Source organism: Winogradskyella litoriviva (genome assembly GCF_013249065.1).
In the GTDB taxonomy this organism is placed as follows: Bacteria; Bacteroidota; Bacteroidia; order Flavobacteriales; family Flavobacteriaceae; genus Winogradskyella; species Winogradskyella litoriviva.
Genome location: NZ_JABRWQ010000004.1, coordinates 346,028 through 403,698 on the forward strand (window position 1 = coordinate 346,028; position 57,671 = coordinate 403,698).

A 57,671-nucleotide genomic window follows, 5' to 3' on the forward strand; every position below is an offset into this window, starting at 1 on the left:
GAAATTATTACACTTAATATACTAGGTTACCAAACCTTTTGTGAAACTGCAGAACAGGCTGTTATTCTATTTAAGTTATCTCCAAAGAATTTTGACACTCCTATTTGGGAGGAATTGAATGCTGTTGTTATTAATGAGGACGATTGCAAAGATTAATTTTTGGTTATTTATTAATTTATCAGTTAGAAATAAACCAATATCTTCGCGCGCATTATGTGGATGTACCTTGGACTATTAGCGGCTTTATTTTTAGGCTTACACAACTTATGTAAAAAACATGCCGTACAAGGTAATGAAGTATTCCCTGTGCTGTTTGGGACTATCTTTTCTGGCTTTTTGTTTTTATTACCTCTTTATTTCGGTTCTTTATTCTATGAAAAACAGCTAATAAACATGCAATTATACATTGCAGAAATTCCGTGGAAAACACACGGCTTTATCCTTATAAAGTCTGCAATAATGGCAAGTTCTTGGATATTAGCTTATCAAGCTCTAAAGCATTTACCCATTACTATTGTAACTCCTATTCGTTCTGCTGGTCCGTTTTTTACTTTTATTGGTGCTATTTTAATTTACCAAGAGAAGCCTAACTTTTTACAATGGATTGGTTTTTTCCTTATTATTTTTTCTGTGTTACTATATTCTAGAATCGGAAAAAAAGAAGGCATTAATTTTAAGCGAAACAAATGGATTTTTGCCATAATTGGAGCCACATTTTTAGGCGCTTCTAGTGGCTTGTACGATAAATTTTTAATTCAGAGTTTAGAATTAAATCCACAAACCTTACAGTTTTGGTTTAGTTTTTATACAGCTTTAATTCTCTTAGTTATTTTATCAATTACATGGTTTCCTTTTTCCAATAAACGTAAGGCATTTAAGTTTCGTTGGACCATTATTGCTGTTGGAGTATTGTTAGTGGCTGCAGATTTCTTCTATTTTAAAGCTTTACAAGATCCAGATGCTTTAATAATGTTATTGTCCGCCATAAAGAGAAGTCAGATTTTAATTGCTGTTGTTATTGGAGGTTTGGTGTTTAAAGAACAAAATAAACGTAAAAAATTAGTGCCTTTAGCCGGAATTTTAATTGGTGTAGGATTAATACTATATTCTTAAGTATATTAGAATTATAACTTTTTTTAGTATTAAATAGGTAGATTCTCTTTATTTACTTTGTTAAGTAAAATAATTAGTAATGTCTAGATTCAATTAAGAAACTCTACAAGTTTTAACTTTACTATCTATTTGATGTACTAGATTACTTAAAAAATTCCCAGGACCTATTTCTGTAAAATCCGTTGCACCATCTTCAATCATATGTAAAATGGTATGTCTCCACATCACAGGATGCGTTAATTGAGCAATAAGATTAGACTTAATTAATTCTATATTGGTTGTTGGTCGACCTTTGATATTCTGGTAAATAGGACAAATTGGCCTTTTGAATTTTGCCTCGTTTACGGCTAATGTAAATTCTTCAACAATAGGATTCATTAAAGGTGAATGAAATGCACCATTTACAGGTAAATTTAATACTCTAATAGCGCCTGGTTTTAATTTTTCTGTAGCCTCATTTAAAGCTTTCATTTCACCAGAAATAACTACTTGATGTAAAGCATTATAGTTTGCTGGCACTACTACACCATCAATTTGATCACATATATTTTTAACAATCACATCATACAAACCCACAACAACAGCCATTCCCATGGTTTTATTATCACAAACTTTTTGCATTGCCGTAGCACGTTTGGTTATAAGGTTTAAACCAGATTCAAAATCTAAGGCATTAATAGCAGCTAAAGCAGAAATCTCTCCTAAAGAATGACCTGCAACCATATTGGGTCTAAAAGCTTTACCTAGTGTTTTAGATAAAATGTAAGAATGTAAAAAAATGGCAGGTTGGCAAAACTGCGTTTGTTTTAAGTCTGCCGCAGAACCGTTGAACATTATGTCTGTAATAGAAAATCCTAAAATGCTATTAGCTTTTTTAAAATAGTCTTTAGCCAATTTAGAATCATCATATAACTTTTTTCCCATTCCTGGAAATTGAGTTCCTTGACCAGGAAATAAATATGCATGCATAATACGTTCTGTAAATTAACTGTTCTTTAAAATAAGAATTATAAAATGATTGAATAAACAATTAAATAAATATACTATTGATTTACAAAATAATAGGTTAATTAGTCATAAAAAAAGATGAGATTATCTTCTTATCTGTTTATTTTTTCTTTTTCTTAGACTTTGATTCTTCCTTCTTTAAAATATTGCTTTTGCTTTCAATTAAATAATTAGCTAAAATTTTATCTACTAACTCCTCCTTAGTTAAATGATGAAAGATGGTTTTTATCTTCGATTTAAAATCTTCTGAAACGTCACGGTTTGGTTTTGTTTTAAATACTTTTTTGGCCCATAAAAGTGCATTGTTTTCTTCGATACTATGAGCATCTGCCTTTTTGAATTCGTGAAATGCAATGCCTAATTCATCTTCAAAATCGGCAATATCAATCACTTCTTCTTGTTGTAAAACCGTTAGAGATAAGCCCTTTGCTCCTGCTCTAGCTGTTCGTCCACTCCTATGTACATAAGCATCATAAGTGTCTGGCAAATGGTAATTCACCACATAAGAAATATCTTTTACATCAATACCACGCGCTGCTAAATCCGTTGCTACTAAAATAGAGATATGTCCTTCCCTAAATTGTCCCATTATACGATCTCTAATCCCTTGCGATAAACTTCCATGAAGCGCTCCAGAAGAGAACTTGTTAATTGCTAAATTCTTAGCTAATTTATTTACAGCGGCTTTGGTTTTACAAAAAATAATACCTTGCTGTCCTTCCTTAGAATTTAAAAAATGAAGTAAAACAGCTAATTTTTCAATTGGTTCTACAACCACATATTGATGATCTATACCTTGATGACCAACAGTTGCCATATCTGCTTCAACCTGAACCACATGCTTAGACATATAATTCTGAACCAATTGTTTTATGGCTCCAGATAACGTTGCTGTAAATAAAAACGTTCGTCTCTTTTTAGGAATACCTTTAATAATAAGGTCTAAATCTGTTTTTAGAGCACTGACCATTTCATCAGCTTCATCTAAAACTAAATACTTTAATTCTTTTAGATTCACGGCTCCACGGCTCACTAAATCGACTAATCGACCTGGTGTTGCCACTATAATTTGAGTAGTTTCCTTTAAACGTTCTATTTGTGGTTTTATAGGAATACCTCCAAAAGTCGCTGCGATAGAAACCTGAGGATTATGCTGAGAAAAAGAAAGTAAATTAGCATAAATTTGTTGTCCTAACTCACGTGTTGGAGCCAAAATTACTGCTTGTACGTTAGTATCTTGCGTATCTATTAATTGTAAAAGTGGCAAACCAAAAGCTGCTGTTTTCCCTGTACCTGTTTTGGCTATTGCAACAATATCTTCCTTTTTATTTAATATAACAGGAATTGCTTTTTGTTGAATATCTGTGGGTACAGAAATCTGTAATTCGGCTAAACTTTTTAAACTGTTCTCGTTGATTCCTAATTCAGAAAAATCCTTGGGCATAAAATATAATTTTTGCAAAGGTAAGGATACTGCTCTTGGAAAATAGTTTAATTCCGATTCATTACGTCTAAATTCATCCAATTGGAACAGAATAAATACTTCAGATTGATTTAACCTTAAATATCAAGTTAACACTTACCTTTTTTAGCATTTATATTGAACTTTTAAAAAAGAATGACAAGATAAAATTTGTAATTATAGTTAATGTGTTAGCTTATTCATGGTAAGAAATTACAGAAATTTTGCTCTAATAATGGTAAAAGACAAAACTGATAAGATTATGTATCTTTGCACCTCAATTTTCACCAAAACCATTGTGGAACAAATTAAAGCTTACTTAGATCAAATTGCTACTATATCTAATACAGATTGGGAATTTTTTATGTCTAAATTAAAACGTCGTGTTATCCCAAAAAAAACAGTGTTTTTAGAGCGCAACCAAATTGAAGAGCATATCTCTTTTATAGAATCTGGTGTTGTACGTTTGTTTATCCCAAAGGAAAATCCTGATAAAGAAATCACTTTTGGTTTTAGTTTTAAAAATCAATTTATTAGTGCTTACGATTCGTTTTTGACCCAAACGCCTTCTGCTTATCAATTACAAGCGTTAACAAAAACAACAATTCTAAGCATCAATTATACCGATTTACAAGACGTTTATAAAACTACACAAATAGGAAATCTTATTGGTAGGTTAACTGCTGAGCGTTTATTTTTAATTAAATCTAAACGCGAACAAAACTTACTAAATCTCACAGCTGAGGAGCGTTATGTTAAACTATTTAAAGAAAGACCAGAAGTCTTAAAGGTAATTCCTCTAAAATATGTAAGCTCTTATATTGGTGTAACGCCACAGGCCTTAAGTCGTATTCGTAAACGTCTTATTTAATGTTTTTATTGATTTAGGTTCATTGTTTTAAGTTCTTTGTCAAATTATCTTTGCAAAAAACATATAATATGACAATTATAATTTTTGTAGTAGTACTTTGGTATGGCGGATTATTCTTTCAATCCTTTTTTTTGCATCGATATGCAGCCCATCAGGTTTTTACAATGACTAAAACCATGGAACGTATAACGTTTGTGCTAACATGGATTTTTCAAGGTTCTAGTTACTTAAGTGCTTATGGTTATGGTATTATGCATCGTATGCACCATGCCTATACTGATACAGAAAAAGATCCACATTCACCATCTTACGATGCTAATCTATTTGCCATGATGTGGAAAACTAAAACCATATATCAAGATATTAACAAACAGCGTATAGCAATAGACGAGCGTTTTACCAAAAATGTACCACAATGGAAAAGCTTTGATACATTTGCAAGTTCTCGTTTCTCTAGACTATTATGGATTGCTGCCTATGTATTATTCTTTGCATTTTTTGTTACGTCTTGGTGGCAATGGCTATTGTTACCTATTACCTTTTTAATGGCTCCAATCCATGGTGTAATTATTAATTGGTTTGGGCATATTTATGGTTACGTAAATTTTAAGATGAAAAATACGAGTAAAAATTTATTTCGTTTCGATTTTCTTATGATGGGAGAAGGCTATCACAACAACCACCATAAATTTGCAAGTAGAGCTAATTTTGGTGTAAAATGGTATGAAATTGACGTAACTTATCTTATAATTAAAGTACTTAATGCTTTTGGTGTTATTCGATTAAAACCTATAAAAGTAAAAGCGTAACAGGTCATTTCTTTTAATTTCAAATTTTCGTTAAAAGGCATTATCTTGCAGTTACTATAAAATAACGCTCTCTAAATTATAACTGAGATCATTAAAAGTACCAGAAGCAAGAATGATATATACAATTATTGATGTTGAAACTACAGGTCAGAGCAATCGAATGACCGAAATTTCTGTTTTTAAATTTGATGGTCATCAAGTTATTGACGAGTTTACATCTTTAATAAACCCTGAAGCCTATATTCCACAACACATTACAGCATTAACAGGTATTGATTCTGATATGGTGGCTAATGCGCCAACCTTTGCAGATGTTGCAGAGGATATCTTAAAAATTACAGAAGACACCATATTTGTAGCACACAATGTTAACTTTGACTATAACGTAATACAAGGTGAATTTAAACGCATCGGACAAGAATTTACAAGAAAAAAACTATGTACCGTTAGGTTATCTAGACGTTTAATTCCTGGTCATCGTTCTTACAGTTTAGGAAAAATTTGCAAAGCTTTAGATATTAATTTAGTAGATAGACACAGAGCAAGAGGTGATGCTGAAGCTACTGTAATTCTTTTTGAATTATTACTACAACAACCCAATTCTGAAGACGTTTTTAAAGAATTTTTAAATAAGAATTCTAGAGAATCTACCTTACCTCCTAACCTTCCGAAAGAAAAATTTGAAGCCTTACCAACCACAGCTGGTATTTATTACTTTAAGAATAAAAAAGGGAAGGTTATTTATGTTGGTAAAGCTATTAATATAAAAAAACGTGTTCTCAGTCATTTTTATAGTAAGACTAAAAAGTCTTTAGAAATGGTAAGAGAAACAGGAGATTTAGATTTTGAAACTTCAGGTAGTGAGCTTATCGCTTTACTTATGGAAGATGCAGCTATAAAACATCACTTTCCTATTTATAATAAGGTGGCTAAACGTACTATTCAATCATTTTCAATTTTTTCTTATGAAGATCGAAATGGAATTCTACATTTAGCAAGTAACAAAACGCGCTTAGTACCTAATCCTATTATTACATTGTTTAATATTAGAGATGTTAGGACATATGTAGAAAAAAATTGCGAAAAATTTAATTTATGTCCTAAATATTGTCATTTACAAGAGGCTGTGACTGAATGTTCTCATTACAGTATTACTAACTGTTCTGGCATCTGCAGAGGTCAAGAAACAGTAGACAACTATAACAACAGAGTATTAGAAGCTATACACGATATGTCTAATCAAAAAGACAATGTTATTTTAAAGGAAAAAGGCCGAAACAATAATGAAGAAGCCTTTGTAATGATTAAAGATGGTGAATATCTAGGCTACGGATTTATAAGTAAGGATGAACAAATTAACCATATAGACGATTTAAATACCTTTTTAATTCCTCAAAAAAATAATATGGATATTCAGAAGATTTTACGTCCAGTTTTAATGAATCGGTAGTTTTTAAACTTAATCTTTTAACCGAAATAAGTCTATACTAACTTTACATTTACAGCAGTTGGGCCTTTTTTACCCTGTTCTATCTGAAACGTAACTTTATTGTGTTGTTTAATTTTATCTACGCAATTAGTGGTATGCACAAAAATTTCTTCGTCAGAATCATTAATGCTTATAAAGCCAAACCCTTTAGTATAATTGAAAAACTTTACAGTTCCTTGCTTCACTTCACTTGCTTTATTACCTTTAAATAAATTCTTAAAAAATTGTACTATCATTTTTAAATTGCCATTAATTTGTAATCCATTTGCAGCTACAAATTTACATTTTGTTTTTGTCCTACCAAACGTATCGAGCAAGTATCAGTACTTTTTTATAAAAGTATTTATAGGATAATAGCAACTAATTGGCTTAAATAAGGCCGTATTTTTTATAATTACATGACAAAAATCAACTTATTACTATTTTCTAATAGTTATTTTTGTCCCATTATTATTTCAAGCAAAACAGAAAATCTAAGTTTCAATTTTAAAAATGAATCAAAAACTTACCAACAAAGCCGTTTACATAACGACTACGGAACCCGACAGTGGAAAATCAATTATTTCTTTAGGATTAATGCAATTATTACTAGGTAAAGCAGCAAAAGTAGGCTACTTCAGACCTATAATAGACGACCTTGCTCCAGGAGAAATAGATAATCATATAAATACAGTAATTAGTTATTTTAATCTCGATTTAAAGTTTGAAGATGCTTATGCTTTTAAAAGAAGTGAAGTTATCAGAAAGAAAAATGAGAATAAAGATGATGAAATCATCGGAACAATAATTGAAAAATTTAAAACAATTGAAGAACGTTTTGATTTTGTTTTGGTTGAAGGCAGCAGTTTTGTTGGAGAAGGTTCTATAATTGAATTTGATATTAATGTATTAATTGCAAAAAATCTTGGTGTACCTGCTATTATTCTAGCAAGTGGAAAAGGTAAAACAACAGAAGAGCTTATTAGTAATTTGCATATGGCTTACGATTCCTTTAAAGATAAAGGCGTAGAAGTTTTGTCTATTATAGCTAATAAAATAGAACTAAAAAACCAGGAATCTATAATTTCCGAATTAAAAAAGGACTTACCTTATAATATAAATGTTAATGCAATTCCTAATAACCCTAAATTATCTAACCCATCAATTAAAGAAATTGTTGATGCCTTAGATGCTGATGTACTTTTTGGAGAAGCGCATATCAACAACCAAGCTGGTAACTTTAGCGTTGGTGCTATGCAACTTAGAAATTATTTAACACATTTAAAGGAAAATGCATTAATAATTACACCAGGTGACAGAGCTGATATTATTTTAGGTGGTTTGCAGGCCAATTTATCCGATAATTATCCTTCTATTTCTGGTATTGTACTTACTGGTGGATTAACACCAGAGGAACCAATTATTAAACTTATTGAAGGACTTTCTGAAATTGTACCAATTATCTCAGCACCAAGAGGTACCTATTCTGTAACCAATCAAATTGGTGAAATTAAATCTCAAATTTATGCAGAAAATACTGAGAAAATTTTAACCTCAATAAATGATTTTGAAAAACATGTTAATGTAGATGATCTTGTAGAACGATTAATAACGTTTGAAACAAAAAGTGTTACCCCAAGAATGTTTCAATACAACTTATTAAAACAAGCTAAATCTAATAAAAAACATATTGTTTTACCAGAAGGCTTAGACGAACGTGTTTTAAGAGCAACTAAACAACTTGTAGATTTAGATGCAGTAGAAATTACTTTGCTTGGTGATAAAAAACTAATTGAAGAGAAACTTGTAAACCTAGATTTAGCCTTAGATTTAAATTTAGTAAATATTATAAACCCAATAGAATCACCACTTTTTGAATCTTATTCTGAAACCCTTTATGAATTACGTAAGCATAAAAACGTAAATTTAGCAATGGCTCAAGATTTAATGGAAGATGTTTCTTATTTTGGAACTATGATGGTGCATAAAGGTGATGCAGACGGAATGGTTTCTGGAGCTGTACATACTACACAACATACTATTAGACCAGCTCTTCAGTTTATAAAAACTAAACCAGAAACGTCTATAGTTTCTTCAGTATTTTTTATGTGCTTAGAAGATAGAGTTTCCGTTTATGGTGATTGTGCTATTAATCCTAATCCAACAGCAGAGCAATTATCAGAAATTGCTATTTCTTCAGCAAAAACAAGTATTGCTTTTGGGATAGACCCTAAAGTAGCTATGCTTTCTTACTCTTCTGGTACGTCTGGTGTTGGAGAAGATGTAGAAAAAGTTAGAGCAGCTACAGAACTTATAAAAACTAAGAGTCCAGAATTAAAAGTTGAAGGACCAATACAATATGATGCTGCCGTAGACATGAATGTTGGTAAAACTAAATTACCAGATTCTGAAGTTGCCGGACAAGCAAATGTCTTTATTTTCCCTGATTTAAATACAGGAAACAATACTTATAAAGCCGTACAAAGAGAAACTAAAGCTTTAGCCATAGGACCAATTATACAAGGCCTTAACAAACCAGTTAACGATTTAAGTAGAGGTTGTACTACAGAAGACATTTTTAACACTGTTATTGTAACCGTTATTCAAGCACAAGATTTTTAAAATAAGAAAAATGAACATATTAGTTATTAATTCTGGAAGTTCTTCCATAAAATTTCAATTAATTCAAATGCCATCCGAAACATTAGTTTGTAGCGGATTGGTAGAACGCATAGGTCAAAAAGATGCAATTATTAATTATGAAACAAATAAAATAGACACCAAAGAAATACATTCTATAAAAAATCATAACGAAGGGTTAAAACTGGTTGTAGATTTATTATTAGATGCAGAAAAAGGTGTTATTACAAATACAGACGAAATTGAAATAGTGGGTCATCGTGTAGTACATGGTGGAAACTCTTTTTCTAACACTACATTAATTACCAACGATGTAAAACATAAAATTGAGGAATATTCAGCGTTAGCTCCTTTACACAATCCTAATAATTTAGAAGGAATTAGGGTTGCAGAACAACTTTTTCCTAATGCAAAACAAGCTGCTATTTTTGATACAGCATTTTTTCAGACATTACCAGAAAAAGCTAAAAAGTATGCTATTCCGAATACTTTATATAAAGAACATGGTATTCAAGTCTATGGTTTTCATGGAACTAGTCATAAATTTGTTACCACTAAAGCACTGAATTACCTAAAACTAGACACGTCTAAAATTATTACTATTCACTTAGGTAATGGTTGCAGTATGACAGCTGTAGAAAACGGTAAAAGTATAGACCACAACCTTGGGTTTACACCATCTAATGGTTTAATTATGGGTACAAGAAGTGGTGATATTGATCACGCAATTGTGTTTTATTTAGTAGATACTTTGGGTTACAGTTTAGATAAAGTAAAAACCATGCTAACTAAAGAAAGTGGTATGTTTGGCCTTACAGGTTATAGTGATTTAAGAGATATTGAATCACAAGCCGAAAAAGGAAATGAAGATTGCAAATTGGCTTTAGAAATGAACGCCTACCGTATTAAAAAATATATTGGTGCATATACTGCTGCAATGAATGGCTTAGATGCCATTGTATTTACTGCTGGTATTGGTGAAAACTCAAATTATATGAGAGAAAAGGTTTGTGAGAACATGGATTATTTTGGCATACAACTAGATCTTGATAAAAATGATGTAAGATCTAAAGAAGTAAGAGAAATTAATGTAAAAGATGCTAAAACCAAAATATTAGTAATTCCTACTAACGAAGAATTAGAAATAGCTAAACAAGCTTTTGATTTAGTACAATAAACTGTACTCATAGTATTAAAAAAAAAAATAGCTCTATTTTTAGAGCTATTTTTTTTCTTTATTTATAATTAATTTTTACATTTTTCTGTGTTTAAAATCTGCTTCAACCTGTTCAATTACCCAATTTGTAATTTTAGAAGCAATTAGTCCTCTAAAAGCTGCAATTATAGGTTTTAACCACCAACGTTTTACCTTTCCTTTTAATTCTGCTTTTAATATTGCCTTTACTCTTTTCTTTATAGGTTTTTTTAAACTTTTAAAAGTTTCTGAATCAAATTTAGGGAAGTCTTCTACTTCATATTTTGTAGGATTGGTGTCACCTTCTATTTTACTCAAATCAGGAATAATTGGCATATACATTTTAACACTTCCATCCTTTTGCTCTACATTTTTCTTAAACATAGCAATAGCTTCGTCACTTACACCATAAAATAAGTTATTTGGGTCGTCCTTATCACATTCTAAGAAAAGTATACCTCTAAGAAAATTACGTGCATTATCTCTTCCTAGAAAAAAATCATGTTGTCTAAATTTAATATCTAAAAAACCACCAAATCCTCCTAAAGCACTAGTTGCCAATGGTGGATGATCTCTAACTTCCATTTTACCAGATTTTAATTTTCTTGGAAAAGACATTAGCTTAAATAAACCAACACCATAAGTATCACTTTGTTTATTTCTAGCTTGATTAAGTATTGTAGGTACAAGCGCACCTAAAATTCCTATAATACTAGAAATATTATAATTTATGTCTTCCGTAGCATCAGTATCAAAAAAACTAGGAAAAGGATCTATTAAAACAGTCCCAAATTTTGGGTTATCAGTGTTAGGCTGTCCATGTTTATTAATAAGGTGACGCAATACCTCATCAAAAGGTTCATTGTTAATTGTACCTCCATCAATTGCTGTAAATTGAAAATTAGCTGTGATTTCTGGTTCTATAAATACGCCTTTTTCTTTTACTAAAGATTTTCTAACTTTTAAACTGTTATTTAAATAGCTTGTGGTAAATTCTTCATCAAAATATCGCGGTTTTAAACCAATAGGAAATGCGCCTGTAGCTTTCGTTACTTTTTTAAGAAAATTTCTCGATTTTAGTTGTTGCGGAAGAAATGGTAAATATTTATTTTTATCTATTGTATCATTATAGTTTAACTTAAAATGTGCTACAACATCATGGCTACTAACTCTATGAGAAGGTGTTGCATCTAAAAATTTAGACTTAATTCTACTTAATTTCACTTTATAATCAAGAGGTCTAAGACTTGTTAACGTTATAAGCACCCTCAAATCTTTAGACATAAAGTTAGGAAAATTATCTAAACTCGCATCTTTTGGTAATTCATTAAAAACACGTTCTGCAATAGCATCTATAGGGTTAGAATTTAATAATGAAACGGTACCAACTTCAGGATTTATATCTGAGGTATCTAGCATTTTTTCAAACGTAGATTTACCGCTTTTAGCTTTACTGTAAAGACTTAAATCATCATCTAAAAAGACCCAACTGTCATAAAGAATATTGCCAGTTTTGGTATAAGATACTTTCTTTACAGGCTGCCAATTACCAGCATACATAGCCAAAGTTGCAATCATACCAACCATACCTCCTGCCGAGGCGCCACCTATTGCATCTAATACAACATTGTGATTAGGAATTTGACTTTTAAGATTGTTTGTCTGTTCTTCTTTTGCCTTTTCCCATTCTGATAAGGCTTCTAAAAGATAATCTACAAAACCTGCAGTATACGCTCCTGCTGAAACTGCTCCTGCCAGTGAAAGCCCTAAATGAAACGTTTGCTTACTCATTTGGTATCTAATTTACTCACTATTTAAATTCTATTTACTTAGATCTAAAACTAAATATACAGTAATAGTTTTAAATTAAGCATACAAAAAAACGTCCTGAATTAGATCTAGGACGTTTATAATCAAAATTATTTTATGAGTTTCTCTTAAATTTATGAATCCGCTTTTAAAACAATATCACGGTGAGCAACAAGAATTCCTTCTTCCGTATTTAATTTTAATATTCTAGTTGGGTCTCCTTTCTTTGCCATTCGTTTTCTACAAGTTTTTGTAAGCAATGGATCTTCATCAAATAAAAAAGTTTCTACTTCATATGCATCTCTAGAAGGTTCTTTTATCATAGGATACAATTGTTGTAATTGGTTGTATCTTCTATCACCTCCTGGAACAAATGTATAAAATGTATAGCGACCATCTGCATCCGTTTTTATCCAACCTCTATGGTTTACATAGTTAGTATCATTATTTTCTCTTAAATCAAAATCACCATTTTCATCTGGTTGTTCCACGTAAAGTATAACATCTTTAGCTGGTGTAATACCATCACTTTTATAAATAACACCAGTAAGCTTAAGCTTATTTACTTTAGATTCAAAATCTGGGATAGTGTCTATATTACTCAAATTAGATTCTATATAATTATAAATAGGAAGTTTTAAGCTAGAATCTTGTGAAAAAATAAAATTGCTTGTGCTTAGAACACAAATTAAAATAATTAAAGAAAATGTCTTTTTCATAATAATGTAGATTAAGATTACATCAAAATTCAAACATTTTAATACCAAACCCATAAAAATCTTATCAATGCGATATTTTTACGATAAACCGAAATTGAAAACTTATAATTCCGACGAAGGACCATTTTTTATTTAATTCTATTTTAAATTTTGAATCTCGAAATCATTATTTTACATGAATAATCTTTAAATTAAAAACTGAATCGCTTTAAAAAAGATAAAAAAATTTATATCAATAAAGTTAAATAAATGAACTTTTAGATTGAAATATGTCCTTGTTTTTTCAAAATTATTGATTCTATTTTAAGGCTATTAATATGCATTTTAGGAGATTAAAAAAGCATGTAATTCTTGCAGATTTTTGTAAAAATTTATTGATTCTGCTAGAATTTCATTTCTAAATACAAAATTGTATTTCAACGATAAAAACTGCGTTTTATCAGCAAAATCAACACTTTAACCAATATTTTTGATATTTAATCGATAAATATTTTATAAAAAAACCTTCATTTTAATTGTTTTTTTTAAATAATTGTATAGATTTGCCTTAATAAGAATAAATAATAAGCCTAATTATGAAACTAAAATTTACTTTATTTAGTGTACTTTTTTCACTAATAATAACAATGGGATTTGCTCAAAAAAATAAGGAATCTCAAAGCATTATTAGTGGTAAAGTAAATATTTCTAAATACCATAGTCGTGAAGATTTAAAAGAAATGGATAAAGGTGAGTTATTAACTTTATATATAGAGCGAATAGAAGTTATTGTTAATATATTACCAAATATTGCATTTGCTACTAAACCAGGAGTAACTATGGAATCTTTAGGGATTCCTGAAACAAAAGACAACAAAAAAGCATTGGAAGATAATATTGAAGCTTCAGAAACTTATTTTGAAAGTACAATTGAATTTCAAAAATCAATATTACCTTATTCAGATACAACAGATTTAATTGCTGCAATCTTGTTCTATGAATCTACTTTAAAAGCATTACATACGTACGAAGATTACAAAAAAGATTAGTTAGTTTTATTTATTATAGTGTTTAAGCCTTGACTTTAAAAAGTCAAGGTTTTTTTGCTTATATATTTAAAAAACAGCACGTTACATTTTAATCTATTAAAAGTAAATAAACCATACAAAAGCATTTTAATTGTAAGAAAAAATATGCAAACAATATAATTTTGTGTATTTTGTCGATATTATTTGTGTTTCATGGAATTTTATTCTATTTTTGAGCCTAATAGTAAAATGCCCCTTAAATCTATTAAAGAATTACCTAATTATGAAAAAAATTACTCTTACTACGATTATTGTTTTTTTTGTATTTATCAATATAAATGCACAGCAAGAAAAAGGAATAACTGGTTACGAAAACTGGTTAGATACTTGGACGGACTTTAAGCCTAATAAAGCTAGCTACGATGAGCCAACTCAAATACTTTCTGGAGATATTGCAGAAAACACAACATTAAACAAAAGAAATATTTATTTGTTACTAGGTGAAGTTTATGTTATGAACAATGCTACACTAACTATAGAGCCTGGAACAATAATTCTTGGAGATTACGAAACCAATGGTTCTTTAACCATTAGTAGAGGATCTAAAATAAATGCGGTTGGTACACCAACTGACCCTATAATTTTTACTTCGAGCAGAACTGATAAAAAATCTGGAGATTGGGGCGGAATTTTTATTCTTGGTAATGCTCCAATTAATACTTTCGGAAATGTTAGTTCCATAAATTACGGATTAAACCCGTCTTCAACTGAAAATATTAGTTATGGTGGAGACGAAATAGAAAGCGATTCTGGTCATTTAGAATATGTTAGAGTAGAATATTCAGGAAAAAGAACTAAAAATTTTGGAAATTATAACGGAATCACCATTGCTGCAATTGGAGAACAAACTATTATAAAAAATGTAATGGTTAGTTATTCTGATGGTAACTCTTTTAATATTTTAGGTGGCAATCCTAATTTATCTCATACAGTTTCTTACCGATCTAGTAGAAATGATTATAGTTTTAACTATGGTGCTCAGTGCAGTATTAAAAATGCTTTAGCAATACGATCTCCATATGTTTCTAGTGCAGATGGATCAAGATGTATGTATATTAAATCTTATGATTTAAAGGAAAATGCAGATGCAGACAAGAATTTAACTTATGTACATGCTGAGAATCTTACATTAGTTAATGTGAGTAATGATTTAAAATCAGATATTAATGTTGGTTTGGTACAAGAAGCTATTTTTATTGGAGAAGATGTATCATTTCATATTAATAAAAGTGTAATATCAGGTTTTAAACCTGCCGTTTATTTTGATAGCAAACTGGCTATCAACAGTGTAAATCTTGATAGAATAAAATTTACAAATTCATATTTTAATAATTGTGAGGGTAATATTTTTAGAAAAAACTACCAAAACAACGACGACTTAGAAAGTTGGTATGGTAGTAGAGCTTTTAACAACGTATATTCTAAGGGTCCAGATTCTGAAACTTTTATTGATGCAAATAACAGTAGGTATCCAGATTTTAGATTAAGAATTAATAAAATTATCGCGTCTAACGATATTATTCAAGATGATGAATAAAGAAATTAAAAATGATATCTCAACAAATCATTAATAAAGATTAACAAAAGCAAACCTAATGTTTATAACTAATAATTTAAAACGTTTATTATTTGGACTTTGCCTTGTTGCTATATCTATGCAACAAGGGTTAAACGCGCAAATAGTTATTGGTACACCAAACCTTGGTTTTACGCAAGCATGTGCAAATGAAAACTTTAATTCATTTAGTACTACTTTCATTTTTTCGCCAGAGACAGGTTTATATCCATCAAATAAATTTTCGGTAGAATTATCCGATTCAGAAGGTGATTTCACTAATTCTGTAATTATTTATTCATCTACTCCTGGTTCTATAACAACTTCTCCTGCAACATTAGAATTCTCTTTACCAGAGGATACATCTGGAGAAAATTATAAAATTAGAATTGTAAGTAGTGCTCCAATTGCAACTAGTTCTAGCTCAGAAGCTTTTGCGGCTTATTACAAGCCTCAAGATTCTCCTTTTAGCATTAATCATTTAGTTTCATCAGCCGCATTTTGTACTGGAGGTAGTTATGTATTGAGTATTGATAATCCTGGTACCGGAAACAATGACTCTCCTCTACTTTACCCTAATCTTAATTTTAAATGGTATAGAGAAACTAGCCCTACAACTTTTGAGTATGTAGCAGAAGGTCAAACCTTAAATGTAACGACAGAAGGCACATATTTTGCAAGAACTGATTATGGTAGCTGTACTTCAGATTCTTTTTCAAATAGAGTTTCTATTATAGAAGTGACTTCTGGAGAAGCAAATGCATTAATAGTCTCAAGTTTAGGAAATCCATATTGTCCTGGAGAAGGCACTACAACACTAAGCACTTTGGTTGGCAATACATATCAATGGTATAAAGATGGTGAATTAATTGAAGGAGCCACTTCGCAAATGTATCAAACAAATGAATCTGGAATCTTCTCTGTTCAGGTAGATTTAGGAGATTGCTCTGCAAATGGTTCAATAGATTTAGTAAGCCAACTATTTGAGAGCAGTATAGATGTGCCAGAAATAATTGATACACTAGAAGGGTATCCTTTAGAAATTAATATTATTGATAATGCCATTAGCCCACAATACTCTTGGTATTTAGATGGTGTTTTATTACCTAATGTTACAGGACCTACATATGAAACTGATGTGTTTGGTGACTACACAGTAGTAATATCCGAAACATCAGGATGTGTAATTTCTGTAGAGTATAATTTCACAATACAAGAATCTGTAGACTTTTTCCCAGATGTAGATAAAATCCCTAATGTTATCAGTCCTAATGGTGATGGCATTAATGATACTTGGATAATTCCTCAGATATATCATATAGAAGATACTAATACAGAAGTTATAATAATGGATAATAAAGGTAACATTGTTTTAAAAACTATTTCATACCAAAATAATTGGCCTGAAGTTGATTTAAACCTTAGCAGTGTTAACCAGGTATATTATTACATCATTACAACTGAAGATAAAAAAACAAAAAAAGGATCAATAACCGTAGTAAAATAATATGAAAAGATTTTTACTCTTATTATTATGTATTTGTTCTTTACAGAATATCTATTCGCAAGAAGAAGATGCTGACGGTGTCGTTTCATTAAATATTCCTGCCAGAAATTCTTTAACTTTTAACAGATTTAATATTAATCCAACATTTAGTTTTGTAAGAGAACAATCTAAAACCATTAGTTTTAATAATAAAAGAGAATGGGTACAATTTGAAAATGCACCACTCACCTACTTCGGTAGTTATTCTGGAAGGTTTGCAGAAAATATTGGTGCTGGTATTGGCGTTTTTAAGCAAAATTATGGTGTGTTAACTACATTTGGTGGTATGCTTAACTTTGCATACAATGCTAGAGTTGGTAGCGTTAACAACCTTACGTTTGGTTTAAATGTAGGTGCTTATAAAAGTGGAATAAACACAGCAGACGTAGTTACAAACTTCGACGATCCATCCTTACAAAATGTACCAGAACATACTTTATTAACTATAAATCCAGGAATAAATTTTGGGTTAGAATATTTAGATTTTGGGTTATCCATTAACAATATGGTAATGTATAACTTTAAAACATCTTCTGTAGTTGATGTAAATCCAGAACAGAGTCTTGTCGGTCATATTATGTATACTGGCTATATGGATAGCAAAGGCTTTTTTGATGAAAGCAAATTTACAGGATTGTTAAAATCAGAAATTTACGAAGACAAAACCATTATTTCTGCTTTAGCAATGATTACTGTTCCTAAAGGATTCTGGTTTCAAGGTGGATATAATTCAGTTTATGGTGCTTCTGCAGGTGTAGGTCTTAATATAACCAAAAATATAGCATTAGAATATAATTTTGAAAATGCCATAGGAAAGTTAAATGTTTTAGGAAATTCTCACGACTTCACTATTGCCTATCGTTTTGAAAATAATAATTATTATGATTATAGTCCACAAGATGAGCTAACAGGTATTTTAGAAAATGATAATAAGAGGCGTAAAATTTTAAAAGCTAAATCAGAGGAAGCGAAAGCTAAAAAAGCTGAAGAAAAGAAGAAAGCCTTAGCTGCTAGAGAAGAAGCTGAAGCAAAAGCTAAAGTTATTGCAGAACAAAAAGCTAAAGAAGAAGCCGAAGCAAAAGCTAAATTAATTGCTGAACAAAAAGCTAAAGAAGAAGCTGAAGCAAAAGCAAAACTAAATGCTGAACAAAAAGCTAAAGAAGAAGCCGAAGCAAAAGCAAAACTAATCGCTGAACAAAAAGCTAAAGAAGAAGCCGAAGCAAAAGCTAAACTAATTGCTGAACAAAAAGCTAAAGAAGAAGCCGAAGCAAAAGCACAACTAATTGCTGAACAAAAAGCTAAAGAAGAAGCTGAAGCAAAAGCTAAACTAATTGCTGAACAAAAAGCTAAAGAAGAAGCCGAAGCAAAAGCTATACTAATCGCTGAACAAAAAGCTAAGGAAGAAACTGAAGCAAAAGCAAAACTAATCGCTGAACAAAAAGCTAAAGAAGAAGCTGAAGCAAAAGCTAAACTAATCGCTGAACAAAAAGCTAAGGAAGAAGCCGAAGCAATTGCAGAATCTCAAATCGATGAAAATCTAACTGTAGAAGCAACTGATGAACTTGCTAAGTCAATGAAAAATATTGCAAATTCAACAGAAAATTCTAAAGAATCACAGAATGAACTATTAAAAAGATTTAATGAAATTGTTGATATTAAAAATGAAGATCTTAAAAGTCTTAAAGAAGAAAATGATCTAGGTGATCAAGGTATTACGGTAGAACCTAGACCCTTTAAAAGTGTTACAGCAGAAAACAATGAACTTAGTGCTGTTATGAAAGACTTAGAAAAAGTTATCAACTCTAGAAATGATAAAATAGATGAATTAAAAGAATTATATAATGAACGATCAGAAATTGATGAATACGCATTAGATGAAGTTAATTTATTTTACAAAAATGAAATAGATAAATTAAAGTCAGAACAACAAAAAGCAATTGATGCTAAAATAGAATTAGATGCTAGGCTAGAAACAATAAGAATAGCAACAGAATTCGAAAAAAGAAGACGTATTAAACGTGCTGCTTTTAACAGTGAAGAAGACAGGTATAACCAAGACCGCTCTTTATTGCAAAATATTAAGAAAACAACATCCTTAAATGAAACTGCATACACAGCTGAAGATTTTGATTCAGGTGAAGATTTAGGTAATAGTATAGTTATCCTTAAAAATATAAAAAACGTAGAAAGCGGATATTATATAATTATAGCAGTACATAGCGATGTAACCAGAAGAAATGACTTTGTAACAAAAGTAGTTTCTGCAGGTAGAACTGATATTGATTTCTTTCATGATGTAAGTACTAGCAAGTATTACATATTCTATGAAAAATTCAATAATATTCAAGATGCAAATAATGCCCTAAAAAATAAAGGAAATAGACCGTACAACAATAAAATGTCAATAGTGAAAATTGAAAATTAATAGAAGTTAAGCCTTTTTCATTTTATTCTTTCGCCCCAAAGGATAAAATGAAATATTAAATTATTTACCATGAAAAAACCTACTTTTTCAAGAATAACCCTTATTATTCTAGTGCTGATTTTGGGACAGCATGCTTTTTCTCAAAATATTGTACCCTTTTCTCCTAGGTACGATGAAGCCATAAAAGGAGATATGCTATTAATAGGAAACAGTAATGTGGGATTACATGTTTCTAATCCATATAGCGGAACAAATACTAATGATAATTTAGATGCCGCTGTCTATGTTGATATAGATGGTGATCCAAATACCTTTAATTCTAGTAGCGCAGATCTAGATGTACCAAGTGATGACAGTTGTTATCAAATAGTATATGCAGGTTTATACTGGAGTGCAGTTGTAGATGGAGCCGAGCCAATATCGGATGTAAAATTTAAAGTACCTGGTGGTTCTTATGTAGATATTACAGGTACTGAAATCTACTACCAAAACGCACCAAATAATAGTCAGTCCAACACGTATGCCTATTATCAAGATGTTACAGATATGCTTACGGCTTTACCAAACCCAGAAGGCACGTATACTGTTGCAAATATTTCAACTTTAGTAGGGCCAAAACCCAACTCTGAAGGACTTTCCGCTGGTTGGTCCTTGTTTGTTATTTACGAAGATCCATTACTACCAAGTAAATACATTACCTCGTTTGATGGTTTTACTAAAATTACTAGTACAATTAATGAAACATTTCCTGTTAGTGGCTTTAATACCATACCTACAGGTCCTGTAAAAGCAAACTTTGCATTTGCTACAATTGAAGGCGATAGACGATGGACAGGTGATTATTTACAACTAAACGGAAGCACTATTAGTGTTACCGATAATGGTGGTAATACAATTAGAGCTGGCAACAATTTTTTTAATAGTACCGTGTCTGACATAGATCCATTAACAGATACCTCTAGATTATTTACAAATAGAAACCCTAATAGTCCAAATACTTTAGGATTTGATGCAGGTATTATTAAGATTCCAAATCCAGGAAACTCTTTAATAGCTAATAATGCTACTTCTGCTGATATTAGTTTAGGTAGTAATTTAGATATATACTATTACTATTTTAGCGCTTTTGCTATAGAGATAATTGCACCAAATATTGTTCTTACCAAAATAGTTGAGGACGAGTTTGGTAACGATATAGGTGACCAACTTGTAAGTTTAGGTTCTCCTTTAAACTATGTCATCGGATTTCAGAATACGGGTAATGATGATGCAACTAATTTTCAGATTAGGGATGTTTTACCTGTAAATATAGTATACAATCATCCAACAGATTTAGTTTTACCTCCTGGTGTTTCTGTTGCAAGCTATAATCCTATTACAAGAGAACTAATATTTAATATAGACGATTCTGTTGTAGAACAAAATGATCCAGTTTTAGAAATAAGAATTGAAGCGCAAGTGGTAGATTCGTGTTCAGAGCTGCTAGAAGCTTGCTCTAACTTAATACAAAACCAAGCATTTGCTTCTTATCAAGGAACAGTAAACTCTAATTTTACTATAACTGATGATCCTAGTTTAAGCTCTAACACAGGTTGTTTAATTTCACCACAAGCCACTAATTTTTTAGCAGATTTAGATTGTGGTTTCCAAGAAAGTGTAACACTATGTGGAGACAGTGTAGAACTAATAGCTGCAAATGGATATGACTCTTATTCTTGGTCTACTAGTCCTACAGGAACTCCAGTTATTGGTACAGGTCAATCTATCACAGTTACAGAAACAGGATCTTATTATTCATACAATACAGCAATAGCACCTTGTCAGTCTATTGTACAACGATATATTGTAGATTTATTTGGAAGTAATACAACAAACCCTGTCATTCCTTATGCAGATGAAGTTGTTACTTGTCCTAATAACGGAAAAGAATTACCTAATATATTTTTATGTGGAGCAGATGATTTTAGAAACATACAAACAAGCATATCAGATTCTATTTCTATTATTTGGGAAAAATTAGATGAAAATAGTTGTACAGCAGTTACTGATGTTGATTGTGCTAATGAAGATGCTACATGTACATGGAATTCTGTAAGTAATGGTTCAAATTTTATAGCAGATACCTCAGGACAATATCGTATAACTATAAATTATCCTGGAGGCTGTTTTGTACAGTTTTATTTTAATGTTTATGAGAATATTTTAAACCCTACTGTTAATTCTTCAGATATAATATGTACAACAAATGGAAGTATAACTGTAAATGATGTGCCTTCTGGCTATGAGTATAGTTTAGACAATATAACTTATCAAGCTAGTAATACTTTTTCAGTTGATACGGCTGGTACTTACAATGTATATGTTAGACAGATTGGTGCAGAAACAAATCCTTGTGTCTTTGCTGTTTTAGATGTACTAATTAGAGATAGAGATTTTACGGCTTCAACAACGGTTACACAACCGCTTTGTCATGGCGACAAAGGAAGCATACAATTATCGGCAAATGATGCCGACCCACAATACTCATTTTCATTAACTCAAAATAGCACCTTAATAAATAGTGTTGGCCCTATTGTAGATAATAATTACACATTTCAAAACTTAAATGCTGGTATTTATACAGCAACTATTGAAACAGAAAATGGTTGTATCGTTTCTGAAGAAATAGAAATAATTGAGCCTCCATTGTTAACAGCTACTGTCGCTTTAACAACACCGTTATCTTGTGAAGATGGTATTATTACTGTTTATCCTGTTGGTGGAACTTCGCCATATTACTATTTTGTAAATGGTAGTAGTGATTTTCAATCTACACCAGAAATAACTGTTGCTACTGCAGGTACTTATAATATAGAAGTTGTTGATGCTAACAACTGTAGCACTAATGTTTCTATAAATGTTGATGCAATTTCTGAACCTGAATTTAATGTTACAAAAACGGATATTACTTGTGCTGACGAAGTAAATTCTGGTGCAATTACCATAAATGTTACTAATGCAAATGGTAGTAGTATTCTTTATAGTATTGATGGCGGAACAACATATGAAAACTCAAATAGTTTTACTGGCCTTGCAGCTGGAACTTATAATATTGTATTACAATACACTTCTGGTACAGCTGTCTGTACCACAGAACCAGAAACAATTGCTGTTAATTCTGGTGCATCAATTTCTGGAATAGCCGAACTGACGACGCCATTAACTTGTTTAAATAATGGAACAATTACAGTTACAACTGTTTCAGGAGGCGATGCACCTTTTACTTACAGTATAGATGGTGTTAATTTTCAATCTAGTAATGTTTTTAGTGACTTATCCCAAGGCACTTATTCAATAATTGTAATGGATGCTAATGGTTGTACCGCAGTTACAAATGAAATTGAAATAGAACCATTAAATCCTCCAACGGATTTAACTTTTGATAGCACTCCTATTACATGTCCAACAAATACAACAACAATTACAATTACAAGTGTAACAGGTGGTATAGGAACATTAGAATATCAAATATCTGCTCCAGCTTCAAATGTAACTTCATATCAAACATCAACAAGTTTTTCAGATTTAGAGCCAGGAACTTATACCTTCCAAGTTAAAGATGAAAAAGACTGTGTATATTCCGAAACTTATACTGTAGATCCAATTCCTGTTCCAACTTTAGCTGTTGTTTTAACAAAAGACTTGGATTGTACAACTTCTGCAGATGCAATAATTACTGGTACAATTTCTGGTCCTGCACCTTATACCTATGCCGTATCTTTTAATGGAGGTACTTACACAGATTTAGGAGCAACAGGCACGCCTTTTACTTATTCTACATCTAATGACGGGACGTATCAATTTCAAATTACGGATGCTAATGGTTGTATTGCAGAATCATCTGTAATTAGCGTTGAGCCACTTTCATTACCAGAATTAAGCGTAGTTACACAAACGCAACCTATTTTATGTAATGGAGATACAAATGGAGCTATTGAAGTTACCATTGATACAACAGTTGGCACACCTCCTTTTGTAATTAATGTATTTAACGATTCTACTGGTACAGACTACGGAACACAAACGTCTAGTTTACCAGCCGGTTCATATACTGTGACTGTAACAGATTCTAAATCTTGTACGGCAACAGAAACTATTGATATAAATGAACCAGATGCTTTACAAGTAGATTATGATGCAATTGATATTACATGTAATATCACTGGTGGAACTTCTCAAGGTTCGGTAATCGTAAATTCGGTTGTAGGTGGTACTGCTCCATATAACTATTTTGTAACAGGAACAAATGGATATTCTAATTCAGAATTAAATAATACAGGTTCAACGTCTGTTAATTTTGATGTTGTTGATTTTGGACTATATCAAATAAATGTGGTAGATGCAAATGGTTGTTCTGTTTTAGTTCAAGATGTATTGGTTGCTTCTCCTCCAACAGATTTAGATATTAATATTTTAGCTACAACAGACTGTTTATCTGGAGGAACAGCGGAAGTTAGTGTTGGTTCTGCGTTAAGTAGTGTTGGACCATTCTTTTTCGCTATCTATGAAGGACCTTCTACTGTATACCCAACAGGTACTTGGCTTAGTGAAGATTCTCCTGGTAGTCAATCTGCAACGTTTACAGGCTTAATACCAGGTGTACTTTATACATTTATTGTATATGATCAAGATACAAATTGTAGTTATTATGAGCCTTCAGCAATTCCTATACCTACCAATTCAACTCTAACAACTACAGCATTTAGCTCTAACAATATTACATGTACAGGCAGTGCTGATGGCAACGTATCATTTACAGTTAATAGCATTTATACCAATACCGTAAATGTTAACTATGAAATATTTGATTCGTTATCATTAAACTCAACAGGAATCACAGGTTCTGGTTCGGTACCAGCAAACGGAACATTAACAGTTACTGATTTAGGACCATTACCTTTTGGAAATTATTTTGTCTCAATAAGCGAAACAACAGGTCCAAATGCAGGTTGTGGTATTGTTACAAGTCCATTTAATATTACAGAATCTGCTTTTGCACTAGAATTAGCAGTTTCAATTGATAAAAATGCAAATTGTAATCCAAATTCAGGAATTATTAGTGCTATTGCTTCAAACGGAACGTCACCTTATAGATATCAGATAACAAATTCTTCTACTGCTCCATTATCAACAGATTCTCAGTGGAATACTACAAGTACGTTCTATGAAGATGCTGGTAGTTACTACGTGCATGTTATTGACGCATATAATTGTATTGTTACAAGTCCTGTTCAAGTATTAGATATGGATGCTACTCCTGTAATTAGTGCAATAAACACTAATCAATGTACTGTTGCAGAAGGTGAATTTGAAATAGAGGTTACTTTAGATACAGCCGGAATTCCGCCTTATTCAGTAAGTATTGATGGAGGTGCTTTTCAAACACAAACATTCCCTTTTACATTATCTAACTTATATTCTGGAAATCATTCTATAGAAGTAAGCGATGTTAATGGTTGTGGAAGTATTGTCAATCTAGAAATTCAACCACCAGTTTCTTTATCACCTGAAATTACAGCTTTACCATCATGTAACAATGATGATGGAGAAATTACAATTACTGGTATTGGAGGCTCTGGTTCATATACTTATAGTATAGCACCTAATCCATCATCTATTACTTTAAGTGGTAATGTGTTCTCTGGAGTACCATCTGGAACTTACACAATTACAATCACAGATACGTTAACATTATGTACGGAAGAAGTCTCTGTAACTTTAAATGAAGCTACAACTCCAATATTTACAATGACGCCAACATCTGTAACTTGTTTTGGAGATAACTCTGGTACATTTGAGATTAATATTGAAAATTATAATGGCAACTACACTTATGAAGTATTCGATAGTTTAGGTACGTCTGTAACTGGAGCTGTTAATGCTAATACTTCAACAAATCCTCTTACTGTTTCAGGGATGGAAGCAGGAACTTTTTCAGTTGTTATAACTGAAACTGATTTCCCATTTTGTTCTGCTTCATCTAATATAATTATAACTTCACCAGCAGCACCATTAACATTAACTGTTGCTGAAACTTCTGATGTAACCTGTAACAACAATGCAGGTACAATTACTGCAACAGCTTCTGGTGGTTGGGGAGATTTAGAATATGAATTAACAGGAGATGTAACCATAGCTTATTCTGCAAATAATACATTTACAGAGCTTGCTGCTGGTAATTACACTATAAATGTTAGAGATTCTGGTGGTTGTATTGTTTCAGAATCAATCATTTTAGAGTTACCAGACCCTATAACTGCTACTTTTACACCAAGTACATCTATACTTTCTTGTTTTGGTGATCAAGATGCTAGCATTACAATTTCTAATGTTTCGGGTGGTCAAGGTTCAAATTATACTTATACATTAAATACAGTTTTACCAACCGCAAGTGTATCTGGCCCTCAAACTTCTAATGTGTTTGAAAATTTAGGTCCAGGAACTTATTTTGTTAGAATTACCGATGGATTTGATTGTGAATTTACATCAGCAAATATTGTTATTACAGAACCAACTCCTGTTGAAGCTAGTTTGGTAAGAACAACAACACAAACTTGTTTAACAGAATCTACATTAACATTAAGTGCAACTGGTGGTACTGGTCTATATTCTTATAGCGAAAATGCTTCTTTTAGTCCAATCATAGGCACATTTACTACATCTACAACATTTTCAGTTTCTGATGGTACATATTCTTATTTTGTAAGAGATGCAAATGGATGTGTTACAAATGTTTCAAACGAAATAACTGTAGACCCTCTACCTACATTAACGGTGGCTTTAGATTCTACAAATCCTACAATCAATTGTGCTGGCGATAACAATGGTACAATTACTGCAACGGCAATTGGTGGCTTAGGTAATTACATATATACCTTGCAAGATGACTCAGGTAATGCTATAGCAGCAACTCAAAACAGTCCTGGTTATTTTACTGAATTATATGCTGGTAATTATACTGTTTTAGTAACAAGTGGTGATTGTATTGCGACTTCTGATGATATAAGTATTACAGAACCAGATGCACCTTTAGATGCAACTATTGAAATTAGTAATGTTACATGTTCTGGAAATAATAATGGTAGAGTAGAAATAAATGCAACTGGTGGAACAGGCATTATAAAGTATGCTATTTCTCCTCAATTAAACCAGTTTTTTGACACCAATATTATAGAAAATTTAGAACCTGGAGATTATGAACTTATTGTACAAGATGAATTAGGTTGTTATTTAAACATCAGCTTTTTAATTGAAGAACCTAGTCCTGTAATATTAAGTATTGTTCCTAATTCATTACTACCAGAAGTATGTAGTGGTGATGAAGATGGTGAGTTTAGTATAACCATTTCTGGAGGAACCTTACCATACAGTGTTAGTCTAGACGATTATGACGGTGTTTATACAACAGGTAGCCTTACACAAAATGAATTTGATTTTACAAATTTAGCAGGTGGTGACCATACTGTTTTTGTTAGCGATGCAGAAGGTTGTGAATCTCAATGGAATATTACATTTCCGGAGTCCGTTACTATTTTACCAGAAGTGATTATTGAAAATATTTGTGAAGATAACACGCAAGGTAATATCGTTACGGTTTCTGTAGATGCTTCTATCGAAGATCTTTCTCAACTAGATTATTCCTTAAATGGAGGTCCATATCAAGAAAGTGAAAAATTTATAAATGTACCTGATGGTTTAGATCATTTTATAGATGTAAGACACTCAAATGGCTGTATTCAAACCACAGAATTCTTTGATATTGAAACTTCAGACCCTATTTCTTTAACCTTAGCTGAAGGTGAATTAAATCAGTTTATAGCTACGGCTTCTGGAGGTGAAGGTGGATATCAATACACTATGAATGGCGAAGACTTTGGTACTGAAAACACATTTATAATTACAGAATCTGGTTTGTATGAAGTTATTGTAACAGATATTACTGGATGTTATGCAAAAGCAACAATAGAATTAGAATTTGAAGAAATATGCATACCAAATTGGTTTACTCCAGATGATGCAACCAATACTACTTGGACGCCAGGTTGTATTGATAACTATCCGAATCTAACCTTCGATATATTTGATCGCTATGGTCGTAAAATAGCCGAATACCACGTTGGTGAAGCTTGGGACGGAAAATACAACGGTACAGAATTGCCAACAGGAGATTATTGGTTTGTAGTAAAAACTAATGACCCTTCACATGATAAAGAATTTGTTGGACACTTTACATTATATAGATAATAGCAAAGCGCTTAAAAAGATAACATTATGAAAAAAATCACACTATATTTTCTTTTTCTGATCTTTGCACAAAGCTATGGTCAAGAATTAAACTTACCTGTTTTTACACAGTATCTATCAGAAAACAATTTTGTAATATCTCCAACGTATGCAGGTATTGGAGATAATTTAAAACTAAGAGTAAATGGATTAACACAATGGGTTGGCATTAAAAACGCACCAGACAATCAGTCCCTTTACGCAGATTTTAGAATTGCGAGTGCAACAGGTCTTGGTATTTCTGCCTACAATGATAAAAACGGAAATACAAGACAAAAAGGTGTTAAATTCTCCTTTGCGCATCACTTAATATTAGACTATAAATCAAAACAATATTTGTCCTTTGGTTTATCTTATAACATTAATAGTTTTAGAATTGATATCGAGAATTTTAATACAACTTACGATGTACCTACTTTAAGCACTACTATTACGGATGACCGTTCTGTTTCTAACAATAATTTTGATGCTGGAATATTATATCGTTATAAAGCATTCTATTTAAGTCTTAATGCAAATAATTTTATGAAAAAAGACACAGACCCTTATGTAGGTTTGGAGCCAAGTAGATTATTGAATTATCAAATCTACTCAGGTCTTGTTTTAAAAAGTAAAAACAACAAAGATGTTGAATATGAACCTTCAGTATTTTTTCAGTTGTTTGATAGTGATAAAAGATCAAGTACAGATATTAATTTTAAATATAGAAAATTCAATAGATTGGGTGATTATTATTGGCTTGGAGCATCATACCGTTATTTAAATGATCAATTTTTTAAGCCTTTAAATTTAGGTCCAATGGCAGGTATTACCTATAATAATTTTTATTTTGGATATGCTTATCAATTTACCTTTAACGACCTTTCTGGTTACAATACTGGTACTCATATGATAACTATTGGCTTAGACTTATTTCAAGGTGTTAGCAACTGTGCTTGTACTAAAGGAACTAGTAAGAGTTATTATAGATAATAGAATTGTTATTCTATTTCTAATTTATAACCAACGCCATGTATATTGGTGATTTTTATTGAGGAATCTGCCTTCAGTTTTTTACGAAGTTTAGAGATATAAGTATCTAAACTTCTGCCTACAAAAACACCATTATCTTCCCAAACACGTTTCGTAAGTTCGTCGCGTTTAATTATTTGGTTGGGTTTGGTAAGTAAAAGGGCAAGTAGTTCACATTCCTTTTTAGAAAGCGCAATTTCTTGGGCTTCCTTTACCAATTTGTTTTGATCAGCATAAAACTTAAAGCTTCCTATTTTTTTACCATTATCTGTTGTTTCTTTTAAAACTTTATGTTGTTTTGTTTTTAATGCAATTCGTTTTTTTAATCCTAGAAACACTGCTAATAAAACCAATAGAATTATAATAAACTTAATTAATATAGATTTTGAAGAAGTGACTTCTTCTTTGTTAATAAATTTTAATTCTATTAAATAACAATAATTTGGTAAAAGTCTTCCTGTGCAGGGAATTATAGTTTGTTCTTTTGCTTTAGTTATTTGGTAACTATAAGAAACGTCATAGTTTTGGCATTGCTTTACTTCTACTCTATACTCTTCAGGTAATTTAATTTTTCTTAAACTTTCTTGTAAAATTGAAACCAATATTTGTGGCTCTATAGACAAAGAATCGCCAAAAGACAATTGGAAAGTATTTGAATTTAATTCTCTAACTGGCAGAATTAAAGTTGTTGTATCATTTTGTGATAATAGCAGCTTATGTGCAGCGTCTCTTAAGGCTATCTTAGAACGTTCTGAAAAATCATCGTTTATAGTTGAGGTACATGATAACGTAAATGCTAAAGAAAAGAGCAATACAAATTGAGTAATATCTCTAATTGTTTTTTTATTCATAATTAATGTAAAGAACAGATAAATCTATGACATTAGAATATAGTTCACATTTTTTTTACACTTTTTTGACAAGTTTTTAAACTCAAATCATGGTATTTTATTAGCTCAAACAATATCGTTACAAAAAAACCACATACTATTTAAGCATGTGGTCTTCATGTTGTATTTAGTTAAAAAAGCGATTAAGACAAAACCATTAAAACTTCTAAAAAGTAATCCATAAGTTCCTCTTTTAAATCATAATGAAGTTTAATATACGTACGCATATCTTCTTTAAGCGTATGTTGTTCATTTTGTAAACGGCCATCGATATTTTCATTAATATCTGCATTGTTTAAATTGGCCATTTTGTTTCTGCATCTGTGCATTAATTTAGAAATGACATCTTTTTCTATCATTATGCGATTTTGATACACTTCTAATTTCTTTAAGGCTTCCTTTCCTTCAATTCTAGGTACAATTTCTTCTAGTTTTTCTTGAAAGGTATCCATTTCATTAAAATGGAATCTTAATTCGCGTTTCCACGTATCTATATTAAACTTTAAATCGCTTAAATACATTACTTTACTATGCATAATTATTGTGTTTTATGTTGTTATTAATTCTTGTTCTTTTATTAGTTCTTTTTGTATATGACTTGGTACAGGATTATAGCCTTCAAAACTTAAAGAATATGTTGCTCTACCTTGTGTTAATGAGCGTAATTGGCTAGAAAAATCTGTTAATTCTGCTGAAGGAATTGTACATCTTAGTATTTGATAATAAGCTTCCGTTTCAACACCTTGTATTATGGCACGTCTACTTTGTAGTTCTGTCATTACATTACCAACCATTTGCTCAGGTACACGTAACTTTAATTGTTCTATTGGTTCTAATAATTTAGGATTAGCATTTAAAAATGCTTCTTTAAAAGCATGTGCTCCTGCAATTTTAAAAGATATATCATTAGAATCTACGGCATGCATTTTTCCATCGTATACCATTACTCTAACATCTCTTATATAAGAGTCGGTTAAAGGACCTGATTCCATAACTTCTAATATGCCTTTCATAACAGAAGGTAAATAACGTTGATCAATTACACCTCCAACAATGCAATTGTAAAACACTAGTTTTCCTTCCCAAGGCAAGTCAACAACTTCTTTTCCTCTAAGCGAAAAACCCTCTGGCTCAGGCATACCTTCATAAAAAGGTTCTATTTTTAAATGTACCTGACCAAATTGTCCGGATCCACCACTCTGCTTTTTGTGCCTGTAATTAGCAGTTGCACTGCGTTGTATGGTTTCTCGATAAGATATTTTTGGTGATTCAAATTTTGCCTTGACATCATAGATATTTTCTAATAACCAGTTTAGAGTTGCCAAATGCAATTCACCTTGTGTACCAACTAAGGTTTGATGCGTTTCATTATTATAACTTAAATCAACTGTTAAATCCTGACTATGAATTCGTTTTAAGGCTTCACTTAGTTTTTCTTCTTCATTTTTTGTCTCTGCAAATACAGCTTTTATAAGTCTTGGTTGAGGAAAGTTTATAGGTTTTATTGTTCCATCACTAGCCGAAGTAGCTAATGTGTCATTTATTTCTGTATATTTTAATTTGGTAGTAGCACCAATATCTCCAACCATTAATTTTTGAACAGCGTTTTTCTGTTTACCATCCATTATATATAATTGGTTTAAGGTTTCAGATTCACCTGTTCTGGTATTAAATAATTTGTCATTCGCATTTACTTCGCCAGACATTACTTTAAAGAAAGTTATTTGTCCCAAATTAGGTTGGTAAATATTTTTGAAAACAAATAATGAAGTATCAGCCTTTAATTCTGGTTTTATAAGGTGTCCATCAATGGTTTGTTCAGGGTTTAAATCTTCTGCTGCAGGTGCAACATTATCTATAAAGCCCATTAAGCGACCTGTTCCCATATCTTTTAGAGCAGAAACACAAAATACTGGAAAAATGTCATGATTTAACATTCCTAATTTTATGCCTTTTCTTAATTCATCTTCATTGAGGGTACCTTTATCAAAATAAAGTTCCATAAGTTCTTCATCGTTTTCAGCTGCTTTTTCTACAAGTTCTGTATGTAATTTATTAGCTCGCTCAACTTGGTCATTTGGTATTGGTAACTTTTCTGGCTTTCCTCCTTCTGGCCCAAACTTGTAACACTTCATTTTTAGTACATCAATAATACACTGTGCTCCATCTATTTTAATAGGATATTGAACTAAAACCGCATTATTACCAACCAATTCTTTGAGGCTATTAACACTCATTTCAAAATTGGCATTTTCACTATCTATTTTATTGATAACAAAAAGGGTTGGTTTATGATATTTATCTACGTAATTCCAAATAATTTCTGTTCCAATATCTGCTCCATGTTTGGCATTTATAACAGTTACAATAGTATCAGCCACACGAATTGAAGACATTATTTCTCCTATAAAATCATCTAATCCAGGCGTATCAATAATGTTTATTTTATAGTTACGCCATTCTGTATGCAAAGGTGTTGCAAAAACAGAAGCACCGCGTTGGTGCTCAAATTCATGGTAATCAGATATTGTATTTTGTTGCTCTACTGAGCCTCGTCTGTTAATTAGACCAGCCTCAAAGAGCATAGTCTCAGACAATGTGGTTTTGCCAGCACGATGGGTACCAACAAAAGCCACATTCTTAATGTGTTTGTTATCAAATACTTTCATATACTATGTGATTTTTGATTAATAAGATTCCGTGAAAAATATACCACTAAAGCTACTTTTTCTTTAATAGAAAAAATATGATATAAGTTAGGTTTTCAATATTTTTAGTAATTAATTAGCATAGAACTAGAATCTTGTGGATAAACTTAAAGACTTAAATAGAATGTTTGAAGGCTATCAAAACACGCCTTTATTGTGGAAGAGTACTGCTGTTTATAACCTTGAGCAGTTCTCGCCAAAGCTTACATCTAAACAATTCTATAATAATTCTGAATATAAAAAACTACGTTTAGGAAAATGGGTAGAAAATTTTGTTTCCTTTCAACTTCAGCAAGATGATTATATAGAGCTATTAGAAGAAAATTTAATAATTAACAATGATAGCAAGCAAACTATTGGCGAACTGGATCTTTTATTCTTAAAAGACCACAATCCTATTCATCTCGAAATTATTTACAAATTCTATCTCTATGATATTAATAAAAAACAATCTGAACTATTAAATTTTTGGGTTGGCCCTAACCAAAACGATGCATTAATTTATAAGCTTACTAAACTAAAAGAAAAACAACTGCCATTACTCCATCATCCCAAAACTAAAGATATATTAAAGCATTACAAATTGAACTTTAACACCATAAAACAGAAGGTTTGTTTTAAAGCACAATTGTTTTTACCTTACGGAAATAATAATATTGATGTGTCTCCACTAAATGCAAATTGTGTAGTAGGCTGGCATTTAAATATTGAAAACATACACTACTTAAAAAACTATCAATTTTACATTCCTAAAAAACTTGAATGGCTATGTTTACCGCATGAAAACGTGAATTGGTGCTCTTATAAGCAAGCAAAAGATGAAATTAAATCTTATACCAAATCTAGGCAATCTCCACTATGTTGGCTAAAAAAAGAGAACAATGAATTTATAAAATGTTTTATAACTTGGTGGTAAATATGGAAAGACAACATTATTATAAAATTTATAAACCATATGGCTATTTAAGTCAGTTTATAAACCACCAAAATAAGAGACGGAATAAAAAGCTTTTAAGTGAGCTCTATGACTTACCAGATTCAATTATGGCAGTTGGTCGTTTAGATGAGAAATCTGAAGGTTTATTACTTTTAACCTCAGACGGAAAGTTTAGTAATCTAATAACAAGTTCTAATTTTGAAAAAGAATACCACGTTATGGTTGATGGAATCATTACACCTCAAATTATAGAAGAGCTCAAAACGGGTATAGAAATTTCTGTAAATGGAAAACCATACAAAACCAAAGCTTGTAAAGCTAAAATTTTAAAAGATACCTCTCATATTTTTAATCGTTATGTACGTGATGAAAGACATGGTGAAACTTCTTGGCTGTCTATTATATTAACCGAAGGGAAATTTAGGCAAGTAAGAAAAATGACTGCGAAACTAGGACTACCAACATTAAGATTGGTTAGAGTAAGAATTGGAGATTATAAGCTAGATAGCATGAAACCTGGAGAAATATTAACTATTAGTTATTAGAAGCTGTTTCTTTTTTTTCTTCTTTATCGGCTTCTTTTTGTGTGATAATCATTTTTTCATTATTAAAAATAATAGTTGCTTTAACACCAGTTAAAAGATTCCATTCTTTAGAAGAAATTACATTTCCTTTATCATCATAAACAACAAATTCTGCAGTATTAGGACCAGAATCTCCTTGATTTAGTGCAATAATATCAACAGTGTTTTTCCCTTCCACTAGGTTAACTTCAACACGTCTATAACTACTTGTTAATAATAAATTATTCTTAACTACAGCATCGTTAATTACTATCTGAACACGGTCACCATCTGGATATTGGTGGTCTCTACAAACAATATTTACAAATTTTGTATCTACATTATGTTCTCCTAAAAACTGATCAGACATTTCTCTAATAATACCACCTTTTACAGCTTCTTTGTTCCAACGTTTTTCAAAAATTTCGCTAGGACTTTTTAAACCATCATTCTCTGTCATTGAAAATGGTCTTTCGGATTCTCTAATTATAAATTTTTCTTCCTCATCTTTTGCTTTACTGCTCGATTTCTTATCTTCCTCTTCCTTTTTAAGAATTGGTGCTACCTTAATTTTCACTAAAGTAGAATCTTTATCTTTTTTAGATTCTACAGCTGGAATATGTATGGATTTTGTCTTCTTATCCTTAATCTGGGCAAAAACCATACTACTGCATAGTATGCAGAAAATAAATGCTATGAATTTAGTTGTTTTCAATTTTAGTTAATTGCTTTAAATTATTGAGATGTAAAATACAAAAACCATACCTCAATACTTATAGTATCAAAATAAACGTATAAAAATAGAAATCTTTACAAAAAAACGTTAAAACTTCCCATTAAAGCTAATTCTTAAGCGTCTATTGTACTCTTCAAAAAGCCAATCTTTATAATTTTGAGTACTATTCATAATACAATAGCAATATTGTTTTACTCTAAATGCAATTTCGTCTTGTAAATCTTTAATCAATTCTCTAGCTTCATAAACATCTTCACTATTATCAATACAGATTTGAGAATGCTGTGCAATAGAACGTTCTATAACTGTAAATGATTTTTTACCTGAATTAATAACGTCTTTATATTCGGCTTTTATATCAAAATTAAGCGTAAAGGATTTTTTAAATTTTACTTTTAACGAATCTGGCATGGTATAAACAAAATCGCGCTCTAACAATTCATCATCAATAATATTATCTAAGTAAAGATCAGGATATTTAAAAATATGTTGCCAATCCACAGGTTGATTCCATGGTCCAAATCGTGCTTCATTATTTCCCAAATCAATAACTTGAAATGTGTTACGATCTTTATATATTCTGCTTCCACGACCAATCATCTGAAAATATAGGGTAAGAGATCGAGTGGCTCTATTTAATATTATAGATTCTACGGTTGGCTCATCAAATCCTGTGGTTAAAATACTTACTGAAGACAAAACTGCATCTGGTGTGTGTTTAAACCATTTTAAAATTTCTTTACGCTCTTGCTTACCAGCTGTATTATCTAGATGTCTTACATTGTAACCTGCTTTTTTAAAGGTATAATAAACTTCTTTAGAGGTGTAAATACCGTTATTAAAAATTAATGTTTTTTTGCCCTTTGCCATTTCTTCATAAGCCATCAAAAGTTTAGATTGCATTAAACTATTAGTGTATAAAGCTTCTGAGGATTTTACCGTATAATCGCCATTAATTCCAATTTTTAATGAGGTTAAACCAACATCATAATGGTGAACTTCTGCATTGGCTAAAAAACCATTTTTTATTAACGTCTCAATGTCGTCTCCTACAATGAGTTTTTTATAATTATCCTTCATAGGTAACTTAATATTACTACTTAAAGGAGTCGCTGTAACGCCAAGTATAAAACAGTTTTCAAAAAATTTGAATAATTTTCGGAAAGAATTATAATGCGCTTCATCAATAATAACTAATCCTATATTTTTAAGCTCAAAATCGTTATCAGACAAACGATTATTTAAGGTTTCTACCATAGCCACAAAACATTGATACTCGTCTTGATCAGGTAATTCTTTAACCTTACTATTAATCACTTTGTTTTTTACATTAAAACCAGATAAAACATTAGACGTTTGTTTACATAGCTCAATTCTATGGGTAAGAATAACTACTTTTTTCTGATGTTGTTCTACATAACGTCTTACAATTTCAGAAAAAATGACGGTTTTCCCTCCTCCTGTCGGTAGCTGATATAATAGGTTAAAATCATCCGATTCATTTTCCATAACATCAAAAATGCGATTAAGGTCTTTTATTTGATAATCATAAAGACGTTTCTCGGTTGCATTTTCTTGAATGATTTCAGTTTCTGATGACATAAAGTGATTTTAGCAAATGGTTAATTTTGCAAAAATAAGACATTGTAAATGTATTTAAGATTAATTGTTAACAAGATTTAACAAGATTGGTATCGTTGTTGTGAATGTTAAAGAATTAACATTTAAATATTTATAGTATGAAATCATTTAGAAGATATTCTGCAACGGTCAATGCAGGATCTATGGCAGACATTGCCTTTTTACTACTAATTTTCTTTTTAGTGACCACTACCATTTCTGCAGATAAGGGTATTTTGAGACAACTTCCTCGTATATGCGAAACTAAAGATTGTACAGCAGATATTGCTGAAAGAAACCTGTTGCGTGTTACAGTGAATGACCAACAACAAATTATGATTGAAGATCAAATTGTAGAATTAGAAGACATTAAATCTATTGTCGAAAAATTTATTGACAATAACGGTCTTAATACCTGTAATTATTGCAACGGTGAACAATTTGCAGAATCGTCGGATAACCCTAAAAAAGCAGTAATTTCTTTAAGTCATGAGCCTCTAACTAAATACGAACGCTTTATTGCTGTACAAGATGAAATTACTAAAGCCTATTATAAACTGCGATTACGTTATGCAAAACAGTTTTTTAATAAAGCACCAGAACAGCTATCAAAAGTTGAATTAAAACAAGTACAGGCTGCTTTTCCTTTTAAAGTATCTGAAATAATGGTAACACAATCTAATTAGAAATAGTATCTTTTACTGGTAAACAGTATTCAATTTTTACTTTTCTTTTGCCCCAAATTTTAGCCTTTTTAATATCGTTACCCATATAAATATCAATGCGTTTTCGCCAACGACTGTTCATTTTATCTTTAACAGTAAAAAAGCTATCAAAACCTTGAATCTTAACCTGCATGTTATGTACTAAGCCAGAATCTAACAAGTCTCTAGATACTGCAATATATCTTAAACCCGGTTTTAAACTATCACCAAATGCTGTAATTGTAGGATTAGAATTAGTTTGGTAGGCCAATGAATTATAGGCTGTTGCCGTAACTTTAATCTGTTGTTTAATACAAGTAGATTCTACTCCTTTATTACACCCAAATAATAGTAGAAGTATTGATAATGTAATGGTTATGTATTGTTTCACGCATGTAAAGATATCAATTATAGTTAAAATTTGTTAAATAATTACTATGTAATGCATAGTACTGTAACAAATCTAAAAATTGTTCGTCTATTTAGTATAACCCATTAAAAACAAACATTATGAGAACTTTAAACAGTAACCAAATTACAAGTAAAACTACAGAAACAAAAAGTTATTCTTGGAACAGCAAAAGACGTTATAGATAATTATAACGTTATTCATCAATCAATTAATAAAAACAAACATGAAAGCATTATCAAAAATAGTCAACACATCTAATAGTTTAGATGATGACTTAAAAACAAGTAAAGTTTAGCAGTATAGCTAATATTATAAAGACTTAGTCTAATAAAAAAAGTCAGCTTCTGATTATAGAAACTGACTTTTATTTTTCACAATTGTGAAGCTTACTTTTTTATCAGCTTCTTAGTAATTGTTTGTGTTCCTGTAGATAATTTTACAAAATAAACACCACTTTGATATGTTGATACATTAATTTGACTCACAATACTAGAATCTAACTCTCCTTTTACAATTTCTTGACCTAATGTATTAAATACAGCATATTGTACCTTAGTATTTAAGCTAGTTAATTCAATATTAATAATATCGCTCATCGGATTTGGATAAACTTTTATTTGATTTTCTAAATCATACTCATTTATACTTAAAGGATCTTGAACACCAAATGTCACAGACTCTTGAGAAGTAAAATTCCCACCTGAAATTATTATATTACCATTTTCATCTTGTAAGTCGTAATTACCCGTTCCATATTGACAGCAGATACCATCATTAGCCGAATCGAAAATTGTAAACGTATAACAATCATTATAATTTGGTATTGGAATAATTTCTTGATACGTTGTTGCATCATTATAACTAAATAAAGGACCCGAACTCAAGGTAGTTCCTGAACCATCAACTAAACTCCAAGTAGTTTCTTCTCCATAATTATCTGTTAAGATATTAAATGTTACAGAAGAAGTTGTATATGATGGATTAACCTCTAGATTAAATACAAACATATCATTACCTGTATTCTCATCAGTTGTTCCGTTTGGATTTGAAACACTTACAGTAAATGTATGGTCTCCTATGGCCAAGTTATTGTAGGTTGGAGTTGCAATTATTTCGCTTCCACCACTAGGAATATTACCAGTAAAACTTACAGACGTACTAGCATCCGAATCTAAGTAATAAGATACCGTTGCAGAAGTTAAAGGTAAATTACCAGGATTATAAAGTGTTACTTGTGGAGTAAAATCACCACCACATAAAACAGCTTCATTAGAACCTGAATCAACTCTTGCATCATTATCATAAGTTTGTAATGATGGATATTGACCAATAGTTGTTACTCCAGAATTTGAAGGATCTAACCAATCTTTAAGTCTTGTAGCAGACGTGCTTCCATAATCCCAAGCTACTCCAAATCTTCCATAAAAATCATATTGACCGTTATTTGAAGTTCCGTTACAAGCCGCTGCACCACCAGAAAGCATACCGATTAGTTCTCCATTTTCATTAAATAAACCAGAACCAGATGACCCTTGCTCTGTAACACCTAATTCCCATTCTGTAATATACCACATTTGGGTATTTGCATTGCCATTAAAGTTAACAACATTTCTTGATGCGCCATCGTCATCTCTACATGCTTTTTGAATATCTCCACTTGGATGGTGAACTCCAAAATTTACTACAGGTGTTTGCGTTGTAGAATTATTCCAACCTGCCCATACAACATCTGGATTATTGTTAAAAAAACTTGTATCCGTAATTTCTACTAGTTCCATATCTGATTGCGAGCTATTTGCTCTTAATGTAGATCCACTAACTGTTTGATCAAAAGACCCACTTGGGCTACTCGCTGTTGTACTACACGAAGGTGTTGGACTTCTCCAATTAAATCTAAATGCCCAACTTCCTTCTCCTCCACTACAATGATTTGCAGTGATAAAGTAAGGTGTGCCATCGTTATTTGTATTGTTAACTAAAGTCCCAGAACAAAAGCCAGAACCTCCAGTTACAAGCATACCTGCTGCTTTTTTTACATTCTCTTTTACTGTATTTAATCCATAAGGGTCACTTGCCGGAGAAATATCACAATCTACATCTTGATTACAATCTCCTGAATCACCTAATGATTTTTGGTAAGACTCTGCTGTTCTATAACCATGTACAACGGAACCTACTACAATATTAGCTGTACCAGTTACATTAGCTGGCTGATAATATTCTACAATGGCTTCATTTCCTTCTACCAACCAAGTTCCTAATACATTTTCTTCATTATTATTATAATGTGTAAAAGGTCTCAATAAATCTGTTTTATCACTATTATAAACATAAAGTTTAGCACCTTCAGGAATATTAAATACATCGAACATAAAGTTTAACGAAAAGGCATTTTCAGAGGTGTAAGCCATTCTCCAAATACGATCTCCATTCTCTAATGTTGTCCATTCTCCAACACTATTAAAATTATGGCCAACATATAGCTGATGTCCAAATCGCCATGGAATAGACTTGTTTTTATCATTAATTTCGTCTTCTTTTTGTAGTTTTATTAAATCGAAAGACTGCAACTTATATGGTATTAAGTTGGTTAAGTTTTTTTGGCTCCAACTAGGTGGTTTTATATCTTCTGGTATTTGCTGAGCAAATGAAAATAATGAGACAAACAATAAGGGGAAAAGTAATTTTAAATTCATAAGGGATATTTTAAGATGTGCAAAATTAATGTTTTAAATACAATATTTATAAAATTATCGTCTAATAAATAGTAAATATTGAAGAAACTACTGTTAAAACCAAGGATAATACAATGAAATTGAAACTCCTATAAAAGTATCGAAATAAGCAAACTTTATGCACTTTTAAAATTAAATTATACGTAACCGAGTTATGTGTCTACTAAAATCTAATTTTGATCTACAAATAAAAAAACATTAATAGGCTAATAAATCTCTTAAAGCATTTTCAAACTTTCCTTTAGCCAAATATTGATCTTCTAATTGACCAATAAACGGAATTGGTGTTTCCATACTAGCAACGCGCTTTACTGGAGCATCTAAAAATTCAAAGCATTCTTCCATTAATAAGGCAGACAAATCACTTGCTATACCTCCAAAAAGTGAATCTTCTTGCAAAATAATAGCTCTACCTGTTTTCTTTACAGAATTAATTATAGTTTCCTTATCTAATGGCTGAAGTGTTCTTAAATCTAATAAATCCGCAGAAATATCTACATTCTTTTTTAGCGTGTTTATTGCCCAATGCACGCCTGCTCCATAGGTAATAATGGTAACTGAATCACCTTCATTTAAAACCGCAGCTTTGCCAAAAGGAATGGTAAAATAATCGGTTGGTACATCTTGCCTTATACTTCTATATAATGCTTTGTGCTCAAAAAACAATACAGGATTTGGATCGTTGATAGCGGTTGCCAACAACCCTTTTGCATCATAAGGAAATGCTGGATAAACCACTTTTAATCCTGGAGTTTTAGTAAACCATGCTTCGTTAGTTTGAGAATGAAAAGGGCCTGCAGCAACTCCTCCTCCACATGGCATTCGCAGCACAACATCTGCTTGTTGCTGCCATCTGTAATGTGATTTTGCTAAATAATTTACAACAGGATTAAAACCGGATGTTACAAAATCTGCAAACTGCATTTCTACAACCGATTTAATACCAGAAATAGATAAACCCATGGCTGCTTCAACAATAGCAGATTCGCAAATTGGTGTATTTCTTACCCTATTTTTTCCAAAGGCCTTAACAAAACCCTCAGTAATTTTAAAAACACCACCATATTCTGCTATATCTTGTCCCATAATAACAAGATCACTATGTTTTTCCATGGACTGCTTTAATCCTTGAGAAATAGCATCTACAAAACGTAAATCTTCTACTTTATCATTTGGACTAATTTCTTTATAGTCAAATGATTTATAAACATCACTCAACTCAGTAGTTTCATTAGGTATAATATTGGGTTCTGCATTTGCAGACTCTAAAGCAGAATCTATTTCAGCTTTAATCTCCGCGATATAAGCTTCATCTATGGATGGACTAAGTATTTTATTAGTATATAAATAGCTTCTAAAATTCTCAATAGGATCTTTAGCCTCCCATTCTTCAATTAACTGTTTAGGTACATATTTAGTTCCACTAGCCTCTTCGTGCCCTCTTCTTCTAAACGTTTTAAATTCTATTAAAATTGGTCGAGGTCGTTTTCTTATGCTTTCAGCAAGTTTCTGAACTTTTGTATAAGTTTCAATTATATTATTTCCATCTAGTATAAAAGACTCAATACCGTAACCTTTTCCTCTATCTGCTAAATTTCTACAATGGTATTGCTCATTTGTTGGTGTAGAGAGTCCATACCCATTATTCTCAATACAAAAAATCACAGGTAATTGCCATACCGAAGCAACATTTAAAGCTTCATGAAAATCACCTTCACTTGTTCCTCCTTCTCCTGTAAAAACAGCAGTTACTTGTCCATTGTTTTTTAATAAATTTGCTAAAGCAATCCCATCGGCAACACCTAATTGTGGTCCTAAATGAGAAATCATACCAACAAGATTATACTCTTGTGTTCCAAAATGAAAAGAACGATCTCTACCCTTAGTAAATCCGCTTGCTTTACCTTTCCATTGACAAAATAACCTATGTAATGGGATACCTCTTGTGGTAAAAACACCAAGATTACGGTGCATTGGCAAAATATATTCATTAGGTTCTAAAGCCATTGCAACACCAACAGCAATAGCTTCTTGTCCTATACCAGAAAACCATTTAGACACCTTTCCTTGACGCAATAGAATGAGCATTTTCTCTTCTATCATTCGAGGTTTAAGCATATTATAATATAGCTCTAATAAGATTTTATTATTAAGATTTCTTTTGTCGTAGGTTATGTTACTTTTTGTGATTGTTGGCATACAATGAAATTTCGGTAATGAATCAAATGTAATTAAAATTGATACAATAAACCATTATAGGCTCTAAATTGTCAATAAATTCGACCTAATATTTAAGACTATTATTGTTAACTTTGTATATTGACAAAAATTTAAACAACAATCTAATGGATAGAATACCTAGCGTAGATTTAAAGGATTTCATTTCTGAAGATCCAAAACGGAAACAAAAATTTATTGATGAAATAGGAAAAGCTTATGAAGATATTGGTTTTGTGGCTTTAAAAGGACATTTTTTAGATGATGCCTTGGTAGATAGTTTGTATGATGAAGTCAAAAAATTTTTCAGCTTACCATTAGAAACTAAGAAAAGTTATGAAATCCCTGGAATTGGAGGTCAACGTGGTTATGTCTCTTTTGGTAAAGAAAGTGCAAAAGGAAAAAAAGAAGGTGATTTAAAAGAATTCTGGCATTTTGGACAGTATGTTGAAGATGATGATGAAAGACGTAAAGAATACCCAGAAAATGTTGAAGTAAAGGAATTATCTGATTTTAATAAAGTAGGAAAACAAACCTACAAAATGTTAGAAAAAACAGCCAAATATGTGTTAAGAGCATTGGCGCTCTACTTAAATTTAGAAGAAACTTACTTTGATAATTATATACATAATGGTAATTCAATTTTAAGACCTATTCATTATCCACCAATTATCGAAGAACCTAAAAATGCAGTAAGAGCTGCTGCTCATGGTGATATTAATTTAATCACTTTATTAATGGGTGCACAAGGCCGAGGTTTACAAGTACAACGAAACGATGGTGAATGGATTGATGCCATTGCAGAACCAGACGAATTAATGATAAATGTTGGTGATATGCTATCTAGACATTCTAACAACAAACTGAAATCTACAATTCACCGTGTTATAAATCCACCTAGAGAACTTTGGGGAACCTCTCGCTACTCCATGCCATTTTTTATGCATCCGGTGAGCGAAATGAAACTCGATGTTTTAGAGAGTTGTATAGATAAAGATAACCCTAAACAGTTTGAAGATATTACTGCCGGAGAATTTTTAAATGAACGCCTAATTGAATTGGGACTTATAAAAAAATAGTAAATCAATTCTCAGTTACTAATATGTAGGTAATAATTAAAACCTACTAGTTTCTGTTTGATGTTTACTGTAAATTTTACACTGAATACTAAAAAATGGATTTACAAGACCAATTAAAAAATCTATTCCCAGACCATAAACCAACAGTCTCAGAAACAAAAGAAGATTCTAATGACAAAATATGGTTACAAGACGACCCTATTATTTGTAAGTACGAAAAAAGAAAAGGGAAACCAATTACTATTCTAGAAGGTTACACAGGTGCAACTGAAGATTTTAAAAAATTAGCTAAAGAATTAAAAACAAAACTCAGTGTTGGCGGAAGCTTTAAGGATGATAAAATTATTATACAAGGTGATTATCGAGACAAAATAATGTCTATGTTAAAGGATAAAGGGTTTAATGTAAAACGTGTTGGAGGCTAATATATATGATAAAAAATGCATTGCATATTACAAATGGTAACGCACTTACCGATTATTTAAGAGAGCTAGATTTTACCGAAGACATTCTTACTTGGCAAGAGATGTTGTGCGAAGGACCTACAATCCCAAAAATAGATTCTAAAGAATTTTTTAAATTAAGAGCCGACTTTTTAAGCTCAACTTATGATATTGATGTAGATCATAACGAGCTTCAAAAAGAATTATCTAAGTTAGATGATACAGAAGATTATACCGAAATTAATTTATGGTTTGAGTATGATTTATTCTGTCATATAAATTTGCTTGGAGTCATTAATTTATTACATCAAAAAGAAATAAATAAGCCCATTTATTTAATTTGTAGCGGAAGAATTAAAGGAGAGAAAAGCTTAAAAGCCTTAGGAGAATTAAGCCCTACTCAACTTAAAGCCCATTATAAAAATAAAACCCTCCTCAATAAAGAAGATATTGATTTTGCAATAGCACTTTGGAGAACTTATTGCGGTAAAGACCACAATATTTTTAAACCATATATAGTTACAAAATCTAATTTTAAATACATGAGTAATTGCTTAAAAGCTCATTTAAAACGTTTTCCTGATCAAAAAAGCGGCTTAGGAATAATGGAAGCTAATATCTTAAAAATTATTAATGAAAATGAAATTCGTTCTTTAGACCACCTACTTATTTATTGTTTAAATTATCAAGGCTATTATGGTTATGGCGATATTCAATTAAAAAGAAAAATTGAAAAATTAGCTTTGTTTTACTCTGTAACAGAAGAAGGAATTTCATTAAATAGAAAAGGACACGAAGCCTTTTTAAAACAACATAATTTTGCACTAGAAATAAATAACAATATGATTTATGGTGGTGTTAATCGTTTAGAATATCAATTTAGTGTAGAAAAAAATAAACTAATTAAAACTATTGCAAATGTCGATTAAAGATTCAGAACTTATATTAAATCCGGATGGTAGTGTTTATCATTTAAATTTAAAACCTGAAAACATTTCAGATACCATCATTTTTGTTGGAGACCAGGATCGCGTTGAAAAAATTACTAAACATTTTGACAGTATTGAATTCAGTACTCAAAAACGCGAATTTAAAACTCAAACAGGTTACTACCAAGATAAACGAATCACTGTTATTTCAACAGGTATTGGTCCAGATAATATAGATATTGTATTAAACGAACTCGATGCTTTAGTAAACATCGATTTAAAAACTCGCCAACCAAAAAAAGAATTATCAAGTCTTAATATCATTAGAATTGGAACTTCTGGTTCATTACAAGCCGATATACCTGTAGATGCCTTTGTATTAAGTACACATGGTTTAGATATTAATGGCATGTTGCATTTTTATCAAATAGAAGGTATTTGTAATCCCGAAATAGAGGATGAATTTATTAAACATACCAATTGGGATAAAAATAAAGCAAGGCCAATCATTATTAACAATAGTGAGTTTTTAGAGAAGTATTTTGAAGGTGATAAAATCTTTAAAGGCATGACAGGTACAGCTGGAGGGTTTTATGGCCCACAAGGAAGAGTTTTACGTTTACCATTGCAAGACGCAGGTCTCAATGCCAAATTAGATAGCTTTAACTATAAAGATTTTAGAATTGCAAACTTTGAAATGGAAACTTCAGTAATCTATGGACTTTCAAAACTATTAGGTCATGAAGCCTTATCACTTAACGCCATTATTGCTAATAGAGCAAATGGTGATTTTAGTAAAGACCCTAAGAAAACTGTAGAAAAATTAATAAAATATGCTTTAGAGCGTATTGTAAATATTTAATTGTTTCTACAAATATAAAGTCGCATCTGAATCAATTTCAGCATAAAATGAAAAAAGTAAATATTGGTGGAGTACCAGAACACTTTAATTTAGCATGGTATTTAACGCTAAAAAATGGCGAATATAAAGCCGAAGATATCAATCTAAGATGGCACGATTATCATGGCGGAACTGGAGCAATGAGCAAAGCCTTACGCGAAGGAGAAATTGATATAGCCGTTATTTTAACTGAAGGCATTATAAAGGATATAATAGATGGTAACCCAACAAAAATTGTACAAACGTTTGTAGAAACACCTTTAAATTGGGGAATTCATGTTGCGGCTGATTCTAATTTAAAAACAATAGATGACATCAAAGGTACTAGAGCTGCAATTAGTAGATACGGCTCTGGTTCTCATCTAATGGCTTATATCAATGCTAAAAATAATCATTGGAATTTAGACAGTGACCTAAAATTTGAGGTTATAAGCAATCTAGATGGCGCTATTAGAGGACTTACTGAAGGCAGAGCGGACTATTTTATGTGGGAAAAATTTACCACAAAACCCATTGTAGACGATGGAATTTTTAGACGTATAGGCAATTGCCCTTCTCCTTGGCCTTGCTTTGTAATTGCTGTTAGAGAAGATTTTATAGAAAATAATGAAGAAGAGCTAAAAACTATTCTAAATATTATTAATCAAACAACTGCCGAGTTTAAATCCATTCCAAGTATCGATAAAACTATTGCAAACAGGTACGAACAAGAATTAGAAGATGTACAAGAATGGCTCTCTTTAACTGAATGGTCTCAAAGTGTAATAGACGAAAAAACTATACAGAACGTTCAAGACCAACTACTTAATTTAAAAATAATACCTAAAAAAGTAGAATATTTAGATTTAATCCACAGAATGGACTAAATAAACATAACCCGCTATAAATCAACAAGATAAAAACTTATTATTAATTTTTTAAAATTTCTTTAGACAACTAAATAAACAGGTATTCTATACAAATGCTTGATAATTTTTTAGATATCAAAAAATTAATTATATTTGAATTAAGCGTATTCTTACATTTAACTAAGTAATAGACCTAATATGATATTAACAATAGTAATAATTCTAGCGGCTTTAGTTGCATTGAATTTTCTTCTGTTAATTTTTAGCTGTAACAAAACAGATAAAGTAGAAAATAGAGTTCCTCCTTACTTAAAGGTTAAAAAGAATTCTACTTTAAAGCCCAAACAATTGGATTCTGGCCAGCTTGCTCCAACAGGAAGTTAGTTTTACTAAAATGCTTATTACCAAACCAGTAACCTCTATTTGCACTTAATGGAGATGGATGTCCACTCTCTAAAACAATATGTTTTTCAGTATCAATTAATTTTATTTTTTTCTTAGCAAATCCTCCCCAAAGTAGAAAAATAACACCACACTTTTCTTTACTAATAATTTTTATAACTGCATCCGTAAATAACTCCCATCCTTTTTTCTGATGACTACCTGCTTGGTGTGCTCTAACCGTTAACGTTGCATTTAAAAGTAATACACCTTGATCTGCCCAAGGCATTAAATTACCACTTAGTGGATATGGTATTTCTATATCGGATTCTAATTCTTTAAAAATATTAACCAGCGATGGTGGATGTTTTATTCCATCATTAACAGAAAAACATAAACCATTAGCCTGACCAACATCATGATAAGGATCCTGACCAATAATCACAACTTTTACTTCATTAAAAGCACAATGATTAAAAGCATTAAATATTTCTGATGCTTTAGGAAAACATTGATGATTCTTATATTCTTCATCAATAAAAGCCATCAAATTTTTGAAATAAGATGACTCAAATTCAGGTTGAAGAATTTTTTTCCAATTATTATCAATATCTAGAATCATAGCGTAAGTCTTTATTTACTTCAAAAATAATCAAATAGCAATAGTTAAATTTATGCGCAACAAAGAATAATTAAAAAAATGCAACCACTAACTAATTAAAAAATAAATAGAAAAGCATTTTACAACATTAGGCATATAGCTACATTTAACTTAAATTTGTTCTGCTTACAAAAGAAAAATAATACATGATAAATATTCATGAAAAAACCTTGAACGACCTCGAGTTCTTTACGGTCTTAGATCAAATTAAACAACATGCTCTTACAGCTTTAGGAAAAGAAGCTGTACTATCTATTCTTCCTTTTAATAACGAAGAACAACTTATACAAGAGCTTAATTTTGTTAATGAATATTTATCTTCTTTTGACAATGAAAATAGAATACCAAACCATGGATTTGAAACTATTGACAAAGAATTAAAATTACTAAAAATTGAAAATACGTATCTCGAGGTGCCTAGTTTACAAAAACTAGTAAGCATGTCTTTAACAGTAAATACAATTTTAAAGTTTTTAAAGAAATTTGAAGAATATTATCCAAACCTCTATGTCTACAGTCAACCCATTGAAATAAATACATCCATAATAGAACAAGTGGACGCTGTTGTTGACCGATTTGGCGATATAAAAGATAATGCCTCTCCTCTACTTTCTAATCTACGCAAATCAATTAATCAACTCAAAGGAAAAATAAACAGTAGTTTTTCTTCAGCATTAAATAGATACCACAGTTTAGAATATTTAGATGATATTAGAGAGTCTGTTGTAGAGAACAAGCGAGTTCTTGCTGTAAAAGCCATGTATCGTAGAAAAGTGAAAGGTGCAATTATGGGCGGAAGTAAAACCGGAAGCATTGTATACATAGAGCCAGAAACCACATTACAACATACAAGAGAACTCAATAATTTAGAATACGAAGAAAAAGAAGAGGTCATTAAAATTTTAAAAGAATTGACCAATTACATTCGTATGTTCTTGCCGCTTTTAAAAGATTATCAAGCCTTTTTAACACAAATAGACCTCGTATCTGCAAAAGCAAAATATGCACAAAGTATGGCTGCAATTTTGCCAGAATTTTCAAAGGAGCGTAGTTTATATTTGAGAGATGCGTACCATCCGCTACTCTATTTAAATAATAAGGAAAAAGACGAAAAAACATTTCCACAAACCATTGGTTTAAAAAAAGATAGCAGAATTATTGTTATTTCTGGCCCAAATGCTGGTGGAAAAAGTATAACTCTAAAAACAGTTGGCTTACTCCAAGTAATGTTACAAAGTGGCATGCTTATTCCTGTGCACGAGCGTAGTTATGTTTGTTTGTTTGATAGAATTTTAAGCGATATTGGAGACAACCAATCAATAGAAAATCATCTAAGCACTTATAGCTATCGCTTAAAACAGATGAATTATTTTCTAAAAAAGTGTAATGATAAAACCCTATTTTTAATAGATGAATTTGGAACAGGAAGTGACCCAGAATTAGGAGGCGCATTAGCAGAAACCTTTTTAGAAGTGTTTTACGAGCGAGAAGCCTTTGGGATTATTACAACACACTACTCTAACTTAAAATTGCTAGCCAACGAGTTGCCATATATGGAGAACGCTAATATGCTCTTCAATGAGAAAAGTTTAGAACCAATGTATAAATTGGTTGTAGGACAAGCTGGTTCTTCCTTTACCTTTGAGGTAGCACAAAAAAACGGAATCCCATACAGTTTAATTAATAAGTCTAAAAAGAAGATTGAACGAGGCAAAGTACGTTTTGATGCAACAATTGCCAAATTACAAAAGGAACGCAGTAAATTAGAACGCACAGAACGCTCACTAAAAGAAAACGAAAAAAAGAAAATTTCTGAAGCCGATAAACTAGAAGAAATAAACGCTAAAGTTCAAAAAAAATTAGAAAATTTTCAAGAGTTATATGACAGCAACCAACGTTTAATTTACCTAGGTCAAAAAGTCAATGATATCTCTGAAAAGTATTTTGAAGACAAGAAAAAACGCGAACTAATGGCTGAGTTGTTTAGGTTGGTTCAAATTGAAAACTCTAAACGTAAAAAACTATCTGCAAAACAAAAACGTGCTGAAAAACATAAAGAAAGACAAGTAAAAGCTGAAGCTGAAAAGAAAGTTGAAGTTATCCGTAAAAAGAAAAATGCTGCCAAAAAGAAAGAAGTAAAGGTTGAAAAACCAAAACCAATTTTAAGAGTTGGTGACCGAGTAAGAATGCATGATGGAAGAGCAATTGGAAGCATAGATTCTATAGAAAAAGGAAAAGCTAATGTTAATTATGGAATTTTTACCACAAACGTTAGCTTAGATTTATTAGAACTAGTAGAAGCTGTAAAAAAGAAATAAATAAATTTTACATTAAAGTTTACGGTAAATTTTGAAACTTAAAAATGAGAGAAATTCCAAATAACAAACAACTCATCCTTTTTGATGGTGTTTGCAATCTTTGCAACAGCAGTGTTTTGTATGTTATTAAGCGAGATTTTAAAAATAGGTTTTTATTTGCACCATTAGAAAGTAATACAGGCAAAAACATCATTAAAAAATTTAATATAAATACTGAAAAAACAGATTCAATATTACTCTACAACCCTAAAAAAGATAAGTTAACTTACAAATCTACAGCTGCATTTTTAATAGCAAGCCGTTTAGGGTTTCCTACATTTTTAATATCGGTTTTTTTAATTATTCCGGCTTTTATTAGAAATTGGTTTTACGATTATATTGCTAAAAACCGTTATAAATGGTTTGGCAAAAAAGAATCTTGTATGATTCCTACACCTGAGTTAAAGTCTAAGTTTTTAGAGTAGCAAATATTCAATTAATACAAAAAAAAGCCCTTTCACAACCAAATGAAGGGCTTAATTAAATTAACAACTTACTTAAAACTAAATTAATTTAACAAAAAATGTAATTTCAATTCTAAATATTATGAGGGAAAATATGGAATTGTATCATAGCACAAATTTTGTTTCTGTAAAGATATAAGGGTCTTAAAGTATTCTGTAAAATTCTCGTTGTAAGCGTCTATATAATTGATTAATTTTTTAAAAATGCCAATAAAATCTATCAATGACCATTAAGTAGTAAATACCTTACTAATCAAAATACCCCTTTTACTCAGCATTTCTATTCGTTTACTCATTTACAGTTTTTCTAAATCTATTTGCTCTTTAATTTTGAGTTCAACTAAACACTCAAGATTATGAAACTCCAACTAAATCATTTAAAATCGACACTATTACTTTTAGTAGTTTTTAGTATTCAATTTGGCAATGCCTTTCAGCAACCTTCAAAAATTAATTCGGTCACAGTTTATTTAGATGGCGCAGAAATACATAGAGAAACAACAGTTAAACTAAATACTGGAAAATCTGAAATAACATTAACCAATCTCTCGCCTTATATTGAAGAAAGTAGCATTCAAATCTCCGGATTAGATAAAGGGTCTATCCTTTCCATTAATTACGGAATCAATTATTTATCAAAACAAAACCAAACCGATTCTATTTCTACATTGCAAAATGAAATAAAAAAACTCGATGAAAAAATTCAAAACCAGTACCATTTAATCTCTGGCTATAACGAAGAATTAAGCCTCATACAAAACAATAAGCAACTAGGTAACGCAACACAAGTTGTCAGTTTAGAGAAACTAAAAACATTTGCAACATATTACAGAACCAGAATTACAGAACTAAAAACAGAAATAAGTAAATCTAATTCTAAGATTAATACCTACAAACAGTCGCAAACTAATATTAAACAACAATTAACAGAGTTTAATATTGAAGAAAAAACAAAAACTGGTGAAATTAAATTGAAACTTAATTCTGATACTGTTACATCATTAACTTTAAAAATAAAATATAATATTAAAAATGCAGGTTGGTTTCCTATTTACGATTTAAAAGCAGAGAAAATAAACCAACCCATAAATCTTGAATACAAAGCACATGTGTATCAAAATTCTGGTTGCGATTGGGAAGACGTAGATTTAATACTGTCAACAAACGATCCAAATACTAACAATGAAAAACCTACTGTTAACCCTAAATATTTAAACTTTATAAGTAATTACAGTAATTACCAATCACAGCGAGCTACTAGAAACTATAATTATAAATACAATCCATTAGTTAAAACTGTCTCTGGTATCGTAACTTTAGATTCCGATGGATTACCAGTGCCTGGAGTAAGTGTTATTGAGAAAGGTACAACAAATGGCGTACAAACTGATTTTGATGGTAAATACACTTTAAAAACTACTACTGGTAATGCAATAGTCTATTCTTATGTTGGTATGAATTCTGAAGAAATACCTATTCATTCTAGTATAATGAATGTAGCTTTAACTCAAGACAATAATAAACTAGAAGAAGTAATAGTTATTGGTTATGGTACAACTACAAAAGAAGCATATAAAGCTTCAGAATATAATAATAAAGTTCAAAAAATGATTGATGAAGATTTTGATGATCAACCTTATGTAAAACCTATTAATTACACAGCGACTGGAAACATTATTGAAACAGGCATTACCAACACCAGTTTTAAAATAGATAAAAAACACAGTATTCCTTCAGATGGTGATATTACAGTAATTGAAATCGATAAATTTAATGTACCAGCAACATACAATTACTTTGCAGCACCTATTATAAATGAAAATGTATTCTTAACGGCCAAAATTGGCAATTGGGAACAATATAATTTACTACCTGCAGAAGCCAATGTTTATTTTGAGGGTAGCTATTCTGGCAAAACTAATATTAATCCTAGTGCAACAACAGATAGCCTTACGGTTTCACTTGGTGTAGATCCAAATATAATTGTAAAACGAACCCAACTTAACGATTTTAAAAAGACTACATTTATAGGTAATAACAAAGTAGTTAATAAAGCATATGAAATTGAAATAAAAAACAATAAAACATCAACAATAAAGTTAACCCTTTTAGATCGCATACCAAAAAGTCAAAATAGAGATATTAAAATTGATGATATAGAAACTGGTAATTCTAATTATAATGAAGAGCAAGGAATTTTAAAATGGGAACTAAACCTAGAATCTGGAGTAATTGAAAAATTAAAGCATTCCTATTCTGTAAAGTTTCCAAAAGGAAAACGTCTTAATCTATAATATTACAAAAGTCTCAAAGCAAAATAGTTTCAATTAGACCCTAACTTCTGTTAGTTAGGAAAGAATCTAATTCTCATAAGGAAAAATAGTCTAGCTTTTTATGAGTATCAATTAATTGATAGAATTATTATTTTCGTTTTGAGGCTTTTTTATTCTCAAAAAAATCTAAACCGTCTTAAACAAACGACTAAGCGATTTTAACATGTTTTGCTCAGTAATATCAAAATCATCATCAGAAAAAAACAAAACTTTAATGTCCTCTAACAATAGGTCTATATCTTCATTAGTATAGCCATGTTGCTCTAAGCTTATCATTATTTTTTTAAGACCTTGATAATCGTTATCTCTATCAAATTCTTCGTGAATTTCGTCAAAAGTTTCTTTGTCTACTTTAGAAATAATAAATTTTTGTTCTTTTTCAGATTCTTTAAAATCAGCATTTGCAGCAAATAGTAAAATGTAAGCGACAAGTTCGTCTTTTGTCCAATCTATTGTTTTCATTGATTTAATCGGTTAAGCTTCCATATTCTGTCCATGAGCCATCATAGACAATTAAGTTGTTATAATTACAAAGTGTGGCAGCCAATGCAACTACACAAGCAGTAATACCTGAGCCACAACTAAAAATTAACGTTTTGTTTTCTAAATCTAAATTACTAAAGATTTTTGACATTTTAGAAATTGATTTAAACGTATTTCCTTCAAACAAATCTGTAAATGGTAAATTTTTAGAATTCGGAATTGTTCCTCTTCGCAATCCAACTCTTGGTTCGTCTACTAAACATTTAAAACGCTGTTTTGATCGTGCATCAATTATTAATGTTTTTTTATTATTTGAAAATTGATTAACACCTTCAAAATTGGTCATTAATTCTGAATTAAAACCAACTTCAATGTTACCTTTAGAATAAGTTTCAGGCTTATAATTATTTATAGAAAACCCATTGAATACCCATTCTGGTAATCCTCCATCTAATACAGCAACATTATTATATCCAAACACCTTAAATAACCACCAAACTCTTGCACTTGAGTAAACACCTTTATCATCATAAACCACAATACAAGAATCGCTGTTTATCCCTAAATTTTGAGCTTCGGTTTGAAATTGTTCTTTAGAAGGTAATGTACTGGGAAAAGGTGCAGAAACATCACTAAATTTCTTCTTTATATCAAAAAAACGTGCTTTTAAAATCCGTTTAGAATCAGAATCTATAATTTTATTAATGGTTGCATCTAAAACAATTAAATTAGAAGCGTCCTTATTAGCATTAAGCCAATTAACTGATACCAAAGGCATATGGTGTTTTATTGTCTTCATTATACTTTTATAGATTCAAAATATAATCCTTTTTCTTTATTCAGTATAAACGATAATCTATGATTTTCTTAATAAAAAACGTGTAGGCTACTTATTTTACGGCTTCATAATTATCATCCCATTCCTTAGCTTTAGGGTTATCATGAAGTTTTCCGAGAGACTTTGCAACTATCATAGATACAGTAGCATCACCTGTAACATTTACAACTGTTCTACACATATCTAAAGGTCTATCTACAGCAAATATTAGAGCTAAACCAATAGGTAATAATTCCTCAGGAAACCCAATAGATTCTAGAACAATAACCAGCATTACCATACCTGCACTTGGTACAGCAGCACTTCCTATAGATGCTAATAACGCAGTTAATACAATTACTATTTGATTAGTAAACGTTAAGCCTTCTGGCCAAATAACTTGCATTATAAATACTGCTGCAATACCTTGATATAAACTTGTTCCGTCCATATTAACGGTTGCTCCTACAGGTAATACAAATCCAGAAACTTCTTTATCTACACCAATATGCTCTTCTACACGCTCCATTGTTACAGGTAAGGTTGCAGCACTAGAACTGGTAGAAAATGCTAATAATTGTGCAGGACTCATATTCTTTAAAAACCACATTGGTGATTTTTTGGTTATGGTTTTTACTAAGACTAAATAGAAACCAATCATAATGATTAAACCAGCTACAACACAAAGTGCATATTGCACTAATTTGAGTAAGATTTCAGTATCATCAAAAGCAATGATTACATTTGCCATTAAGGCAAAAACAGCATACGGTGCAAACAGCATAATTAAATCCACCATTTTCATAATCACCTCATTGAGCGAATCGAAAATATCTACCATTGGTTTGGCTTTTTTCTCTCCAATTAACAACAACGATATACCAACGAACAAAGCAAAACAAATAACTTGAAGCATTTTAGCTTCTCCCATTGCTTTAAAAATATTACTTGGAAAAATATCTACTAAAGCTTGCAATGGGCCAGCATTTTTTTGTGCACTAGCCTTATCTAACTTATCTGTTACACCTGCATCATTTTCGTATTTAAGTTTAATCTTTTCTATAGTTGCTTTAGGCATGCCTTCACCTGGTTTTACTACATTAACAATAGATAAACCAATAACTATGGCTATTAGAGTTGTGCTTACGTAAATAGCTATAGTACGTAAACCCATACTTTTTATCTTAGAAATATCTTTTAAATCTGAGATACCTTTAATAAGTGATGCTAAAATTAAAGGAACAGCTATTAACTTAAGGAGATTGATAAATATGGTTCCGAAAGGTGCCACCCAATCAGATACAAACTGTTGACCACTAACTGAATTCATAATAAAACCAAAAATGATTCCGAGAATCATTCCTATAATAATCTTCCAGTGTAATGCTAGTTTTTTCATTTCTTCCTTAACCCTTTCCAAGGGAAAAGGATTTTTTTAATTTAAAATTCTTATCTAATGTATTTACCAGTTCAAAATTATTAGAATAACCATAAATACTATTGCATAGCTTAAAATACCTAATGTTCTTGCTTGAGATGCTTGTTCGTTTTTTTTATCAAAACCAAATCCATCAAATCGCTTTTCCTCTGTTTTATTAAATGTATTGGTGTCTAACAACCCTTTATTACTTTGAAACGGAAAGAAGAAAAACGTCAACCATTCTTCGGTTGTTAAAGGAATATCTTTCCTTTTTTCTTTATTTTCTTCTTCTAAATTCAAAAAATAAAAGATTATAACCTCGTAACTCGATCTAACAATAAATAGTCTGCTAAAACTAATGCTGCCATAGCTTCTACAATAGGCACAGCTCTTGGCACAACACAAGGATCGTGCCTTCCTTTTCCTTGCATTTCTACAATTTCGCCAGCACTATTTAATGCATCTTGTTTTTGTATTACTGTTGCAACTGGTTTAAAGGCTACTCTAAAATAGATGTCCATTCCGTTAGAAATTCCACCTTGTATACCTCCAGATAAATTTGTTTTTGTAGATCCATCTTCGTTAAACAAATCGTTATGCTCACTTCCCTTCATTTGCGCACCACAAAAACCGCTTCCGTACTCAAAACCTTTTACAGCATTGATAGACAACATGGCTTTACCTAACTCAGCATGTAGTTTATCAAAAACAGGTTCTCCCAGACCAACTGGTACATTCTTTATAACACAAGTAATTGTGCCACCAATAGTATCACCTTGTTTTTTAATTTCTTCTACTTTAGAAATCATTTTCTGTGCAGATGCTTCATCAGGACAGCGAATAATATTAGATTCTATTTTACTAAAGTCTAAATCTTGATAAGGCTTATCTATAAAAATGTCACCTACCGAAGAGGTAAATGCATTAATTTCAATTTTTGATAAGAATTGTTTTGCAATGGCGCCTGCAACAACTCTTGAAGCCGTTTCTCTCGCAGAACTACGTCCTCCTCCTCTATAATCTCTTACACCATACTTTTTGTCGTAAGTATAATCTGCGTGACTAGGACGATACACGTCTTTAATATGACTATAATCTTTAGATTTTTGGTTAGTATTATGAATTACAAAACCTATTGGAGTTCCAGTAGTTACGCCTTCAAAAATACCAGAATAATATTCTACGGTATCTGGTTCTTTACGTTGTGTTACAATTTTAGATTGGCCAGGTTTTCTTCGATTTAATTCATTTTGAATAGCTTCAAAATCAAGTGCTAATCCAGCAGGACAGCCATCAATTATGCCTCCAATTGCTTTTCCATGAGATTCTCCAAATGTTGTAAGTTTAAATAATTTACCAATCGTGTTTCCTGCCATTACAATTTATTTTACGCTAATGTAATTGTATTATAAGAAAAATGAAAATTGTAGTTCTTTTTTATAGGTTTAAATTAAAGATCTTCTAATAATTATGAACTTAATATTATGTTTTTACTACTATTGTTTACTTTTATCATATCAACTTAATTCTTAGTGATTATGAAATCTAATTTATTCATTTTAGTGTTTGGCTTTTTAATTCTTGGTTGCTCTTCAGATGATTCTAATAATACAACTTCAGATGGTAATTATTTTCCTATTGTTTTAGATAACACCTGGAATTATAGTGTAGAAAACACAAGTGAATCTAATCCTGAATTAAACTTCAGCGCTACTGATGTAGTCACTATAAATTCTGTTACTGACAATATGTTTACTATGGAAGTTAATAACGGAACTACGCCAGCTAACGGAACTATGAATACATTCTTTAGCTCTGGTACTTTCACAAAATTAAACTCTACCTTAGTGTATAATGGTGATTTAGAAATATTATCCGAAACTGATGCTTTACCAATTCCGGATATTAATTTATATAATTTCACTCTATATGACACCAATGCAAATTCTAATACGCAATTATATAGTGATACTAATAGTTTTACAGAAGATGTTGACTTTAATGGTCAGATAT

General features: G+C 31.0%; 44 protein-coding genes (2 of these 44 running past the window's edge). 25 read left to right on the forward strand and 19 right to left on the reverse strand.

What is annotated here, in order from left to right; translation table 11 throughout:
• A protein-coding gene (locus HNV10_RS10510) for a hypothetical protein (RefSeq protein ID WP_173301306.1) crosses the window boundary here: on the forward strand, positions 1-156 show its end. 519 nt of this gene lie to the left of the window's left edge; the window shows 156 of its 675 coding nt (coding positions 520-675); the start codon falls outside the window, past its left edge; the stop codon is at positions 154-156.
• A gap of 57 nt (positions 157-213) precedes the next feature.
• On the forward strand, positions 214-1,113 hold the full coding sequence (locus HNV10_RS10515; RefSeq protein WP_173301307.1) for an EamA family transporter: 900 nt from the start codon (positions 214-216) through the stop codon (positions 1,111-1,113).
• A 93-nt stretch (positions 1,114-1,206) separates the two neighbouring features.
• Here the strand turns inward: HNV10_RS10515 and fabD are convergent, their stop codons facing one another.
• Positions 1,207-2,082, reverse strand: a complete 876-nt coding sequence (gene fabD / locus HNV10_RS10520) for an ACP S-malonyltransferase (RefSeq protein WP_173301308.1) — start codon at positions 2,080-2,082, stop codon at positions 1,207-1,209.
• Positions 2,083-2,221: 139 nt separating this feature from the next.
• Positions 2,222-3,565 (reverse strand): DEAD/DEAH box helicase, encoded by a 1,344-nt coding sequence (locus tag HNV10_RS10525; RefSeq protein ID WP_173301309.1) that lies wholly within the window; start codon positions 3,563-3,565, stop codon positions 2,222-2,224.
• Between the two features lie 316 nt (positions 3,566-3,881).
• On the opposite strand from HNV10_RS10525, the gene HNV10_RS10530 reads away from it, so the two are divergent.
• The 3 genes from HNV10_RS10530 (at position 3,882) to HNV10_RS10540 (ending at position 6,713) form a co-directional block, all read left to right on the forward strand.
• Complete coding sequence (locus HNV10_RS10530) at positions 3,882-4,454, forward strand: Crp/Fnr family transcriptional regulator (RefSeq protein WP_173301310.1); 573 nt, start codon at positions 3,882-3,884, stop codon at positions 4,452-4,454.
• Between the two features lie 68 nt (positions 4,455-4,522).
• Positions 4,523-5,263 carry an acyl-CoA desaturase gene (locus HNV10_RS10535; RefSeq protein WP_173301311.1) on the forward strand — a complete coding sequence of 247 codons (741 nt, stop codon included), beginning with the start codon at positions 4,523-4,525 and terminating at the stop codon, positions 5,261-5,263.
• A gap of 112 nt (positions 5,264-5,375) precedes the next feature.
• The gene (locus HNV10_RS10540; protein WP_173301312.1) at positions 5,376-6,713 is read left to right on the forward strand and encodes an exonuclease domain-containing protein; all 1,338 of its coding nucleotides are present in this window, start codon (positions 5,376-5,378) and stop codon (positions 6,711-6,713) included.
• A 32-nt stretch (positions 6,714-6,745) separates the two neighbouring features.
• Here the strand turns inward: HNV10_RS10540 and HNV10_RS10545 are convergent, their stop codons facing one another.
• Positions 6,746-6,988, reverse strand: a complete 243-nt coding sequence (locus HNV10_RS10545; protein ID WP_173301313.1) for a cold-shock protein — start codon at positions 6,986-6,988, stop codon at positions 6,746-6,748.
• 256 nt (positions 6,989-7,244) lie between these two features.
• On the opposite strand from HNV10_RS10545, the gene pta reads away from it, so the two are divergent.
• Both pta and HNV10_RS10555 read left to right on the forward strand, forming a co-directional pair.
• Positions 7,245-9,353, forward strand: coding sequence for a phosphate acetyltransferase (gene pta, locus HNV10_RS10550; protein WP_173301314.1), 2,109 nt, complete (start codon positions 7,245-7,247; stop codon positions 9,351-9,353).
• A gap of 10 nt (positions 9,354-9,363) precedes the next feature.
• Positions 9,364-10,548: an acetate/propionate family kinase gene (locus tag HNV10_RS10555; RefSeq protein WP_173301315.1), complete on the forward strand. Its 1,185-nt coding sequence runs from the start codon at positions 9,364-9,366 to the stop codon at positions 10,546-10,548.
• 75 nt (positions 10,549-10,623) lie between these two features.
• On the opposite strand, the gene HNV10_RS10560 is transcribed toward HNV10_RS10555, so the two are convergent.
• Both HNV10_RS10560 and HNV10_RS10565 read right to left on the reverse strand, forming a co-directional pair.
• Complete coding sequence (locus HNV10_RS10560; protein WP_173301316.1) at positions 10,624-12,357, reverse strand: patatin-like phospholipase family protein; 1,734 nt, start codon at positions 12,355-12,357, stop codon at positions 10,624-10,626.
• Positions 12,358-12,509: 152 nt separating this feature from the next.
• The gene (locus HNV10_RS10565; RefSeq protein WP_173301317.1) at positions 12,510-13,094 is read right to left on the reverse strand and encodes a hypothetical protein; all 585 of its coding nucleotides are present in this window, start codon (positions 13,092-13,094) and stop codon (positions 12,510-12,512) included.
• A 575-nt stretch (positions 13,095-13,669) separates the two neighbouring features.
• Between HNV10_RS10565 and HNV10_RS10570 the strand changes: the two genes are divergently transcribed.
• From HNV10_RS10570 to HNV10_RS10595, 6 genes are all read left to right on the forward strand, one after another.
• Positions 13,670-14,122: a hypothetical protein gene (locus HNV10_RS10570; RefSeq protein WP_173301318.1), complete on the forward strand. Its 453-nt coding sequence runs from the start codon at positions 13,670-13,672 to the stop codon at positions 14,120-14,122.
• 262 nt (positions 14,123-14,384) lie between these two features.
• Positions 14,385-15,698 (forward strand): hypothetical protein, encoded by a 1,314-nt coding sequence (locus HNV10_RS10575; RefSeq protein ID WP_173301319.1) that lies wholly within the window; start codon positions 14,385-14,387, stop codon positions 15,696-15,698.
• 58 nt (positions 15,699-15,756) lie between these two features.
• Positions 15,757-17,223: a T9SS type B sorting domain-containing protein gene (locus HNV10_RS10580; protein ID WP_173301320.1), complete on the forward strand. Its 1,467-nt coding sequence runs from the start codon at positions 15,757-15,759 to the stop codon at positions 17,221-17,223.
• Position 17,224: 1 nt separating this feature from the next.
• A complete protein-coding gene (locus HNV10_RS10585; RefSeq protein WP_173301321.1) occupies positions 17,225-19,687 on the forward strand; it encodes a PorP/SprF family type IX secretion system membrane protein in 2,463 nt (820 codons plus the stop codon).
• A gap of 69 nt (positions 19,688-19,756) precedes the next feature.
• Positions 19,757-27,970, forward strand: a complete 8,214-nt coding sequence (locus HNV10_RS10590; protein ID WP_173301322.1) for a T9SS type B sorting domain-containing protein — start codon at positions 19,757-19,759, stop codon at positions 27,968-27,970.
• Positions 27,971-27,997: 27 nt separating this feature from the next.
• Entirely contained in the window at positions 27,998-28,981 is a 984-nt protein-coding gene (locus tag HNV10_RS10595; RefSeq protein ID WP_173301323.1) for a PorP/SprF family type IX secretion system membrane protein, read from the forward strand.
• 8 nt (positions 28,982-28,989) lie between these two features.
• Here HNV10_RS10595 and HNV10_RS10600 read toward each other — a convergent pair whose 3' ends face one another.
• The 3 genes from HNV10_RS10600 to HNV10_RS10610 all read right to left on the reverse strand — a co-directional run bounded on the left by HNV10_RS10600 (position 28,990) and on the right by HNV10_RS10610 (position 32,579).
• Positions 28,990-29,871, reverse strand: coding sequence for a winged helix-turn-helix domain-containing protein (locus tag HNV10_RS10600; RefSeq protein WP_173301324.1), 882 nt, complete (start codon positions 29,869-29,871; stop codon positions 28,990-28,992).
• 182 nt (positions 29,872-30,053) lie between these two features.
• Complete coding sequence (locus HNV10_RS10605) at positions 30,054-30,446, reverse strand: hypothetical protein (protein ID WP_173301325.1); 393 nt, start codon at positions 30,444-30,446, stop codon at positions 30,054-30,056.
• Between the two features lie 12 nt (positions 30,447-30,458).
• Positions 30,459-32,579, reverse strand: a complete 2,121-nt coding sequence (locus HNV10_RS10610) for an elongation factor G (protein WP_173301326.1) — start codon at positions 32,577-32,579, stop codon at positions 30,459-30,461.
• 136 nt (positions 32,580-32,715) lie between these two features.
• Between HNV10_RS10610 and HNV10_RS10615 the strand changes: the two genes are divergently transcribed.
• Together HNV10_RS10615 and HNV10_RS10620 are read left to right on the forward strand one after the other, a co-directional pair.
• Positions 32,716-33,534, forward strand: coding sequence for a DUF1853 family protein (locus HNV10_RS10615; protein WP_317166898.1), 819 nt, complete (start codon positions 32,716-32,718; stop codon positions 33,532-33,534).
• Positions 33,535-33,536: 2 nt separating this feature from the next.
• Positions 33,537-34,100 (forward strand): pseudouridine synthase, encoded by a 564-nt coding sequence (locus tag HNV10_RS10620; RefSeq protein WP_173301327.1) that lies wholly within the window; start codon positions 33,537-33,539, stop codon positions 34,098-34,100.
• On the opposite strand, the gene HNV10_RS10625 is transcribed toward HNV10_RS10620, so the two are convergent.
• Together HNV10_RS10625 and HNV10_RS10630 are read right to left on the reverse strand one after the other, a co-directional pair.
• Complete coding sequence (locus HNV10_RS10625) at positions 34,090-34,833, reverse strand: hypothetical protein (protein ID WP_173301328.1); 744 nt, start codon at positions 34,831-34,833, stop codon at positions 34,090-34,092. The genes HNV10_RS10620 and HNV10_RS10625 overlap by 11 nt on opposite strands.
• A 108-nt stretch (positions 34,834-34,941) precedes the next feature.
• Positions 34,942-36,456: a DEAD/DEAH box helicase gene (locus HNV10_RS10630; protein WP_173301329.1), complete on the reverse strand. Its 1,515-nt coding sequence runs from the start codon at positions 36,454-36,456 to the stop codon at positions 34,942-34,944.
• Positions 36,457-36,593: 137 nt separating this feature from the next.
• On the opposite strand from HNV10_RS10630, the gene HNV10_RS10635 reads away from it, so the two are divergent.
• Positions 36,594-37,160, forward strand: coding sequence for an ExbD/TolR family protein (locus tag HNV10_RS10635; RefSeq protein WP_173301330.1), 567 nt, complete (start codon positions 36,594-36,596; stop codon positions 37,158-37,160).
• Here the strand turns inward: HNV10_RS10635 and HNV10_RS10640 are convergent.
• From HNV10_RS10640 to HNV10_RS10650, 3 genes are all read right to left on the reverse strand, one after another.
• On the reverse strand, positions 37,153-37,569 hold the full coding sequence (locus HNV10_RS10640) for a 3D domain-containing protein (RefSeq protein ID WP_317166899.1): 417 nt from the start codon (positions 37,567-37,569) through the stop codon (positions 37,153-37,155). The two genes, HNV10_RS10635 and HNV10_RS10640, sit on opposite strands and share 8 nt — an antisense overlap.
• 407 nt (positions 37,570-37,976) lie before the next feature.
• Positions 37,977-40,286: a T9SS type A sorting domain-containing protein gene (locus HNV10_RS10645; protein ID WP_173301331.1), complete on the reverse strand. Its 2,310-nt coding sequence runs from the start codon at positions 40,284-40,286 to the stop codon at positions 37,977-37,979.
• A 237-nt stretch (positions 40,287-40,523) separates the two neighbouring features.
• Positions 40,524-42,524 carry an alpha-ketoacid dehydrogenase subunit alpha/beta gene (locus tag HNV10_RS10650; protein ID WP_173301332.1) on the reverse strand — a complete coding sequence of 667 codons (2,001 nt, stop codon included), beginning with the start codon at positions 42,522-42,524 and terminating at the stop codon, positions 40,524-40,526.
• A gap of 146 nt (positions 42,525-42,670) precedes the next feature.
• Between HNV10_RS10650 and HNV10_RS10655 the strand changes: the two genes are divergently transcribed.
• The 5 genes from HNV10_RS10655 (at position 42,671) to HNV10_RS10675 (ending at position 46,760) form a co-directional block, all read left to right on the forward strand.
• Entirely contained in the window at positions 42,671-43,621 is a 951-nt protein-coding gene (locus HNV10_RS10655; RefSeq protein ID WP_173301333.1) for an isopenicillin N synthase family dioxygenase, read from the forward strand.
• Between the two features lie 95 nt (positions 43,622-43,716).
• Positions 43,717-44,046 carry a translation initiation factor gene (locus HNV10_RS10660; protein WP_173301334.1) on the forward strand — a complete coding sequence of 110 codons (330 nt, stop codon included), beginning with the start codon at positions 43,717-43,719 and terminating at the stop codon, positions 44,044-44,046.
• Positions 44,047-44,051: 5 nt separating this feature from the next.
• Positions 44,052-44,993: a DUF1835 domain-containing protein gene (locus tag HNV10_RS10665; protein ID WP_173301335.1), complete on the forward strand. Its 942-nt coding sequence runs from the start codon at positions 44,052-44,054 to the stop codon at positions 44,991-44,993.
• A complete protein-coding gene (locus tag HNV10_RS10670) occupies positions 44,983-45,855 on the forward strand; it encodes a nucleoside phosphorylase (RefSeq protein WP_173301336.1) in 873 nt (290 codons plus the stop codon). The genes HNV10_RS10665 and HNV10_RS10670 overlap by 11 nt, the downstream gene beginning before the upstream one ends.
• Positions 45,856-45,902: 47 nt before the next feature.
• Positions 45,903-46,760, forward strand: coding sequence for a substrate-binding domain-containing protein (locus HNV10_RS10675; RefSeq protein ID WP_173301337.1), 858 nt, complete (start codon positions 45,903-45,905; stop codon positions 46,758-46,760).
• 310 nt (positions 46,761-47,070) lie between these two features.
• Here the strand turns inward: HNV10_RS10675 and HNV10_RS10680 are convergent, their stop codons facing one another.
• Positions 47,071-47,745: a uracil-DNA glycosylase gene (locus HNV10_RS10680; protein WP_173301338.1), complete on the reverse strand. Its 675-nt coding sequence runs from the start codon at positions 47,743-47,745 to the stop codon at positions 47,071-47,073.
• 185 nt (positions 47,746-47,930) lie between these two features.
• Here HNV10_RS10680 and HNV10_RS10685 point away from each other — a divergent pair, with 185 nt between their 5' ends.
• The 3 genes from HNV10_RS10685 to HNV10_RS10695 all read left to right on the forward strand — a co-directional run bounded on the left by HNV10_RS10685 (position 47,931) and on the right by HNV10_RS10695 (position 52,899).
• Entirely contained in the window at positions 47,931-50,102 is a 2,172-nt protein-coding gene (locus tag HNV10_RS10685) for an endonuclease MutS2 (protein WP_173301339.1), read from the forward strand.
• A gap of 44 nt (positions 50,103-50,146) precedes the next feature.
• Positions 50,147-50,566, forward strand: coding sequence for a thiol-disulfide oxidoreductase DCC family protein (locus tag HNV10_RS10690; protein WP_173301340.1), 420 nt, complete (start codon positions 50,147-50,149; stop codon positions 50,564-50,566).
• A gap of 395 nt (positions 50,567-50,961) precedes the next feature.
• Entirely contained in the window at positions 50,962-52,899 is a 1,938-nt protein-coding gene (locus HNV10_RS10695) for a DUF4139 domain-containing protein (protein WP_173301341.1), read from the forward strand.
• A gap of 165 nt (positions 52,900-53,064) precedes the next feature.
• On the opposite strand, the gene HNV10_RS10700 is transcribed toward HNV10_RS10695, so the two are convergent.
• From HNV10_RS10700 to aroC, 5 genes are all read right to left on the reverse strand, one after another.
• Positions 53,065-53,400, reverse strand: coding sequence for a hypothetical protein (locus HNV10_RS10700; protein ID WP_173301342.1), 336 nt, complete (start codon positions 53,398-53,400; stop codon positions 53,065-53,067).
• A gap of 4 nt (positions 53,401-53,404) precedes the next feature.
• A complete protein-coding gene (locus tag HNV10_RS10705; RefSeq protein WP_173301343.1) occupies positions 53,405-54,220 on the reverse strand; it encodes a sulfurtransferase in 816 nt (271 codons plus the stop codon).
• A gap of 91 nt (positions 54,221-54,311) precedes the next feature.
• Entirely contained in the window at positions 54,312-55,637 is a 1,326-nt protein-coding gene (locus HNV10_RS10710) for a dicarboxylate/amino acid:cation symporter (protein ID WP_173301344.1), read from the reverse strand.
• 63 nt (positions 55,638-55,700) lie between these two features.
• Positions 55,701-55,958 (reverse strand): hypothetical protein, encoded by a 258-nt coding sequence (locus HNV10_RS10715; protein ID WP_173301345.1) that lies wholly within the window; start codon positions 55,956-55,958, stop codon positions 55,701-55,703.
• Between the two features lie 11 nt (positions 55,959-55,969).
• Positions 55,970-57,034 (reverse strand): chorismate synthase, encoded by a 1,065-nt coding sequence (gene aroC / locus HNV10_RS10720; RefSeq protein ID WP_173301346.1) that lies wholly within the window; start codon positions 57,032-57,034, stop codon positions 55,970-55,972.
• Between the two features lie 162 nt (positions 57,035-57,196).
• On the opposite strand from aroC, the gene HNV10_RS10725 reads away from it, so the two are divergent.
• Positions 57,197-57,671: the 5' portion of a hypothetical protein gene (locus HNV10_RS10725; protein WP_173301347.1), read on the forward strand. 362 nt of this gene lie beyond the right edge of the window; the window shows 475 of its 837 coding nt (coding positions 1-475); the start codon lies at positions 57,197-57,199; the stop codon falls past the right edge of the window.

What these genes read in the sequence shown, in the direction of transcription:
- HNV10_RS10515 (WP_173301307.1), top strand. Translation starts at nt 214, where the DNA reads ATGTGGATGTACCTTGGACTATTAGCGGCTTTATTTTTAGGCTTACAC.
- fabD (WP_173301308.1), bottom strand. Translation starts at nt 2,082, where the DNA reads ATGCATGCATATTTATTTCCTGGTCAAGGAACTCAATTTCCAGGAATG.
- HNV10_RS10525 (WP_173301309.1), bottom strand. Translation starts at nt 3,565, where the DNA reads ATGCCCAAGGATTTTTCTGAATTAGGAATCAACGAGAACAGTTTAAAA.
- HNV10_RS10535 (WP_173301311.1), top strand. Translation starts at nt 4,523, where the DNA reads ATGACAATTATAATTTTTGTAGTAGTACTTTGGTATGGCGGATTATTC.
- HNV10_RS10540 (WP_173301312.1), top strand. Translation starts at nt 5,376, where the DNA reads ATGATATATACAATTATTGATGTTGAAACTACAGGTCAGAGCAATCGA.
- HNV10_RS10545 (WP_173301313.1), bottom strand. Translation starts at nt 6,988, where the DNA reads ATGATAGTACAATTTTTTAAGAATTTATTTAAAGGTAATAAAGCAAGT.
- pta (WP_173301314.1), top strand. Translation starts at nt 7,245, where the DNA reads ATGAATCAAAAACTTACCAACAAAGCCGTTTACATAACGACTACGGAA.
- HNV10_RS10555 (WP_173301315.1), top strand. Translation starts at nt 9,364, where the DNA reads ATGAACATATTAGTTATTAATTCTGGAAGTTCTTCCATAAAATTTCAA.
- HNV10_RS10560 (WP_173301316.1), bottom strand. Translation starts at nt 12,357, where the DNA reads ATGAGTAAGCAAACGTTTCATTTAGGGCTTTCACTGGCAGGAGCAGTT.
- HNV10_RS10565 (WP_173301317.1), bottom strand. Translation starts at nt 13,094, where the DNA reads ATGAAAAAGACATTTTCTTTAATTATTTTAATTTGTGTTCTAAGCACA.
- HNV10_RS10570 (WP_173301318.1), top strand. Translation starts at nt 13,670, where the DNA reads ATGAAACTAAAATTTACTTTATTTAGTGTACTTTTTTCACTAATAATA.
- HNV10_RS10575 (WP_173301319.1), top strand. Translation starts at nt 14,385, where the DNA reads ATGAAAAAAATTACTCTTACTACGATTATTGTTTTTTTTGTATTTATC.
- HNV10_RS10580 (WP_173301320.1), top strand. Translation starts at nt 15,757, where the DNA reads ATGTTTATAACTAATAATTTAAAACGTTTATTATTTGGACTTTGCCTT.
- HNV10_RS10585 (WP_173301321.1), top strand. Translation starts at nt 17,225, where the DNA reads ATGAAAAGATTTTTACTCTTATTATTATGTATTTGTTCTTTACAGAAT.
- HNV10_RS10590 (WP_173301322.1), top strand. Translation starts at nt 19,757, where the DNA reads ATGAAAAAACCTACTTTTTCAAGAATAACCCTTATTATTCTAGTGCTG.
- HNV10_RS10595 (WP_173301323.1), top strand. Translation starts at nt 27,998, where the DNA reads ATGAAAAAAATCACACTATATTTTCTTTTTCTGATCTTTGCACAAAGC.
- HNV10_RS10600 (WP_173301324.1), bottom strand. Translation starts at nt 29,871, where the DNA reads ATGAATAAAAAAACAATTAGAGATATTACTCAATTTGTATTGCTCTTT.
- HNV10_RS10605 (WP_173301325.1), bottom strand. Translation starts at nt 30,446, where the DNA reads ATGCATAGTAAAGTAATGTATTTAAGCGATTTAAAGTTTAATATAGAT.
- HNV10_RS10610 (WP_173301326.1), bottom strand. Translation starts at nt 32,579, where the DNA reads ATGAAAGTATTTGATAACAAACACATTAAGAATGTGGCTTTTGTTGGT.
- HNV10_RS10620 (WP_173301327.1), top strand. Translation starts at nt 33,537, where the DNA reads ATGGAAAGACAACATTATTATAAAATTTATAAACCATATGGCTATTTA.
- HNV10_RS10630 (WP_173301329.1), bottom strand. Translation starts at nt 36,456, where the DNA reads ATGTCATCAGAAACTGAAATCATTCAAGAAAATGCAACCGAGAAACGT.
- HNV10_RS10635 (WP_173301330.1), top strand. Translation starts at nt 36,594, where the DNA reads ATGAAATCATTTAGAAGATATTCTGCAACGGTCAATGCAGGATCTATG.
- HNV10_RS10645 (WP_173301331.1), bottom strand. Translation starts at nt 40,286, where the DNA reads ATGAATTTAAAATTACTTTTCCCCTTATTGTTTGTCTCATTATTTTCA.
- HNV10_RS10650 (WP_173301332.1), bottom strand. Translation starts at nt 42,524, where the DNA reads ATGCCAACAATCACAAAAAGTAACATAACCTACGACAAAAGAAATCTT.
- HNV10_RS10655 (WP_173301333.1), top strand. Translation starts at nt 42,671, where the DNA reads ATGGATAGAATACCTAGCGTAGATTTAAAGGATTTCATTTCTGAAGAT.
- HNV10_RS10660 (WP_173301334.1), top strand. Translation starts at nt 43,717, where the DNA reads ATGGATTTACAAGACCAATTAAAAAATCTATTCCCAGACCATAAACCA.
- HNV10_RS10665 (WP_173301335.1), top strand. Translation starts at nt 44,052, where the DNA reads ATGATAAAAAATGCATTGCATATTACAAATGGTAACGCACTTACCGAT.
- HNV10_RS10670 (WP_173301336.1), top strand. Translation starts at nt 44,983, where the DNA reads ATGTCGATTAAAGATTCAGAACTTATATTAAATCCGGATGGTAGTGTT.
- HNV10_RS10675 (WP_173301337.1), top strand. Translation starts at nt 45,903, where the DNA reads ATGAAAAAAGTAAATATTGGTGGAGTACCAGAACACTTTAATTTAGCA.
- HNV10_RS10680 (WP_173301338.1), bottom strand. Translation starts at nt 47,745, where the DNA reads ATGATTCTAGATATTGATAATAATTGGAAAAAAATTCTTCAACCTGAA.
- HNV10_RS10685 (WP_173301339.1), top strand. Translation starts at nt 47,931, where the DNA reads ATGATAAATATTCATGAAAAAACCTTGAACGACCTCGAGTTCTTTACG.
- HNV10_RS10690 (WP_173301340.1), top strand. Translation starts at nt 50,147, where the DNA reads ATGAGAGAAATTCCAAATAACAAACAACTCATCCTTTTTGATGGTGTT.
- HNV10_RS10695 (WP_173301341.1), top strand. Translation starts at nt 50,962, where the DNA reads ATGAAACTCCAACTAAATCATTTAAAATCGACACTATTACTTTTAGTA.
- HNV10_RS10700 (WP_173301342.1), bottom strand. Translation starts at nt 53,400, where the DNA reads ATGAAAACAATAGATTGGACAAAAGACGAACTTGTCGCTTACATTTTA.
- HNV10_RS10705 (WP_173301343.1), bottom strand. Translation starts at nt 54,220, where the DNA reads ATGAAGACAATAAAACACCATATGCCTTTGGTATCAGTTAATTGGCTT.
- HNV10_RS10710 (WP_173301344.1), bottom strand. Translation starts at nt 55,637, where the DNA reads ATGAAAAAACTAGCATTACACTGGAAGATTATTATAGGAATGATTCTC.
- aroC (WP_173301346.1), bottom strand. Translation starts at nt 57,034, where the DNA reads ATGGCAGGAAACACGATTGGTAAATTATTTAAACTTACAACATTTGGA.